A 57,671-nucleotide genomic window follows, 5' to 3' on the forward strand; every position below is an offset into this window, starting at 1 on the left:
GTAGCAGCAACCAAAGGTTGGTTGATAACTTGGTCTATAACGGCATTGCTGGTAGTGCTAGGTAACCCACTTGTCCAGTTTCCTGCGGTATGCCAGTCGGTATTTATGTTACCTGTCCAATAGGTTTTTATTCCTTGATGTTCAAAAGCTCCAATATCTATAGTACTACCAAACAAACGTGTATTTCCTGCTAAGTCGGTATCGTTATTGATATCACCTGTATAAAGACTATTACTACCTGTATTTATAGCAGGACTTCCATCTTTTAAGCTATAATCACCGTTAACAGGGTCTGTAAAAATATCGGTTTCGCTTAAACCTGTAGCATCGATGTTACCGTTAATAGTACTACTATTTCCTTGTATTATAGAGTTTTGAGCTTGGTAATTAACACCTGTTACGCCTCCCCAAACAATAGTATTGTATATCTTTGGCGAAGAAGAATAATTATATATCTCCCCTCCGTTATTAGTTGCCATATTATTTGCAATCGTTACATTGGTTAAGCTAGGCGAAGCAGAATTATTATACATCCCCCCTCCGTTATTAGTTGTTATATTATTTGTAATCGTTACATTGGTTAAGTTAGGCGAAGAAAAATAATTATACATTCCACCACCACCAATATTTGTAAAGTTTCCTTTAACTATTACATTGGTTAAGCTAGGCGAAGAAGTCTCGTTATGTATACCACCGCCGAATTGAGTTGCTATGTTATTTATAACTGTTACATTGGTTAAGCTAGGCGAAGCAGTATTATTACACATTCCGCCACCTCTATTATTCTCTATAGTTTTTCCACTGATAACTATTTGGCCAGTTCCGTTGGCATTCCCTCTAGTTAGACTAAAACCATCTAATAAGGCGTTGCCTACATCGCCTACAGAGATAAATACATGGTGAGCGTTTTCTGTGTTATTAGCAATGCTCAGTGTAGCCCCGCTTCCTGTTATGATATCATCATCGTTAAAATCTCCACTTAAAATGCTTCCTGTGATTTCAGAAAAATCTCTAGCATGAGTTAAGTTGGTAATGCCATTGGCGGGGTCAAAGCCACCATAAAGTTGTACGTTTTTAACTAACACAAAAGCGTTGTCACGGTTGGCATCATTGGTGTAATTTCCGTCTTCGGCACTATATAAAGGCTTATATGTTCCTTTAGCTACATAGATTTGTAGGGGCTGACTATCAAAAACCGAGCTATCAGCATCTTGTTGTATTCTAGCCCATTTTAAGGCATCGGCAAGTTCTGGGGTGGCGTTTGCCCAAGAGTCTCCCGTTTGTGTACCTCCTATTATGTTTTTATTTACATAAATAATATTGTTAGTATTTGGAGTGATATTTGGAGTTTGATATTCAAAAGCTCCTATATCTATGATATTGTTATGTAAACGAGGATTTCCCGAAGGGTCGGTGTCGTTATTTAGGTCTCCACCTGCGTTGATGTAAGCGGTGTTATCTCCTGCATCTATGGCAGGGCTATTGTATTTTAAGCTATAATTACCGTTAGCAGGGTCTGTAAAAATATCGGTTTCGCTTAAGCCCGTAGCATCGATGTTGCCGTTATTTGTATTGTTGTCTCCTTCTATCAGTGAGTGGTTTGCAGTGTAATTACCGTTCCAACCCTTATATAAGCCTCCCCAAACAATGGTATTGTTTATGGCTGGTGACGAAGAATTATTATACATCCCATCACCGCTTTGAGTTGCCATATTATTTACAATCGTTACATTGGTTAAGCTAGGCGAAGAATAATAATTATATATCCCACCACCATTATTTGTAAAGTTTCCTGTAATTATTACATTGGTTAAGTTAGGCGAAGAATTATAATAATTATACATCCCACCACCATATTTAGTTGCTATGTTATTTACAATTGTTACATTGGCTAAGCTAGGCGAAGAACTTACATTATAAATTCCTCCTCCGCTACTTTGTTCTACGTAATATGAGTTAACATAAGTACTAGTGTTATTGTTAGCATTTCCTCCAGTTAGGCTAAAACCGTCTAATAAGGCGTTGCCTACATTTCCAGTGGCGATAACAATTTGGTAAGCGTTTTCTGTGTTATTACTAAAACTAAGCGAAGCACCGCTTCCTGTTATGATATCATCATCGTTAAAATCTCCACTTAAAATGCTTCCTGTTGTGCTAGAAAAATCTCTAGTATGAGTTAAGTTGGTAACACCATTAGCTGGATCAAAACCTCCATATAGCTGTACGTTTTTAAGCATAACAAAGGCGTTGTCACGGTTGGCATCATTGGTGTAATTTCCGTCTTCGGCACTATATAAAGGCTTATATGTTCCTTTAGCTACATAAATTTGTAGGCTATCGTTCTGCAGCCAATTATTATCTGTGTAATGTTGAGTTCTTGCCCATTTTAATGCATCGGCAAGTTCTGGGATGGCATTTGCCCAAGAGTCTCCTGTTTGTGTACCTCCTATTATGCTTTTATTTACATATATGATGTTATTAGTATTTGGAGTGATGTTTGGAGTTTGATATTCAAAAGCTCCTATATCTATGGTATTATTACGTAAACGAGGATTTCCCGCAAGGTCGGTATCGTTATTTAGGTCTCCACCTGCGCTGGTGTAAGTGGTGTTATCTCCAGTATCTATGGCTTGACTATTTTCTTTTAAGCTATATTCACCATTAGCAGGATCTGTAAAAATATCGGTTTCGCTTAAGCCCGTAGCATCGATGTTACCGTTATTTGTATTGCTATCGCCTTCTATCAAGGAGTAATTTGCAGCATAACTACTGGTATTTTCATTAAATATTACCCCAAAAACAATAGTATTGTAAATGCTTGGTGAAGAAGAGTCATTATATATCCCACCTCCATTAGTCGCTGTATTGCTTGCAATTGTTACATTAATTAAATTAGGTGTGGAGTAATCATAATTAAAGATTCCGCCCCCATTCCCATTATTTGCTTTATTTCCAGTAATTTTTACATTAGTTAAGCTAGGTGAAGAAGAGCCATTATATATCCCTCCTCCATTATTTGTAGAGTTCTCTGTAATTATAACATTGGTTAAGCTCGGCGAAGAAGCATAATTATACATCCCTCCTCCGTTATTAGTTGCCATATTATTTGCAATTGTTACATTGGTTAAGCTCGGCGAAGAAGCATAATTATTAAACATCCCACCACCGTCATTATTTGTAGAGTTCCCTGTAATCGTTACATTGGTTAAGCTAGGCGAAGAAGCATAATTATACATCCCCCCTCCGTTTTTTTGTTCTACGTATAATGAGTTAACATAAGTACCAGTGTTGTTGTTAGCATTTCCTCCAGTTAAACTAAAACCGTCTAATAAGGCGCTGCCTACATCTCCAGTGGCGATAACAATTTGGTAAGCATTTTCGGTGTTATTACTAAAACTAAACGAAGCCCCACTACCTGTTATGATATCATCATCGTTAAAATCTCCACTTAAAATGCTTCCTGTGGTTTCAGAAAAATCTCTAGTATGAGTTAAGTTGGTAATGCCATTGGCGGGGTCAAAGCCACCATAAAGTTGTACGTTTTTAACTAACACAAAAGCGTTGTCACGGTTGGCATCATTGGTGTAATTTCCGTCTTCGGCACTATATAAAGGTTTATATGTTCCTTTAGCTACATAAATTTGTAGGCTATCGTTTTGTAGCCAGTTGTTGTTGGCATCGTGTTCTGTTCTTGCCCATTTTAGGGCATCGGCAAGTTCTGGGATGGCGTTAGCCCAAGAGTTTCCAGAGCCATTACCGCCTGTTACATTTTTATTTACATAAAGGACTCCATTATTTGGTGTTGGTATCTGTGTTTGTGCCCTGCTAGTATAAGTAGTCCATAGTGTAAATAATAAGATGAGTATGTTTTTAACATACAAGCTTGTTTGATAGTAATTTTTCATGGTTTTGGTTAATTATTATAAAATGAAATTTTAAGGTATTACTGAATAGTTCTCTTTAATATTAGCCTTTACTATCTTTATCAAAATAGTTATTAGGTTAATTTATATAAGAAAATAAGATTGGTTAATTTTTATTTACTTCATTACTTGAGTAAGCAAGATAGCAAAATAAGTTAATTTATTTTTAATATCAAAAAAACAGCTTTGCGAAAAAGTTTCATTTTTTTGTTTTTAATTATTGAAATAAGTAAATTAATGTTATTTTGATGTGAAATAATTGTTTTTTATCTAAAACAATAGTAATTTATTATTAAGTGTATTATTATGGTAGAATTAACGAGGTTTATGGTGTCGTTTTTGGAAAGGGTAGCCCTCTATTGGTATTAGCTTTGTTTTTATAAAATAAGCAATTGGTTGGTGTAGTTTCTCCAAAACTAACTAAGCCGTTACCAGCACATTCATCTATTTCCCATTTATTTTCTCCTAAAAGGCTACCTGTTGTCCATGCTGAGGCGGCATCTTCGAAATCGCTAAAAAATAGATTTACCGTTTGGGATAAAACGTTTGGACTGAACGAAAAGAGTAAGAAGAAGAAAAATAAAAAAGTATTTTTTTTCATGACAAAAATTATATGTTTAATTTTTAGATTTGGATAATGTTTATTTCTGTGCAAGTTCGATAAGAGATGCGTAAAAAGAAATACGTACCTCTACGTATTTTTTTTGAATGTTGCTACGCGAGAAAAGGACATACTGCTTTTATATTAGGTAGCTAGCTTATAAATTGTAGGCCAGTATAGCTTTTACCAGAGGTGTTTTTATAACCTACCATTTAGAGGCAGATAAACGCTATGTATTATATGCAATAGATAAATTTTTTATTGAAGTAACTTATGCTGTAGAAGCAAATAAGCTATTAGCTATAAAAAGTTTTAAAACAGGAAAGCTGTTGGATAAATACTCTAATTTTGATAAAGAAATACATTTAAAAAACAAATCACCTAGCCCTAAATAATCGATATAAATTGGTAACGGACTAAAAATAGCTAATTGTATTTTTAGTTATGAGTGATAGTGTTAAATAAAAAAGCCAAAAAGATATACATACCATAACCTATAAAAAAGCGAAGCCCAACAAGTGGGCTTCAGGCGGTACGAGCCGCCCGAAGCGTAACACGTCCCTTTGAATTGTAAAAATACAAAAAATATACAACATAAAACGAATAGTTGTAATTAGCTTTCAAAATTTAATTCACCCCCTTGATATGTATCTAGAATCATTATTTGCTAGTGATGTTTATGAAGCAACAAAGTTGATTTAAACCCAGGTAATAGTTTTTTGTAAATATTTTTTGTGATTCTATAAATGCTTACAAATATGTCTTTTTAACACTTTTGTGAGATTTATAAGTAAAATAGGTGTTTTTTGAGTAAAAAAAACAAAAATAATCCCTTATAGATATGTATTAATCCCTTAGAGATAAGTTTCTAGACCTCGAATGTCATTTTTATCTCCGAACTTTACCAGAGAATAAAAAAGGGATATTATGTATAAAAACAAGCGTATTATTTTAGGGAAGTATATACTTCGTTTTTCTAGGTTATTTTTTATGGTGTTGTTTTTATATGCAGGGCTTACTAAACTTTTAAGTATGACCTTGTTTATTGATAACCTATCCAACTCTCCAATGCTAAACAATAACGAAGTGATATTGGCAATTGCTTATGGCCTCCCTATAACTGAACTTACAGTTAGTGCATTATTGTTTATTAAAAAACAACTAAGCATAAGCCTGTTTCTAATCTTGTTTTTACTTATAGGATATATTAGCTACTTAGTTGCTTTATTATTTATGTATCCTGAGATACCCTGTAACTGCCGTAGCTTTTTCCCTATACTTAATTGGCACGGGCACTTATACTTTACTATTGGATGTACATTGCTAGCTATAGCTAGTATAATTATAAAGATTTTGCTGCGCAGCGAAGCAGGGACGAGCCGAAAACCTGAAAAAGAGTAGGCATATTATTCATTTAAATTTTTATGTTATGAAACCTAAATTTTTAATTCCTGTATTGGCAATTATATTTGCAGTTGCCATGTCATTTACTACTGTTGCAGTAAGTGCAGACCCTAGTTCCGATTACATTTTTAGAAATGGAAATTGGCATCAAATTCCTGAAATGAATTGTGTTAATCAAGACCAAAGCTGTTTGGTACGTGTACTACCTGATGGCACAAACTATCCAATTTATGATTCACAAAGTTTCTCTGACCCCAAAATTGGTAGTGGGAAAGTGGTAGGAGAAGTTACTTTAGATTAATCTTTAAAAATAGAAACCGGACTTACATCCGGTTTCTTCTTTTTTAAATATGTAATTATAAATTTTTAGACTTAAGCTAGACTTACTTATAAGTAGCAAATTCGTACAAGCACTCGTCCGTTATATATCGTTTTGTTAGGTTTTTAAGTAATTTTGGAGTAATGGCGTTTACAGTTAATTTTATGCTTTCTAAGTTAACCCAAGGGCTTTGCCCTTTATAATAAGCCAAGAGTCGATTTTGGGTTGACAGGGAGCCTGAAGCCATACTTATGACATAGGATTGGGCGGCTTTAAACTCCTCTTTATCTATATTTCCCAATTTTATATTCTCTATTATTTTTTTTGCTTCTTTTCGTATCGATGGTAGTTCTTTGGCCTTACAGCCGATATGAAATGAAAAATCATATGCATTAGATTCAGCTGGTGGGTTAAAACTAGCGTTCACCCCATAGATAGAAAAATTCTTCTCGTAACGCAAGTCCATGAGACGTTCCCCTAGTATTCGGCTAAGCATCTGTAAGCCTAAATACTCTTGGCTATTTGATGGAATATCGGTCAATACATAGCGTATTAAATATTGAGTCTTCTCTGAATTTATTATCGTGTCGCCTATATTATTGAGTGCAGGATGCTTTTGTGCTTTGTTTTTTTGCTTTAGCCTAGGTTGGCATTTTAATTTAGAATTACTCTGCGGTAGGTTACCTATATATTTTTGAGCTAGGCAAAGTAAAGCAGGCTCTTCTATATTTCCCCTAACTACAAAAGTAAAATCTTGGGTTTGACCGAAGAGCTGCTGATAGCTTTGGTAGGCGGTGTCTAAATCTGTCTGTTTAACTCCTATCCATAATTGCTCTCCTACATTTGTATAGGTATTGCGACCCATGAGTTGCTCTATCCGATTTTTAAAGTTAAAAAAAGAAACGTCATAGGGGGATTGAAAATATTCTATCTTTTTCTGTCGCTTCCAATAGTCAAATGCCTTGGTGTCATAACGGGGTTGGGTCATATAAAGATACATCATTTGAAACCACTTCTCTAAAGTTTCTGTCGAAGCCTTTCCTTTAATGCCTGATTCCTCAGCTTCGACATAAGGTCTAATGGTAAAGAGATGTGGTTGTTGTTCTATAAAGCGTTCTAAATCAAATTTATTCCATGTGCCTATGCCTGATTGAAGTACTATGTTTGCCGAATTTCGTGCCGCATAGGTGGAGGGTTCTGGAAAACAATGACTCCCCCACGGACTGAACCCCGTGATTTCAATTTTTCCTTCCTTGTAACGGGCAGTGGTGTCTTTATGAAAAATCAATCGAGCTCCATTCTTAAAAATAAAACGTTTACCGCCACTTTTGGTCGTTCCTTTTGCTTTGATTTTTTGAGACGTCAAGGAAGCCATCACCTCGTTGTTCAACAAAGACTGATCCCATGTTTCTGGCAGGTAAGGTTTGACGGGCTTTTGAAGCGTTTTATCAATGAGATTTCTTACCTGCATTTCCGTATAATTGGCTGCTGCACTTCCTTTTGTGGCAATCACGGCTATGTCTTCTGGTATCAATTGGATTATTTTTTTGAGTTCTTGATTGAATTGGGTGAGACTCATTTCATTCCACCATTGTTTTAATAAAGTTTTTTTGTGGGCAGGTAAGGCTTCTCCTGCTACAAAATGCCGGTAAATTTCTTGGGACCAATAGTTCGTACTAGTGGTGTCTTGGTAATCAAGAATAAGATCTTGGTTTTTTACCACTTCTTCCCATTCTTTAGGATGCACTCCAAATTCTTTCAATTGATGTAAATAACTTATAAAGGTTTCTAAAGCTTTTTCACTGTATCCTACTTCAAAATCAATCAAAGCATTATGCGCTTTAAAACTCATAACGACTTGTGACCGATAGGTGTGCTTATTTAAAAAATTAAAATGTATGTCATAAGACTGCTGTAATTTATTCAAGCGTTCTTGCAAAAGTTGTGTCATGGATTGCCAAAGGAAAAGTTGTTTTAGTCCTTCAATGCGATGTATTTTTTCTTGGGTATATGGATCTCTAAAGCCTAAATATAATCGATTTCGGTTGTTTTTGACTTGTGTAGTCTCTTTTTCTCCTTGGGTGATGTTAATCCAACCTGGAGGCTGCATTTTTAAGTCACAATTAGGAAGAGGCTTAGGGTTTATAGGCATAGGAATGCTTCCGAACATGTGTTTAATTTTAGCCTTTAACTGTTCGGGGTGTTCTATATTTCCCACCACGCCTATTGCCATTAAATCGGGGCGGTACCAAGTGGCATAAAAATCACGTAATTCTTTTGCAGGAAAATTAGTATTGTAGTCGAAGAAATTTTCCCAAGATGGATAGCAAGGGTTAATGTGTTGCAGCATCTTTGATTTGGCCCGATGCGCAGACAAATTTTGCACCCGTGTATTAAACTCTTGTAGCAATACCCCCCGTTCATTCTCAATATCTTCATCGGTAAGTTTTAAGCCATGAGCAATATCTTTAAACCATAATAAAGCCGTGTGGATTCCTTCGGGATTGCTCGATGCGACGGGGAATTGGTAATTAGTGCTGTAGTATCCACTGGCTGCGTTAACATCCCTTAAATTTCGGATGCCTGCTTTGGCTAAGCGTAAACTATCTACTTTTAATCCTTCAGGAAAATGGGTACTAGATTTAAAGGCCATATGCTCTAAAAAATGAGCAAGGTTAGGTTGTTGTTTCCCTTCTTGTATCGCTCCAGCTTTTACCCAAAAACTCATTTTAATATCAGAAGTACTTTCGTTTAAAGGCTTAATGTAATAGGTTAAGCCATTAGGGAGTTGCCCATGTATAATGCTTGAGTCTACAGGCGGTGCCTTTTTTGACTTAGCGACTTGACCATAACAGTAAAATTGTACACCTAATAATAGTAGTATAATGCTAAAGATATTGAGGTAATTGTTATTTGTTTTCATTAGTAGCCTGGGTTTTGCGTTAGGTTAGGGTTTTTTATACGTTCTTCTTCTGGAATAGGGTATAGACTATCAGTTTCAGACCAAAATGGACTTGAATTAAAAATATTATCAAGTTTATTAGTACGACCTAAATCGAACCATCGATGCCCCCATTCAGAAAAAAGTTCACGTTCTCGCTCTTCTAACAAAAGTGTTAAAAAATCTTCCTTAGAAATTTGTGGTTGACTTTGCGCTATTAATGGAATTCCTGCTCTTTCTCTAATATGATCTATAGCAGCTATAGCAGCTGGCATATTGCCTAGTTGTGCCTGTGCCTCGGCACGAATTAAATATTGCTCAGCCAAGCGGAATACCATAGAGTATTCTGTAACAACATTACCTGTGTTACCTGCTTTATATTTAAAAGGGCGGTAGGTAGCATTCTCTGAGTGTTGCTCTATCCAGTGTTCTTTACGTAAATCTCCTGTTTCAAAATTGGATTCAAAACCAGGTTTCAGTCGTAATTGTGGAAAAGCAGACGAAAAAATAGTCCACTCATGGGTGTTGGTAGTACTATTGCCACCACCTAGCGGTGAAATTTGCCAAATGGCCTCTTTACTATTGGCTAAAAACACGTCATTTACATTTTCTTCTAGACTGTAAAGAGCAGTTTTTGCAATTACTTGATTACTATACTCTAGTGCCAATTCCCAATTCTTATCAAAAAGAGATATACGTGCTAATAAGGCTTTAACTGCATAAGAATTTACAACTGTACGTTCTTGTTGAGGGTAAGCATCAGAAAGAAGATTCTCTGCGATTTGTAAATCGGCTAGAATTTGTGTTTGTATTTCTTCTGGTGTATTAGAAGTAGCCGAAGCATTCAGACGATAATCACTTGTTAAAATCAGGGGTACATTCCCATAAAGCTGCTTTAAGTAAAAATAGGTAAACCCTCTTACAAACAAGGCTTCTCCCCGTAATTGGTTGGCTAATTCTTCGGGGAGGCTGTCTGAGGCCTCGAGCCCTTCCAAAAATGAATTGACCATATACACGGTTTGGTAGGTACTAGACCATAATTTCAGATTATTTGGATTTTGAGGCAATACCTCGTGCTGCATGAATTCTGTAAAAACAGTATTGGTAGCATCTACAGGAACTAATATACCTGCACTTAGACCTGCTAAGGCAGTAACGCTACTACTGTGGCCATTGCTAAAAGCAACACTCCTAAAAAGCTGGTAATAGATACCTAGCATAGCACTGTTTGCGGTTTCCTGATTTTCGAATACCACAGCAACAGGTAATTGGTGATCAGGAGTCTCTACTTCTACAAAATCTTCACAAGAAATAGCTAAAAAGCTAATCACTAAAAATGGTATTATTAATTTATATCTTTTCATTTTATTTATTTTAAAATTTCACTTCTATTCCCGTAGTAAAAGTTCGCAAAGCACCAAATGCAGTACCTTGTCCTTTAGCCATTTCGGGATCCATCCCGCGATAATTACTAAGGGTAAATAGGTTTTGCCCTTGTACAAATAGCTTACAATTCTTTATCCCAATTTTTTGAAGGGGGGTATTAGGTATGGAATAGCTTAATGCAAAGGATTTAAGGCGGATATATGAAGCATCAGTATAAGGCAGAGACGTTTGTATTAGGTTACTATAGCCTCTTATTGCATCGAGCTGCGTAGATATGGTTTGAAATTTATCACCCTCTAAACCAATATAATCTTCCTGTCGTAGTGCACCAACGCGACCAGCATCAAATAATGCAAACTCCCCTTCTTTTTTTGCAAACTGTAATAAAAACTGAATGTCAAAATTTTTATATTGCAGGGTATTTTGCCAACCACCATAAAACTTCGAGTTACGATCTTTAACAACCACCCGGTCTTCATAATCTAGTCTTCCATCATCATTCACATCGGTAATTTGATAATAACCTGTCTTTGGATTGATACCTTCATATTGGTATAGCAAAGCTATATTTAATGGTTCCCCAACCCGATAGCTATTAGCATAGGGAGATTGCTCTATATTGGGATAGTTTACCAATTCATTTTTAGGCAGAGTAAAATTCAATGTACTTTGCCATTTCCAGTCATCAGTGTTTATAACTTTAGCATAGGCTTCTATTTCCCAACCCCTGTTTTCTACCGTAGCGGGTAAATTGGCCTGTACAGAGGTAAATCCTGTAATACTAGGTAAGCTATAGCCTACCAATTGGTTAGATGAGCGGTTTTTATAATAACTTACATTAAGTTGTAAACGGTCTTTAAAAAAACCTAACTGTACAGCCGCTTCTAGTTTTTTATTTACTTCCCATGAGTAATTAGGATTTGCTAACTGAGTGGGGTAAAGCCCTCCTGGACCAACGGTAGCTACATAACTATCTAAATACCCATAATCACCTATTTGGTCGCTACCCGTTATACCATAACTACCCCTTAGTTTACCAAAAGATAACCATGGGATTTTTTTTATTACCCAAACTTCCTCTGTAAAAATCCAAGCCGCCCCAATAGCTCCAAAATTTGCAAAACGTTTATCGGGGCCAAAGCGAGATGAGCCATCTCTTCTACCTGTAAGATTAATAAAATATTTTTTGTCCCAATCTAAGCCCAGTCGACTAAAAAAAGCCATATAACGGTAGTTAGCTTCTTGATGAAGCCCTCGAGAGAGATTAGTGGCTGCTGCAAGGTTTCCTATCATCGAACGAGTAGCATAACCAGTACCAGTAACTCCTGTTTGGAGGTTTAGTTGCTCTTGTAATGTAGCTCCTATTAAAGCTTTAATTCCTAATTTTTCTATGTTTTCTTGATAAGAAAGTTGCGGTTCGATAATCCACGAGGTACTTTCACCTTGTAAATGAGCAGACTCATGATCTATAAACTCTTTATATTGTGGATTATAGGACTCTTTTGGACGTTTAGTTAATTCGTTACTATTAAGATGAGTATATCCAAAATTGCTAGAAAGTTTAAATCCTTTCATTAACCTATAGGATAAGTTGAGATTAGCAAGTGTATTATGTATTTTAATATCACTAGTATTTAGATAACCTTGAAATGGATTTTCCTTTCCTACTTCACTCCATTCTTCCCAATGTAAACTTCCATCCTCATTAAAAATTTTTGGTGCATTGGGTGCTAAACTAAAAACTTGTGGTATCAAAGATCCTATCCCTACGGTGTGGTTTTTGTCTGCACCGTAAGTAATCGCCATATTTAATGAAAATTTATTGTCTTTACTTAAATGATTGAGTTGTACGCTTCCTGTGGCTTTCTGGAAGCTAGCACTACCAGGGTAAATGCTTCCTTGTTTTAAATAAGAACCATTAACACGATATCGGGTAGTTGAGCTCCCTCCTGAAATCGAGAGATTGGCTTGGGTAAAACCTGCCTGTTTACCGAAAAACTTTTCTTGCCAGTCGGTATTGCGGTTTTGATTCCATACCAACAAATCATAAGCATTATTTTCATTTGGTACTATACCATCGTTTTCAAATGCTTTTTGGCGTATTTTCAAGTATTCTGAGGTTTTAAGTAAATCAATACGGTTGGGTGCTTCAGAGAATCCAGACCTAATACGTGCCTGAACCGTGGTTTCTCCCGTGGTTCCTTTCTTAGTGGTAATTAAAACTACCCCATTCGCCCCACGCGAACCATAAATAGCCGTAGCATCGGCATCTTTTAATACTTCTATACTTTTTATATCGGCGGGATTAATTGTACTTAAGGGATCAATCCCTGTAAAACTTAAGGTACTATTAGTTTCTAATGGCGTAGAATTAAAAGGTACCCCGTCAATAATATAGAGGGGGTAATTCCCATTTGGTCGTAAACTATTTTGCCCCCGTATACGTATAGTAGGAGCAGCTCCAGGCAAAGTACTATTTGAGATAACCTCTACCCCTGCCATACGTCCTTGTAATGCTTGTAGCGGGCTTACTACTGGCTGTAGCTCGATTTCTTTTGCAGTAACTTTTGCTATACTTCCTGTGCGTTCTCTATCGGTGGTGGTATAATAGCCTGCATTAATAAGTACCGCTGCTAAGGTGTTGGCCTCGGGTGTTAGGTTTATTGTAAAAAATACCTGCTCTCTTACTGCTAGCTCTTGGGTTTTAAACCCTATATAGCTAACCACCAAGGTATCGCTAGGCGATGCTTCTAGCTTAAACCTGCCTTCAAAATTGGTGGTTGTTCCTGTTGTTGTGTTTTTAAGCAGTATGTTTACCCCTGGGATGGGCATATTGCTGCTATCGGTAATTAGCCCAGATACACTTACTTGTGCGTGTATGGGCAGTGCAAAGCTGCTTAGGAGTAAGTATATACTACCCCTAAGGCATTGCCTAAATAAAATTTTCATAGTTTTGTGGTATTAAGTGGTGTACCCTATGGGGTACATTATTGCTTAGTTGCCTTCCTGCGGTTCGCCAAAACTTTGTGGGAAGGTTTTTTATAACATTATAAAATGCTCTGGATTTATATAGCTATCTATCTAAATAATAGTTAGCTAAGTTTTTATTCATAGGCTTCTCTATATTTTAAGTTAAACACTTTATTGCGGAATCTCTTATAAAGATTGAAGAAGTATGCTAAGAATCTACCGAATTAAGTACCTGAAATCTAGAATAAAAATAGGTGTGGAACTCAGCTTATAAGATAGGAGGTACTGGCGTGTACCTTTACCACAAATAAGTGAGCCCACACCATTTTATAGGCGTGAGCATCTACACTTATTGTCCCGTGGTATAATTTAAAACGCCAGTTTTCCTATACGAGACTCAAAGCGATGCTTCTATTTTACGCAAGAAGTAATCGCAAATATATTATTATTCAACAAATATAATCAAATTATTTAACAAGTGGGTTAAAAAGCCTACAATATTTTACTTGTAAATAATGAAATTGACCATAAATATTAAAGTTATGGTTGACAAAAAAGCTAAACAAAGATTTTTAGCTCTATTTGGATTAAAAGTTTCTCAAATTAGAAAAGAAAAAAATCTGAGTTACAGAAAATTAGCACAACAGTGTGACATTGATTATAGCGATATTAGCAAAATTGAGAAAGGGCAAGTAAAAATTCAATTACCTACGGTATATGAATTAGCAAAAGGTTTAGGAGTTCACCCTAAAGAGTTATTTGATTTTGAGATTCCTGAAGCTTAAAATAAATTACATCTATCTTTATAATTATAAATCATTATCACACAAATAAAAAAATTATATGGTTTGAAGTAATCCCAAGAATCAAAGGTTATAAAAAGAAAATAACGTAATGACAATATACTCACTTAACTAAGAGCTATTTTTATATTTTACCTTTATCAAAATTAGAGTATTTATCCAACAGCTTTCCTGTTTTAAAACTTTTTATAGCTAATAGCTTATTTGCTTCTACAGCATAAGTTACTTCAATAAAAAATTTATCTATTGCATATAATGCATAGCGTTTTTCTGCCTCTAAATGGTAGGTTATAAAAACACCTCTGGTAAAAGCTACATGATATTGATCGCTTTCTGGTAGGCGGATAAATTCATAAAGTGTCATACTGCTAAAAAGAGTTCTTTTTGGGTAATAAATTAAATAATTTTAAATAATCTGAAATACTATACCATAAAGAAGTCTCTCTTTTATCACTATTGTGCTCTCGCCAAAGTTCAAATTTAACTCTTTTATCTTTATATATAATAAATATACTATTGTCCTCGAACTGTAATAAGTAGCCTTTATTTTTTTCTAGATTAAATGTCAAAAAAATATATTTTTTAAATATTTGGTACTCATTAATTTGTTCTAAGTTTTTATTTAAATAAAAAGAAGAAAAGCCTCCTTGTTGTGTTTTAAAAATAACCTGATAATTTTTTTCGTAGTTTAATATTTCTACACCTTCTATACCCTTAGAGGACTCTTGAGCCAATAAGGAAAAGGAAATTAAGTATAAAAATAAAATAAACCTCATAATAATCTACATAGAGCACTAACAACCAAATAAATATACAATAAATTTTTGTTTTACCTTTTTTGAAATTTTGAAAAACACATACCTAATAATAAGACTTTTAAGCTTTAGCTCTAATACTCTATTTCTACATAGAAGTATTGATTATTGTAAATACCTTCCAAAATAAAGGCTGTTACAACTAAGTGCTACTACATCAGCTGTTGGAAGTAGTTGTGAATACCTTCCAAAATAAAGGCTGTTACAACATGCCTATCTCTAAGTACATCATAGAGAATGTTGTGAATACCTTCCAAAATATAGGCTGTTACAACGACAATTGGATTGACTTGTATGACTATGCAGTTGTGAATACCTTCCAAAATAAAGGCTGTTACAACAAAAAGAGAATTACTAGCAGACTTATCATTGTTGTGAATACCTTTCAAAATAAAGGCTGTTACAACATATTACATATCATTTCAATACAGAATATAGTTGTGAATACCTTCCAAAATAAAGGCTGTTACAACAAAACGGTGGTGCAGCTTTAGATGCTTGGCGTTGTGAATACCTTCCAAAATAAAGGCTGTTACAACGATGTTACACAAGATGATGGAGATTTTGAGGTTGTGAATACCTTCCAAAATAAAGGCTGTTACAACATGCTCTATGTAACAACGTTTACTTCAGGTTGTCTCATTTATCTTTTAGTGTTAAAAATGATGTCAATGAACCTAAAACTAAACTCCTTAGTTTGCTTTTTCAAATTCTAGAATCGTTTGTTTTGTATATTCTAAATATAATTCATTAAAATTAAGTTTTGAAGCATTGGCTACTCTTTTGTAAATTTCTTTAAAATATACCTCAATGGGCAATTTATTGTGCGAAAACTTATTTCTAATTACAATCAATAAAAATGCTTTTTGAATATGGTCACTCTTCTCTTTTAGTTCCTGAGTTATATCTGTATCAAAATCTTTTTTACACCTACTATTCAACCAGTCTTCATCCTCTTTTGATATAAAATTCATATATTTTAAATAGGTTGCTAAGTATTTTTTGAAATTTGGATTGTTATCACCTTTAATTAAGGAAGGAATCTTCTTTATCATAAATTTTTCAAAGTCGTGAATACTCTTTAGTAAATAATCTCTTCGAATCACCTCATAAGAATTTGGTTTAAGTTCTAACACATCTTCTAATGCTATTTTATTCCATTTTTTATCTGGATAGTATTCAAATATAGTTTGAACCTTTTTACTATTAACAAATTTTTTAAATTTCCCTAACTCCTTTAATTTCACTACTGGCTCTTTAATATTCTCACTTTCATAGGGAACTGTGAGCGTCCATGCAGATGATGATTTTATTATATTTTTGCTAGTATCCCCAGAGATTCTTTGACTTTGCACTCTTGCTATAGCTTCTTCATCTTTACGCTCCTGTTGAGTTTTATAAATATTGCTCAATTGAAGCTCAATTGGTATTGCTTTTTCTGAAAGGTAGAGTTTATTAAAAATGTTACTCGCCATTTTTGAAAGCAAAACATCCTGCTGTTGTACTTTTTTGATTTTAGATTCTTGAACTTTTATAAATCGTTTCTCTGTTTTCTCTTGACTACTAGCCTGATATGCATTTTTATAATCACGATCCCAACCATAAAATTTTTGATAGTCTTGGTGTTGATGCCATGTCACATACCACTCAGCAAAATATTCTGGGTGCTCTTTAATACTTTTATCTTTTACATATGTAGGTTTACTATCGAAAATACCTCTAGGAAATTGCATTGGTTTTACTAACAATTTTTGTACTTGATTGTCAACAGTATTAATCATATAAAGCCTTCTGTGAAACAAATTCCATATATGTTGTTGCTTTATAAATAAGTTTAATAATCTATTATTTTTTTGATAGCCTTTTATTTGGTAAATAAAATTCTCAAAAAGCTCTTTTCTTCCTTTTAAATAACAGGTGTAAAAGGATATAAAATCGCGTTTTTCAAAAGCATTTTTGATATTATCATTCCATATGTAAGATTCATTCCTAAAATCCCAAAACTCTCTAAGCAACTTATAGGCTTCTTTTGTTTGTATGTCATAAAAAGCTAAAGATTTTTGTAATTGACTATGATGGTACCCTCTCCATTGTAATCTACTTCCTTTCGGCATAAAACGCTTTAAATCATCGGCAATCCATGTAGCCTCTTGGCCAAGTTCTTTATTATTAAAAATATATTTTCTTTTATTTTTTCTATCTTTAACTTGCTTCGTATTTTCAAAAACTAGTTGTAACTTGGCATTGGTTATTCCTATCTCATTGAAAATAGCATCTAAAAGTTTTGGAATATTTACTTTTTCATGATCACCAGCTTTAAGAAGTTTTTTAGTGATAGATCCTTTAGGAAGTTTATCCCCTGCTTTGAAACCAGTAAGTACTTCATAACGTTCTACTATTTTCTGAGCAATCATTTTTTCTATATCCTCAGGCGGAGTATGGTTTAAAGTTAAATGCAACAGAGCGGGTAATTCATTTAAAGATAACATTGCAATTGGCGCTAGTTTTTCGTAATTAAAATCTTTCAAAAATGTACTAGGATTCATTTTTGTGTCCTCTCTTTCTCTATACTCAGAAGTATGCTTTATTTTATATACAGAATTTTGGCCATTTATTTGATTAGCAACTTTCTTTACTTTTCCTGGGAAGTATTTTTCTGAAAAATTTATATGAATAGGAATATTATTGCCAACGAAATTATAAGAAGGGTTTGGGTATAATTCTAATCCCTGTTCAGTATTGATTACTGCGGTAGAAAAATAATCTTTTTTATACTTCGATGCCTCACTTAGCTTAGCAAATACTTTTATCTTTTCCTTTACAATTCTATCTGAAACATACTGTGTTCCTTCAATAGATTTTTCACGTTTGTCATGTACATAATTTCCCAAATGTAACTGGAATCGTAAGGATGGAAAGTCAACAAATTCGTCTAAATAACGTAGTGCGAAATAAGTAAACTTATTTTTATAACGCTTTCTAATGACAGGATGAATTACTGTAGCTTCCCCCGAAGAGCCCAAACCTTCTTCTTTTATAAATTCATTTATGTCCTCTAGAAACTCTTTCTTCTTATCTTCAGAAAAAACTTGATATAATTCATCAGGAACTTTGCTTAATTCATCTACTATTTGAGCAAGTAAAGTATCTTTTGTAAAACTTGTTCTAAACCTGTTTTTAAAACCTTTATAGCCTAAATAACCAAAGACCCAATGAGTAGCCATATATTTTAGACTATTATTTTTTTTATTTATAGGAATATCTGGATTTTTAACAACTTTAGCTTTAAAGCCTTTAACTCTACTCCTTAAATCTTCTCCTTGTTTTTTAGTTAAAAATATACTCATAAGGAATAAAAGTCCACTTTCAGAAATTGTCACGTTATTTTCAGGTTTGACTTCTCTGGAAGGAATAGCACTATAATACTTATTTATTTCGTCTTTTCCATGCAGTAAATGGTAGAAACTATCATTAAGAATAGCACTAGTTATAGCCTCTTCATCACTTAGATTTACTTTTTTACCTTCTCTTTTTAACTTTTTAAGCTCATCAATTTTTAACACCTTCAATTGTTGAAGCTCTTCTAGTAAACCCTTTTTTAGCAATTGTTTAGAAGCATCAGTTTTCATACGATACTTTTTTACATCCCTTATTACAGATAATAAAAGATTATCTAACAACTCATAATTCTCTGAAAATACTTCAATTGGTTTGTGATAATGATGTGTATAAAAGTTTCTGTAATCTCTAATTAAACAAATTAGAGTCTTCAAAGATTTTTCAAAATAATAGCGCTGTTCTGAGATCAATTCGTGAGAAGCATACCTTAGTGATTTATAGTGCGAAAGAGGAAGGTATAAATACCGAATAACTGGTAAATGTTGTTGAAGAAACTTTACCCCTAACTCATATTCTGAAACAGCTTTGTTATCTTTGAAAAATTCAAATACTTCCTTTCCAAATCTTTCTTTAAATGCTGTAAAAATTTCATCAATATTATTCTGAGCTAAATTTAAAAAACCTCCAAAATAATGTTTGTCTTCTATACTTGCATAATGATACTCAATACGTTTTGCCATATCTTGAATCGATGCCTCCATACAATTTTCCTTTAAATATTATTTAGGGAAGATACAAAATTTAAAATCTAATTATTCTCTAGATAAAATAGCTTTAATAACAATCTTTGAGTTTTGTAAAAACCGTTTGTAAAAATCTATAACCCCATTTTTAAGACACTCAGCTATTAACTATTTACTCAACTAATAAAAAAATAAAGCCGCTTTAAGCGGCTTATATAAAATCAATTTAGGCAAAGTTATAGACTTGTGTAACGGTTACCGGCTTGGCAGTAGTTTTTTATTTAATTCTATCTCCATAAGGAAGTTTTTTGATAATTCCTTCCATAAGTTTCCAATCAGGTACATATCCATTTTCAGAATAATCTTTTTCTTTATCAATAACAGTTTCATTTCCTTTTTTTAAGATTGGAAGTTTGATTGTAAAATCTTTCCTTATATGAGAATTTAATTCTCTACCGAATGCTAAATATTTAACTTTACATTCATTACGAATTAGAGAAGAAATAAAAAGTTTAGTATGAAGCGAAAGTGCTTCTTTTTCTCTTAAAACGGCAACATTTTGAGCTGTATAAAATGGCTTTTTTTGAATAAAACAAGACCCTAAAAAACTTCCACCTAAAGAAACGGACATTGCACCTGCTGGGAAAGGGTCTTCGCCATTTATTTCATCCACTACAGCAACAACACCGTTTCCATTACTATCTCTCGATACATAGTTATATTTTGGGTCAAAATTAGTAGTCTTATTAGCATCTATTCCATTACCCATAGTAATGTTAAAAAGCTTATGCAAATAAAATTCTTTCCAATTTTCTGTTTTAAAAGAGGCTTTATTGTTTCGGTTTTTCGTTTTTAATGAGTCTCCAATTGGACTGTTATTTATTTTATTTTCAATAATTGATTCCATCAATTTAAAATCAGGAACATAACCTTTAGGGTTAAATTTCTTTTCATTATCAATTATTGGATTATGATTTTTATCAAATGAAATAGGCAATTTTATAACAATTTTTTTACTGTCACCTACACGACATTGTCTGCCGTAAGTCCATTTGTAATTTTCAGAAAAATTGATGATAGACGTAATAAAAACACCTATTTTAGAAGTCATTTTAAATTTACTTGCTCTGAAAATATTAACATCGCTCGAAGCACAAAAGTCTTCTATTTGATAAAATGCTGTGCAACCAACCTTACCTGTTGTTATAGCATTTCCTTTAAAATCAGGTGTTAAGCTAATTCTCTGTGCTATGCCGTTATTATTTGCTGAAGCTGTGACATAAGGTGTAAGTCCTTCATCGTACTCATCCTTACTATGGTATTTACCGGGGCCAATATCGAATAAATCATTCAAACAAAATTCTTCCCAGTTATCTGTGTTAAGCATTTTCGCCACCATCTTTAATTATGTATGAATAATAATCTCTAATTGTTTTTTCAAAATCATCGGATTCAAGACTACTATAATCAGTTTCCATATATGCTTCCGCCAACCATTCATCTTTCCAACTAACTTTCCGCATAACAGATAAACCAGCTACTTGCTTTTTGTTTTTAAACAAATCAAGCCATAATTCTTCTGTTTTTGCCCATAAACTATTTCCTTTCTCATCAGTCATTTCAACCCTACCAAGTCCTTTCCTTTTTGTGAATTTATCGTCTCGATAATATCCAAAAAATGTTTCTTTATTTGCTTTAATATGTTTTTGTGAAAGGTCAAACACCATACACACAGCAACTGCTGCTGCACCTGGATAAAATACTTCAACAGGTAAAGAAAATACAGCTTCTAAAGTGTAGTTATCTAGCATTTTTTTCTTAAACTCCTTGACATCTCTACTATTACCTATAGCTGCCTGCATTGGAAGTAATACTGCCATTTTAGTTAATGGTGAAACGTGTCTTGCTACCCATTCAACAAAATGGAAACCTTTTGAAGGGTCTTCTTTTTTCTTACTATCCCAATTTTTCGTATAGTTGGAATTACAAAACTTTTTTGTAGCATTATACGGCGGATTCATCAATACTACATTGATGTCATTATTTTCAATCCATTTACCTTTGTTAAATAATGAGTCTTGGACAACATTCGAGTTTCCATCTCCGTGAATTAACATATTTGTAGATGACAAGCCAAATGCGCCTGCTTCATATTCAATTCCAAAAATTTGCTCTTGTTTTACTTTTTCTCGTTCATCTTCGCTTTCGCAATCATCCATTGCGTCTGTCATAGCTCTTACCAGAAAAGCACCACTACCGCAACAAGGGTCTAAAACCCTTGAATGTTTATTAACACCAACGACTTTACTCATAAAACTACATATATGGTCTGGCGTAAAAGCTTGGTTTTTATCAGACTTTCCTACATATTTATTAAAGGTTGTGAAGAACAAATTCAACAAATCTTGTCCAGCCGTATTTTTATCGTTTATGTAAGGCACTATGTTAGTGTCTATAAACTTTAAAATATCAGTTAATTCTTTATAAGTAAGACTTTGAACATCTTGGTCATCTAAAACTTTATTGTTAAGAATTGCTAACTTACTAGCCTTGTTTATACTACCGCTTTTCGTTAATAATCCTTCTAAAATATCTTTGATGTTATTGAGTACTACTGTTTCTGCTTTTAGAGGTTTTCCAGTTTTAGGGTTAATCGTATCCTTAATGTTTTCATATACTAAACCATTTTTTAAGGCTAAAAGGCAAGTACCAACGAATTGGCTTCTTAATTTTTCATTTACACCGTCTGAATGTAGTTTTTCATTAAGGGTTTTGATAGAATCGATTACTTTGATTTTATCATTAACTTTACCAAAGCATATTTCTTCATACTCTTCAAACGTTTTTAGTTTAGTTTCTTCAAGAACTATATGTTCATCATCTATAATTACCGATTGACCATACCAAACACAAATATCGTCACCTTCTGTTTCAGCAAGAATTGCAACAATTCTTTTGTCAGAATAAGCTTTTTCAAAACGGACATAGTCTTGTAATTGTTTCTGAATTTTTTCTTTATTCCATTTACTAAACTTGTTCTTTGTTTCTATCAAAATACAAAGTCGTTCATTTTCAAATCTTATGTCTAAATATTGATGGTTTGTTCCTGTATCACCTTTCTGAAAATCCTTAATATTTTTTCCGATTGATTTAAGTGCAGATGAGTAACTAAATTCTCCAGATTCAGTATTTCCAATTTGGTATTGAGCGCCAATTTTGTCTATTATTTCAATTCTATTCACTCTTCTTTAAGTGTTTTGTTTTTAATTAGTTAATGTTTTTCTCAAATTACTGCTAACGCCCTGACGGATATGGCGATTTGCGTTGAAGTGAAAACTTCAAGAGCAAAGAGAGCCATTAGACGTAATTCGCTATATCCGTTTGTTGTCGAGAGTTCACCTATGTAGGCGTCTCAAGTTAAAATATTAATAATATACTACAAATATAGCGAATTACAGTCGTACTGTCAGGGCGTTGTTCGAGAATAGCTCAAGAGAAAATGTTGCCGTAGGCGACATGACTTGAGCGACCCATAGGGTATTCTCGAACAACTTGTATATATCCTCAAATATATATAAGTTTTTATGTTAAAACAAGAAGGGTGTAAAAGCCTAAGGGGGTGGTTAAAATGTATGAAATTTACTTGTTTTTCACCTCGGTTCTTGTTGTAGCCAGTTATTATTTTATTTCAATTTCTTTGTAATCCTCTCCGTCAAGGACTCTGAATACAGCACTTTTTTCACTTGTTCTGTTATCCCTTGTGAGGATATTATCAATCATCTTAATTATTTCTGTACTTTGTTCTCCATTCTGTTCTAGAATTCCGTATAAGTTTATTAGGAATTCATCACGATTATGCCAATATGCTGTTTTTAATATTAATGAACCAATTAATAGATTTCCTTTTTTACCTGAATTTATAAATGCTAAAAAAGCAAATGTCCAAGCTTCAATATCCGATAGATTAATACAAGCACACATTGCGAAACAAAAAGTTGCTTCTTCAAAGTCTGAATTATCTTTTTTAATCACACCCAAATTAAACCAAGCTAAACTAGATAATAAATCTTTGTTCAAAGCACTTTCAATATCAGTAATAGAAGGTTTGTTTCCAGCTATTTCATCCGCTTCCTTTGGCTTTCTGAATTGTGAATAAATTTTTTGGTTTTCCAATATTTCACCAAGTAATAAAGCCTTTAATAAAAATTCTTCATTTGGTTTTTCGATGGTAGAAATGTAGTCTTGAAATATTTTATCAGCTTCCTTATAATTGCCCGAAAACATTAATGCATCTCCTAAGAGCGATTTAGTTTCATTTGATGCTCCAAGCTCAATTGATTTTTTATAGAATTTAGCAGAAAACTTAAATTTTCCAGCTTCAAAGCAAACTCCAGCTATCTTTCTGAAATAGTAAGACCTTTTTAAATAATCTGAGTCATATTTTTTTGCTTTTACATAATGATTTATTGATTCCCTATGTCTGTCTTTACTTCTGTAGAAGTTGCCTAAATTATAGTAAGAAGTAGCAATCAAACTATCAATATTAAGTTTTTTTGCTTTTTCTAATTGTGATTTGAAAAAAGACTCAATTAGAGCTATTCTTTTTTTTATTTTAGTGTCAGATTTAAGTAAAATTGAAGCAACTGCTGGAAATAGTATTATCTCATTTTCTTTATTGTCAAGTGCATCATTAATTAAGTTTAATGAATTCTCAAAATATGAACTAGAAAGTAATACAGGTAGTAATCTTAATAATAATTCTTCTTTTTCAATTAACCTTTTTTCTAGTTCATTTTCAAATATTATTTTCCCACAATAATCAATGTGACCAACCATTACCATACACATTGATAAACTCAATAAAACGTCTAATGATAACTCTTCTATAAATTTTTCTTTAGGTCTTTTATCGAGGTTATGAAAAAAGACTCCTTTAAGAATACTTGTTTGTACTAATAAAACGTTTTTATCAATACTGATATTTATAAGATAGTTTTCATCATTAGCCTTATATTCTAAAAAATCTGAATATTTTCTAAGCTCATTTCTCAGTTGTATTTTAAATTGACTATTTGAAAGTCCTTGTATATTGTCATCCTCAAAATTTATAGAATATGACAGAGGAAAATTAAATGAACGAGAGTTTAGTATTCTAACGTTATTTAAATCATTTTCAATTTGATTTTCAGATTGTTCATTCCATTCATTACTTTTCTCAACTTTAATTCTGAAAGTTTTCGCTTTTTTCTTAGCAAATGTTAGGTCAACTTCATTAACCCACTTTACATAAATTTTGTCAAGATGCTTAGAATATCTGGCTAATAAAACTGGAATTTCAAGCTGTTTAAAATATTCTAAAGTGTTAATTTTAAAATCAACATTGAAAATTTCAGATTCTTTCTTAGAAGCAGTTGATTTTAATTGTACATAAAATAAAATTCCCGTTGAATTACCTTCTTCATCAAATAGTTCTACTTCGCAGTCAATTCCGTAATCTTTATCCTTATCTCTTATAACCCATTTTTCGGGAAGACACAGCTGAAATTTAGCTCTCGATAAGTCTTCTAATTGATGTTGTTTAGGTCTTTTAGGCATTTTGGGTTTAATTGGCTACAACTTCTATATATCCTCAAAGATATATAACTTTTTATGTTAAAACAAGAGGGGTGTAAAAGCTTAAAAGGGTTTGGTTAAAATGTATAGGTAAAAAGTAAATACAATCAAGTTTATTATCCATTCATTTTATCTTAACACCAAACGAACCAAAAAGTCAAGCCTATTTTAAAGGAATTTTTAAAACCTATAAAAACTAAAATTTAGATATCTTTAAGGAGTAGAAAATTTTTTGCGGTAATGCCTTGGGCTATAAATGTACTTTGCTTTAAAAGTTCTAGAGAAATGTGTAGGCTGTTTAAATCCTGATAAACGGGTTATAGCTTTAAATGGGAGCGAGGTATATTTTACCATAAGCATGGCTTGCTCTAAACGCTTTTCTAAATGAAATTTAAAAATAGTGGTTTGGTATAATTGCTTAAAGCCTTTTTTTAGTTTATGCTCATTGATATGAAATTGTTTAGATAAGGTACTAATAGGAGGTAGGGGTTTATGCAAGTGCTTTAAAATATATTTATGTATGGCTCTTATTTTTTGAGTATCGGCTTGGTATTGTAAACTATTATCATGGGGAAATAAGGAAGCTTTTTTAGAAACTACCAGCTTGTTATGAGGGTTGTGGTAACCTATAGGCAAGCCCCTAATAAAGTAAAGTGTTTTGTTTAAAGCGGTTAAACGGTGGCAATAGCCCCAACAATTTAGAGGCGACATATTAAAAGGTAAAAAACGAAGAAGTATGTTTATTGGCGCTGCTTTTTCTTTATTTAACGAGGTGTTAAGTGCCTCTAGTAGCTTTTTATGAGTAAAAGGGGTTAAAAATTGTTGGATGGGTTTTAGCAGGATTTTTTTTGAGGGGAGGTTTAATAACTTTAAGAAAATAGGATTAGCATCGATAATTTTAAAATCTGCATCTAAGAGTAAGGTATAGGGCTTAAGGATGTTTTTTTTGTGGAAAGAAGCCGGATGAATAAAAAAACTCCCCAACTCTTCGGCTAGCATATTTAACATAAGGCTAAACGATTCAATATCGTCATGTATATTCGTAAGCTTAATGCGATGCGAAAAATTTCCGTTTGCCAATTCATAAATCATTTTTCGTAACTCTTCAAGGCGCTCCTCTTTGTTTTTTAATCTAGGTGTCATTTAAAAAGCTTTAAGTAAGTTATTGCCTGTTCTTTATCGGTAAAAACTTTTGTTGGAATAGGAGGGTGGTTAACCCTGATAAAAAAGTTGGTAAGTTGTGCGCTAATTTTTGAAGAAACTAAATAGGCAACCGCCTTAATAAGTAGAGAGCCTTGTGTAGCTAAATACCTCCTAGCTTCTAAATTAGGGTAATTTATATTGCTCATATCGCATAATACAGGGTAGGCTTGGTCTTTTTGCAGGTGCAAGCGGTCAGATACAATGGCTTCTGCCAAGTTGATATCAAAGTTAGTAATAGGGAAGTAGGTAAAATAAAGAATATCCTCATCAAGGAGGATTTCCCCATAATTGGTTCTTAAGAAATTCATGGCTACTGGTAATTTTCTATTAATTTAAGAAAATAATCTTTATTGCAAGCTATTTTTTCATAAGTTAATGAGGTTTTTTATGAAAAACTTATACTTAAGGGAGAAAAACTTATCTTTAAGGGATTACTTTTCGACACTTTCGTTTCTCTATACTTAAAATGATTAATTTTTGTCAGCCTAAATTTTTTAGGACATGTTAAACTTAAATTTAGAGATTATGGCAAAAGTAAAACACAATCATTTTTTAGACACGGTAGATCATGTTTTTAGCTATGCTAAAAAGCTAAAAATACTACACTTAAAAATGCAAGGAAAAACCTTTGATGGGAGAACCATACAAATAGGAGGTAGTAAGGCGTTTCATTTTGGTACCACAGGGTATCTAGGCTTAGAGCAGGATAAGCGTTTAAAAGAAGCTGCAAAGCAAGCTATAGATGATTTTGGTACGCAATTTCCGTTGTCAAAATCTTATATCGCACATCCTTTATATGAGGAGCTAGAAAAGCTTTTACATACCTTATACAACCAACCCGTGGTGGTTACTAAAAATGCAACTTTGGCTCATATGGCTGCTATACCTGTGGTGGTGGGCGATAACGATGCAATAGTATTAGACCACCAAGTACATTGGAGCGTACAAGATGCTGCAAAACGATTGCAGTTAAGAGGAGTGAAAATTGAATTGCTAAGGCATAACAGGTTAGATTTGCTAGAAGCAAAAATACAGGAGTTAGGGGCTAAGGTAGATAAAATATGGTATATGGCAGATGGGGTTTACTCTATGTATGGAGATTTTGCCCCAGTTAAAGACCTACTAAAGCTAGCACAAAAGTATAAGCAACTGCATTTGTATTTTGACGATGTGCATGGCATGAGTTGGTTCGGGAAACATGGCAGAGGTTATGTATACGAACAGCTTCAGCAATTACCTGCTCAGGTAGTGCTTATTGGTACGTTGAGTAAAACTTTTGGGGCTAATGGCTCTTTTATTATCTGCGGAGATAAACTGATGCAGCAAAAAATTAAAACGTTTGGAGGTTCGCTTACGTTTTCTGCACAATTAGACCCTGCTTCTGTAGGGGCAGCTATTGCCGCTGCAAAAATCCATTTGTCTGACGAGATAAACATTTTACAAGAAGAGCTACAAGACCGAATAAATTATTTTAATAAGCTTTTGGCAGCGTATAAAATTCCTTTAGTAGAAACCAACTCATCGCCTGTGTTTTTTATAGCAACGGGTATCCCCGAAACAGGCTATCAGCTTACACAGCAATTATTAGCACGAGGTTTTTATGTAAATATGGGACTTTTTCCGGCAGTACCCTCTATAAAAACAGGCCTGCGTATTACAATCTCGAGGCATAATCAAAAAACAGAAATACGTCAACTTGTAGAAAACTTGGCAAGCTTGTACCCTAAGGTAATGAGGGCTACAGGAAACTCGTTAAAACGCTTAAATAAATATTTTAAAAAAGAGTTTTCTTTTCCAGAACAAGCTCTTAAAAGTACAAATTATACCCTTGTACAACAAAACAGCATTACACAAATAGACAAGCATGTATGGAATAAACATTTTAAAGGAAAAGGAATTTTAGATTGGGAGGGTTTTAAATTTATAGAAGATTGTTTTAAGACTCATAAAGCAGATGAGCATAAATGGAAGTTTTTCTATATTCAAATTTTTGATGCCAATAATAAATTAATGCTAATGGCAGCATTAACCATAAGTTTATGGAAAGACGATGTGTTGGCTAAACCTGCCGTTTCTAAAGCCTTTGAGCATAAACGTAAGGATGATAAATACAAATTTACTTCCTATGTGTTAAGCTTAGGCTCGCTATTTTCAGATGGGCTGCCATTATATATTCACGATAAGGTATTAACAGATAAAACACTTCAAAACTTATTTTTTACAAGCCTAGAGAACATTGCTTTTACCCATAAGGCATCACAAATTGTTTTACGAGATTTTGACTTTTCGGTAAAATACGATAAACTTTTCCAAGCTCAAGGGTTTATAACGCTTAACATGCCAGAAGTTTGTTTAATAGAAAACCTTAATTGGAACACATTAGAAGGCTTTTTGGTTAGGCTATCTAAACGCTCTCAAAAACACTTTAAAAGAGACATTTTGCCATTTCGAGAGTTGGTAGAGGTAGAGGTGCACAGCGAGGTTTCGCCTAGTGTCTTAACACATTATTACGCATTGTACAAAAATGTAAAAAATAAAAACCTTGGGCTAAACACATTTACCTATCCTATATCGGTATTTCAAGAAATGAACAAATCAAAAGCTTGGGAGTTTATCAGTATAAAAATAAAGGGTAAAGCAATGAGTAAAGCAATAGGGGTAATGTTTTGCTATAGAAACTTAGGAGTTACTTATGTTCCTAGTTTAGTAGGGATAAACTATAACTATAATAAAGATTACCAAACATACAGGCAGCTTTTGTATGAGAGTATTTTACAAGCAAACAACGCAGGTTTTAAAACAGTTGATTTTGGGATTAGTGCCAATTTTGAAAAGAAAAAACTAGGAGCAGAAATCAAGGCGAAAATGGCCTATGTACAGAGTAGTTCAAATTTTAAAATGGATTATTTAGAAAGTAAACAATAAAAACTTAAAACCCTTAACGTTATGAAATCTGCTGAAAAAATTATTGACACTTACCAATTACAAGTGGAAGCTTTACTTAATAAAAACAATAAATCGCTCATAAAAGCTAATCAGGGAATAAGCATGAGTTCGCAAACATTGCTAAAGCTAAGAGAGCTTATAGCAGAAAAAGGCTTTGAATCTACTACAGCTGAGGTTTATTTTTTTAAAAATATAAAACCAATTCCTATGAGTTATTTGATTTATTTTATGGAGCTAAAAAATTATGAATTGCAAAAACCTAAAGCAGGAGCACAGTTTCAGATAAGTTTTCTTAAAAGAAAATTGAAAAAGATTAACCGGTTTTTTTATAGAAACGCTGATTTTGTAAGCTATATGGAGTTAGGGTACACTTACTTAGATCAACATTTTTTTTCGAAAACAAAACACGCAACAACATCATTTAAGCCCATAACAAATTATACAAAATTCTTAGAGTTTGATACTTCACATTGCTTGTTATGGGCAAAGATAAAGGCAATGCATAGGCTTATAGCTTATATTCGAGACGCCTTGAAAAAACTAGAAGAAGGTAAACACCCCGAAGATAACCCCCCGCTTTATAATTTGAAATGGACGGCCTCTAAGGCAGCAATGACCGAGCTGGTATATGCCTTATATTCTGCCCGTGCGGTAAATAGTGGTAATGCAGACCTCAAGGAAATTGCCGCAGCATTTCAGAAAATATTTCAAATAGACTTAGGAGACCTTTACCATACTTTTGGAGAAATACGGGCTAGAAAAATACAGTTAACCAAGTTTATAAATCACCTAAAATTAGCCTTAGAGCAACGGGTATATGATGCCGATGAGTAAGGTTTTTTTTAAGTTTTTTTGCTATAAAAATGACCTCCAAAATACAAGATTTAAACCTTGTTGATGAGGTATGTTTTTTGATAAAAAAACAATCTTTTTATCGCTTATTAAGCTCAAAATTTAGCAGAAAAACAGCTGGTGAAAAAACAAGCAAAAAACGCTAAATATTAGCCTCTAGGAAAAATCATGTTTTTCCCCTATCAAAGCCATACCTAGTCCACACCTAGTCCACACCTAGTCTAGGGTGAGACCACAAATTGTCCACTAAAAAATGGGCTAATTTTAGTTTAGCTATGGGCTAACTATGTATTAAAAATAACCTAAAAAAGTAATGAATTATGGCACATTTAAATAATAAAAATCAGCTAATTGGAAGTTTGGGAAATTTGGTGTTTAAAATTGTGAAAGGAAAGATGGTAATACAGACCAAGCCAGAGCGAAAAAATATCAAACAAACAAAACATACAAAAAGTGCTGCTTCAGATTTTGGGAGTTCATCCCATATTACCAAGAAAATAAATTCTGGAATGCAAGAATTTGTTCAGAATTACCACAGTTCAGATATGCATAACAGGCTTCGAACAAAAATATTAAGAGCTATGCGATTTCAAAGTGCTTTACCTTTGGGGAGAAAAAACTTATGGGATGGAACACCAAAACTGCTAGAAGGCTTTGAATTTAATACAGCGAGTAAGTATAACGAATTTTCTGAGCTAAACCTTATAAACTGGCAGGTAGATGAACAGCACCGCATTGGTTTTCAGCAACAGCGTTTTATTCCTAAAAAACACCTGCATTGGTTGCCGTTTACCGGTCAAGTAGAGGTGTGTTACTGGCTTAGTGCTTTCCGAAAAAGCGATTATAAACCTTATCAACAAGAACTGTTTAAGCTAGAAGTTAGGCCTAATTATACAGAAGTTCCATTGCAAACCTTTCAAAGTAATCCTTTTCCAGTAAACAGCTTGGTAATTATTAGTGCGGGTTTATTGTATTATAAAGAAGATCCAGTGCTAGGAAAATTACTTTTAAATGGGAAAACCTGTCACCCTGTTAGGATTGTAAAAGTTATTAAGCTGTAAAATGTTAATAATGTGTTAAAGTAAATCCCCTGTTCTTCCCAACTTGTGAAAAACAACAAGAAGAAGGGCTCATCTTTGGCTTGTAAACTTTTATAAGATGCATCGAGGTTTATCAGGTTTGAGTGAATGAGCCTATAATCATTCTTTTTCTTTTACTGTTTAAAATTAAATATTATGGCAGAACAATTAGGTATTATAAAATTAAGAGGAACCATAGGAGGAATCTCTTTTTACAAAACGAGCGATGGTTATTTAGCCCGAGAAAAAGGCGGGGTGAGTGCTAAACGAATAGCAACCGATGCTGCTTTCCAACGAACAAGAGAAAACAATGCAGAATTCGCTACTGCAGGTAAAGCAGGGAAGCTAATTCGGACAGCGATACAAGTATTGCTTCAAAATGCAAAAGACAAACGTTGTGTAGGGCGTTTAACCCGTAACCTGTTGGGGGTAGTAAAAACGGATAGTAGTAATGCCCGTGGAGCGCGTAAAGTTCAAGATGGAAACATGCAACTGCTAAAAGGTTTTGAGTTTAACCAAAACGGAAAACTAGGAGCAACTCTATTTACTCCGTTTGAATGTACTTTAGACCGTACAGCAGGAACACTGAGTTTACAGCTAGCTAGCTACCAGTCGGCGGTAAGAATATCAGCTCCGCAGGGAACCACACATTACCGATTGAATTTTGCAGGTGCCTCGCTCGATTTTGAGCAAAGCAACTTTAATTTAGGGATGGAGCAAACGAGTATTTTGCCACATTCAACCACCGAGCAAGCTGCTAGTACGTTAACAGCAACTGTAGAAGCCGATAGCGTACTGCCTGTAATCGGGGTGTTGGGGGTTGAGTTTTTCCAGGAAGTGAACGCCGAGATGTATCCGCTTAAAAATGGAGCTTATAACACCTTGGCAGTAGTTTTAGTCGATCAGGTTTAATATGGAACTGGTTTTAAAACGAAGTTATTTTGAAGAAGGGAGTAATGGCGCTCTTTTTTTAGCAGGGCAGCTTATCTGCTACTGTATCGAGCTTCCTTGGCAAAATAATATTCGCTTACAATCGTGTATCCCAGAAGGGAAATATCGTCTAAAAAAGCGTTATAGCCCTAGGTTTAAATGGCACTTACAAGTAGTAGATGTACCCCAACGGGAACATATTTTATTACACCCTGCAAACCATGCCTTGCGTGAGTTGCGAGGATGTATAGCCCCAGTACAACAGTTAAGTGGACCAGGAAAAGGATTGAACTCGCGTATTGCGTTCCAACAATTAAAACAATTGTTATACCCTGTATTTAAAAGGAGAGAGCCTGTATTTCTAATTATTAATTCTTAATTCAAGATGATATGAATTTATCCGAACGAACAAAAAAACCAACACCTAAGTTTTTTAAAGTTTTACGAAACATAGGTTTAAGTATAGCTGGTATTGGAGGTGTTATTTTAACAGCCCCCGTAGCATTGCCCAGTATTGTGGTAACAATAGGCGGTTATTTGGCTGTAGCAGGAGGCGTTTTAAGTGGTGTAAGCCAACTAACGGTTGAAGAAGAACCACCAATGCTAGAAAAAGATGAAGAATAGTTTTTTTATCTCTGGTACAGCAGGAGGAACGCTTTGTAGTGTTTTACCTGTATTAACATCGGAAGACCTAATTAAAACGATTATTTTAGCCAGCATTGGTGCTGTAGTTAGTTTTGTAGTGACCTTTTTAATTAAAATGTATTTAACAAAAGGAGAGTAAATCTAGGTATAGATTGAAGTGTATATAAGGCTGCCCTAAAAAGGCAGTCTTTTTTTGTTAGGGGGTGTTTGATAAAAAAGCTTTTTTTATAAAGAGTAAAATCACTGCCTTATATACAAAGAAGTGTTTTATGTTAAAAAAGTTATATATATTTGGGGATATATAGAAGTTAGGGCTAATTTCCAAAACAAAATACTATATGAGTAATAAAACACATATTGAGAAAACAGGAGCCGAAACAAAATCAATTGGATTCGATTTTCAATATTACTTTTTCTTGTGGAAATTATTAACCCTAAATAAAGGTGAATCTGTTGGTTTAGAGGTAAAAGATGATGTACACACTGAACTAGAAAATGATATTAATATTTTTTATCAAGTTAAGCACTCTGTACAAAAAAACAAGCAGGGTGATATAAAAAATATGACCGCTTCTGATATTGATTTATGGAAAACGTTATATAATTGGGCGAAAGTAATAAGTGATGAAAATGACAACCGGAAAGAAGTAAAGTCACAATTGGAATTTGTTCATAAATCTCATTTTGTGATGTGGAGTAATAAAAATCATAGCTCTAAAAATCAAATTATTGACAATATAGAAAAACTAAAGAACAAGACTATTTCTATTGATAATTTCATCAAAAACATCAAGAAATTTGAGGAAAAATCAGAGAATGATACAATAAAAAAATACATTAACGAATTTTTACTTTTAGATAAAAATGTTCTTAATAATTATATATCAAAAATCACTTTTGAACTAGGTGAAGATGAAATACTTCAAAATTGTAAAGACGCAATAGAAACAAAATTAATTCCAAAAAATAAAGTTGATGATGTTTTTGCAAAAATTGATTCAAGGATAAGAGAAGATAATTTTATAGAAATTAAAACTGGTAATAAAATTCAAATCAGTTTTGAAGATTTTCAGAAAAAATACAGAAAGTATTTTAATAATACCCGAACAGAAAAGCTACAAATTTTACCTCTAACAATGAGCTTACCTGACAAACTTGAAAATCAAACATTTATTAAACAGCTACTAGAAATTAATGATATTAAAACTGATGACATTGAGTTAATTGCTCAGTTTACACGTTTTAAGCTTAAACTAGAAAACAACATAGCTAAATGGCATACTGAAGGTGAAATTACAATAGAAGAGATCGATAATTATAGAAATGAAGCTATATTAAAATGGTCTAATAAGTTTAGAGCATTAACAAATAAATCGGGCTTTAATAATGATTCTAGTTTGGATATTGTTAATCACTTAAGAGAGGAAAACCTTAGAATTGACGGACAAGAATTAGGCACAGAATTAAGTAATGGAGAATTTTATTACTTATCCGATATACCAAAAATTGGATGGAAAAAAGATTGGGAAAAACATAAAAAATGAATTTAGAAAACTATAACAATATTGGAATCACCTCTATAGCCATAAGCTCTGTTTTGTCTTTATCTAAAGAGCTCTCTTTATCTAAAGTTTTACTTATTATGCCTTTATTTACAAGTAAAGCTTTAACAGCACATTTATCAAGAAAAACAACAGAAATAAAAAGTATTGAAAAATTAATATCTGAAAAGACTCCTTTATTTTCAAATTTTAATAAAAGGTATTATGATACATTAGCTAATTCACTAAATGCAATACAACTTTTAATTGAGACTAATAGCATTTCAATTAAAGATGGTAATTTAATAAATAATCAACACTTTAATTTTGAGAAAACTATGGGGAAAAGAGCTGATAAAATAAATTCAGCATCTCAAAATGTATCAAAACTACTAAATGAAAATACTGAAAAACTTTACTTAAATCTTAGAATAGAATTATGAAATATAATATTGAAAAAATAATTCTTTGGCTTAAGAATGGAAAAAAAAGAGAATTAGAGTTTAAACCAAACAAGGTTAATGTAATCACAGGAGATAGTAATACTGGAAAGACAGCTATTTTAGAAATAATAGATTATTGTTATTTTTCTAGTAACTCAACAATTTCAGAAAGTATTATTAATGAGAATGTTTCTTGGTATGGATTAAAAATAAACATAAATGATAAAAAATATACCATTGGAAGAAAAGCTTTATTTGAAGGAAATGTTTCAAGTGAATATTATTTTTCATCTACAGGTGAAATCCCAATAACAATTCCAGAATCAAACAATACTCAAGAAAATATAAAATCACTAATAGAAACAGAATTTAGTATAGATAAAACGGTATCATTCCCTATTGGTTATGGTAGTAACAATATTAAAGTTGGTTCTAAGATTTCCTTACGATATTTCTTGATGTTTAATACTATTTCTCAAGACCTTATAACAAACTCACAAGGAACATTTTTTGATAAGCAGAATGAATCGAGATACAGAGATGCGTTACCTAGAATTTTTGATATTGCAACTGGTATAGAAAAAATAGAAAACATATTAAAAAAAGAGAAAAAAGTAGAATTAGAAAAGAAACTAGCAAAACTAAAACGTAAAGAATCTGAAATATCTAAAAAAACAGAATATTTTCAACGAGAACAAAAAGCATTAGTTAAAAAAGCTAAAGAATTTTCCTTAATAAATCCTGATACAGTTGAAAAAGAAGCCGTAAGCGAATTAAATGAAGTTGTAAATGGTGCTATAATAGAAACTGGAACAGGTATTGAAAGAGCAAAATTAGAAAAAGAAAGAAATATTATTAAACGAAAAATCAAGAATTTAAAAGATTTCACTAATGAATATTCTATTTTCAAAAAGAATCTAACGGATGTTGAAGACAGTTTAAAACCTATAACTTTTATTCAGAGAGAAACAGACAAAATAATTAAAACAGATAATTTCAAAAGTCTTATTTCACAATTATCAACCGAACTAAATGAAATAAAAGAAGCTAGAAAAACAAAAACTCCAATTGACAAACAGGTTTTAGACGAAATTTCTCAATTAACCACACAATTGTCTTCTTTAGAAGATAAATTAGAATCCTTGCCCAAGGAGAATAAAATTTTCGAAAATGAGAAGGAAAAATATATGTTTATAGGAGAAGTAAAAGCCAAAATAAACTTATACTCAAAATCAGACTCATCTCCATCAGTTTCTGTAAAAACAGAAATACAAAAAATAGAAGAAGAACTAGAATCAATAATAATTACTGACACAGAAACAAAAAGAGAATTAACAATAAAGTTGATAGAAGAAATTATACAAGAGTATATGATTACTGTTGATAATGCAATGGAAAATTATAAATATTTTTTACCTGTGTTTGATTACAAAACCAAATCTTTATTATTAAGAAAACCTAAAACAACGTTTTATGAAAAAGTTGGAAGTAGTTCTAATCATATGTTTTTACATTTATTTTTTTCATTAGCAATACACGAAATAATTTTTAAAAACAAATCTCCTTATGTAGCTCCATTTATAGTTATTGACCAACCAAGTAGACCTTATTACGGAGATGATGGTAAAACAAGATTGGATAAAGACCATAGTGATGATTACAAAATAAATCAGGCTTTTAAATTATTAGATAAATTCATTGAAGAAAGAAACGAAAATGGAGGTGAATTCCAAATGATTGTATTTGAACATATTTCAAAGAATTTATTTAAAGATATGAAAAATGTTTACCTAGTCGATTCTGAATTTAAGAATGGAAATGCATTAATTCCCCAAAAAATGATATAAAAAACTAGCCCTAACAAAGAACTGAAGTAAAAACCAACTCTTTTCTACATTAAATTTGAGACATACATTACCTGTGTCAAAATCTTTATAAACAGATTTTAACTCTACATTTATTCCTCTTTTTTGATCTACCCTTTTGCTAGAACTAATACATAGTTTTCATTGTAGGGAATCCCTAATTTAGCAATGGTAAAAACTTTTTTTAATAGCTTAAAAATAAGTATTGCAATCTGTAGTTATACTTTAGGATTAGAGATTAGAAAAAAACGTAGGTTAACTTAATAAAAAGTGTAACAAATAGTTTTTTATTAGTCATTAAATAAAATAATTAAAATGAGATTACTCACAATAATTCTATTTTTATGTGTTTGTCACATATCCTTAGGGCAAAGAATGAAAATTATAAAAGCATTTAAACATCATTCAGTTGTGTTGGAGAACGATACGATAAATTACCACACATATTCCAAAAAAGACATTTCCTCAACAAAAAATATTTTGTTATATATTCAAGGCTCAAAAGCCATGTCCCTTTACCAAACAATGGAAGAATAAGTCCCTAACATACAAGTTAAAAACATTTACAGATGAAAAAATGATTAGCCTTAAACAACTTGATAAAACTCATGTTTTAACATAAAAAATTGTATATTTGAGAATGATGTTTTAACATAAATAACCACATTTATCAGAGCTTTATAAATAATTATGAAATCGAGATTATCAATTTTATTATTTTTGATTTTACCAATACTTGGCAGCGCACAAGATTTTGAGCTAAAAAAACCAAATGTTGAGGAACTAAATGCGGAATTGAAAAAAAACAATTATTCGCAAGATGTGATATACTTATACCTAAATCGGAATTACAAGGCGGAATCTGAAAAATTGGAAGTTAAAAAGTATAGTTATTCTGATTACAACATTTGTGCTTTTAAACAGAAATTTGAAAGTGGAATTGTATACTCGGAAGAGCAATGTAGAGAAGCTGGAGGAATAACAACAAAACTTATTTTACCGAAAACTGAAAAGCAAAGTTTAATTCAATGGGTTGAACTAATTTTTAAAAGTTCACCGATGAATATTGAACACGGGTGGAATTCGGATAAAACAAAATTTGGCCCAACCGATGATGGAGCTGGTTGCTATTTTGAAATAAAACAAACCGAAAAAAATACGGAGATTGAAATGTATTGCGGATGTTGAAAATAACTGTTAATAACATCGCCGCTGCACAGGCCTATAACTTTGCCTGAGTTGATTTTATATAAGCCGTTTTAAACGGCTTTGTTTTTTTGTTAGTAGAACGAATAATCAATAGTTGAGTGTCTTAAAAAGGAGAAGCTTACATATATTTATCTATTCCATAAATAAAAAGCAACCCTTAGGCAAGTCTCGACCAAAAAAATTGGTTGGGGTAAAATGCAGGTTGCTTATATAAAATTAAGTAATTTATTTAGTAAGCTTCCCTTTTTTAAAAATGTTTAACTTTACCAAACTTCCTGTTTTATAAATTTCCAAGAAAATGTTTAAGCATAGTCATCCATATCCTGCTTTTATTCCAGATAATACCACCAAATTAATTGTAGGAACTTTACCGCCGCCAAGATTTACTACGGGGCATTTAAAGCCAGGAGATGTAAATTTTTGCTATGGAAGTCGAGATGGTCAGCTTTGGAAAATTCTATCGGATATTTTTAATTTAGATTTAACTTACAAAAACACCCCGGTAGCTATAAACCAACGCAAAACGTTTTTAAAAACGCACAAGATTGGAATTTGTGATATGGTAGCTGTTGCTTATCGTGAAAAAATAGATGCTTCTGATTTGGGAATAAAACAACCAGAATTACGAGATTTAATAGCCATTTTAAAACAGCACGAAAGTATAAAGCAACTTTTATTTATGGGAGGGAACGCTAAAAATGGACCTGAGTATTTTTTTAGAAAAGTATTAAAAAATTACGATTTAAAATTGGAGCAAATAGAAGCTAAAACACCTAAAGAACACCGTTTGCTATTGGATGGTAGAGAGATAAAAACTGTTTCTTTAACCGCGCCTTCTGGTGCTGCAAATAGAGCTGTAGGAAGCATGCAGCTTTATAAGGCAATGAAGAAAAAATCCTTAGTGGGTAATACGTTAGAATTTAGAGTTTGGCAATATACGCCTTACTTTTTGTCATAAAAAAAAGCCTCGTGTTTCGAGGCTTTTTATGGGTATGTAATAAGGTTTAGCTTATTCGTTAGCACTAGCTTTTTTCATTCCTTCTTCAATCATGCTATAAAACTGATCTAATTTAGGTAGTACTACAATTCTAGTTCTACGGTTAGCAGCTTTTCCAGCAGATGTTTCATTTGAAGCAATAGGGATATATTCACTACGTCCTGCAGCCGTCATTCTAGCTGGGTCAACATCAAAGTCGTTTTGTAAAATTCGCACAATAGAAGTTGCACGTTTTACACTTAAATCCCAGTTATCTGTCATACAGTTGTTTCTAATAGGCACGTTATCTGTATGTCCTTCTACCATAAATTCAAACTCTGGTTTGTTTTTAACTACAGTAGCTACTTTTCCTAATACTTCTTTAGCTCTGGCAGAAACAGTGGTACTTCCGCTTCTAAATAATAATTTATCAGAAATAGAAACAAATACAACTCCTTTTTCTACATTAATCTCAATATCTTCGTCGTTTAAGTTTCCTAAAGCTCCTTTTAAGCTGGTTACTAAAGCAAGCGTAACAGAATCTTTCTTGTTTATTGCATCACGCATTGTTTTAATTTGTAAGTCTTTCTCTTTGATACTTTCTAAAGAACGCTCTAAGTTTTCAGCACCTTTTTTAGATAGGGTGGCTAAATCTCCTTGGCTATTAAGTAAAGCAGAGTTGGTATTTTTTAAGGTATTTACTTGGTCTTGTAGGGCTTCCATACGCGTACTGCGTACACGATCTTCTTCTAGGCAAGCGTTAAGCTTTACAGTAGCCGTGTTTAATAAGTCCTGTGTTTCGGTGTACTTGTCTTCTAAATCTGCAAATTTCTTTTTAGATACACATGCCGAAGTTGTGAATGCAATAGCGGCAGCAAATAAAAAAACTTTTTTCATGGTTATAATTTTTATTTTCAAAAATACACAAAAAACCTAATCTGAGGTTTTTATTTTAGATTCTTATAATTTTTTTGGCTTTTAATAAAGTAGTTGATTATTAAGGCATTTACGTTGCTGTAAGGTTTATAACTAACTTTAGAATTTCTCTTCTTGTAAATTTTAACAGAATTTTTATAAAAACTAAAGTGAGCATGTATGATTGCTAGCGTGTGTTTAGGTTTTCCTTGACATAAAAAAAACACCCCAGCAAGGCCATCTAAACATAAACGGATAAATATTAAAAAATAGGCTTTTGGGGTAGCTACATTTTTCAATAAATTATAAAGAGAGTTTCTAAAGTTTAAGAAGGTTTTTTTTGCATTCATTTTAGAAAGTGTCGCCCCTCCTAGATGGTAAACAGTGCTTTCTGCTATGTAATAACTTTGGAAACCTTTATTAAAAGCTCGCCAACAAAGGTCTATTTCTTCTTGATGGGCAAAGTAATCTTCATCAAAGCCGTTTAGGGAAAGAAATACTTCTTTTCTAATTACTAAACACGCCCCACTTGCCCAGAATATAGGGCAAGAATTGTTGTATTGATGGGTGTCTTCCTCCAACGTGTCAAAAATTCTGCCTCGACAATAAGGGTATCCTAGTTTGTCGATAAAACCTCCGGCAGCACCTGCATATTCAAAATAATTAGGTTTTTTGTAGTCTAATATTTTAGGTTGAGCAATAGCTGTTTCAGGATGGTTTTTAAAATGTGCAAGAATAGGAGGGAGCCAATTTTTACTTACTTCAACATCGCTATTTAGCAGGATATGGATGGGTTCGTTAACTTGTTGTAAGGCTTGGTTGTAACCTTTTGCATAACCGCCGTTTTCTGGGAGTTGAATAATTTGAATTTCGGGGTAGGTTGTTTGTAAAAAATCTACCGAATCGTCTGTAGAAGCATTATCGGCAACATATAGCTGTGCTTCTGGCGAATAGTTTACCACGGAAGGCAAAAAGGTTTCTAGGAGTTTTCTACCATTCCAATTTAAAATAACAACGGCAATTTCTTTAGTTGTTTTCATGTGAATAAGCAGGGATATCGATTAAGAAATCGTAACGTTTTTCTTTATAATTCATTTTACAAAAGTAATGTTTTATACCATTGGTTACCATAAGATAGTTAGCTTGGGTTACTAAATTATAACGCGCTATTTGGTCGAAGGTTTCTTGGGTAATTTTCACACTAGGGGCTTTGCATTCTACAATAAGTTGAATCTTTCCAGAAGGTAAGTAGGCCAGCACATCATAGCGTTTGCTTAGCTTATTGATTAGTAATTGTTTCTCTACATTTAGAAGTTGTTTTGGGATATTTTTTTCTTCTATTAAAAAGTGAATTACATGTTGGCGCACCCATTCTTCTGGGGTTAGTAAAATAAACTTTTTACGAATAACATCGAATATAGCTAGTTTATTTTCTTTATTTTTGAACCTAAAATTATAGGAAGGGAAGTTTAATGCTATCATCTGCAGGAATCCATGGCTTACAAAAATCAAAGAAACATATTTGTTGTAGAGGAAACAACCCTAAGCTGATATTTTTATTATGCAGGAAGTAGATAAAATATTAAATGATATAAAAAACCGAAAGTTTAAACCTATCTATTTTTTGATGGGAGAGGAGCCTTATTATATTGATGTTGTAGCCGATTTTATAGAAAATCATGTGCTTACTGAAGATGAAAAAGGATTTAACCTTAGCATACTTTACGGTCGAGATATAAAAATAGCCGACATTATAGCTAATGCAAGGCGCTACCCAATGATGGCAGAATACCAGGTAGTTATTGTGCGAGAAGCACAAGATTTACACAAAAGCATAGAAAGCCTTATCGACTATGTAAATAATATGCAGCCTACAACCATCCTTGTAATGTGTTACAAGTATAAAAAGTTGGATGGGAGAAAGGCCTTGAGTAAAGCAGTAAAAAAAGCAGGGGTGTTATTTGAATCTAAACCCCTTTACGAAAGCAAAATTCCAGATTGGATTGTTAGCCAACTTAAGAAGGAAAATTATAGCATTACCATGAAAGGAGCTGTAATGCTCGAAGAATTTTTGGGGAACGATTTAGGAAAAATAAATAACGAGCTCCAAAAATTGCAATTGATACTTCCTAAAGGATCTAAAATAACCCCAGAGCTGATAGAGGAGAACATAGGTATAAGTAAAGATTTTAATAATTTTGAATTGCAAAAAGCCTTAGGAATAAAAGATTATGAGAAAGCTTTTAGGATTTTAAATTACTACGCCCAAAATCCTAAAGCAAACCCAATATTAAGAATTTTACCAGTGCTGTATTTTTACTTTTCTAAATTACTTATCTACCATAGCTTGTCAGACAAATCTAATCAAGCTGTGGCAAATGCATTAAAAGTGAATCCTTATTTTGTAAACGATTATGCGTTGGCAGCAAAAAGTTATACCATGAAAGAGGTGAGTCAAATTATCAGCACACTTCGTGAGTTAGATATGAAAGCTAAGGGAGTGGGAGGAAACTCGTTAACTCCTGCAGATTTGTTTAAGGAAATTCTTATAAAAATAGCAGCTTAATGGCAAAAGTAAAAGTGTGGATTTCGGCAGCCAGGTTGCGTACGTTGCCACTTTCTGTTTCGGGAATATTAATGGGCGGAGCTGCGGCTTATTATAACGGTTATTCTAATACGCTTATTTTTGTTTTGGCTTTAGCTACTACCTTGGCCTTGCAGATATTATCAAATTTTGCAAACGATTATGGAGATGGCGTTAAAGGAACTGATAATGAAAAACGCGTGGGGCCGCAACGTGTATTACAAAGCGGAAAATTAACAAGAGAAGGATTGAAACAAGGGATAATAGTAACTGTTATCATAACATTGCTATTGGCGTTGTTGCTTATTTATGTTTCTTTTGGGAGCGAACAATTTTTACTTGCCTTATTGTTTTTTGTGCTAGCTGTAGCATCAGTTTGGGCAGCCATAAAATATACGGTGGGAAAATCGGCCTATGGATATAGAGGCTTGGGAGATGTTTTTGTTTTTGTCTTTTTTGGATTATTAAGTGTTGTGGGAACTAATTTCCTATTCACTAAAACCATAAATCCGTTAATATTTTTACCAGCAGTAACCGTAGGTTTTTTAAGTACAGCCGTACTAAACCTAAACAATATGCGCGATATAGATAACGATAAGCAATCGGGAAAGCATACTTTAGTGGTGAAACTAGGATTGATGAGGGCAAAAAAATATCACTTTATATTAATAATAGGGGCTTTTGTAGCTATGCTTCTTTATTTAATAGGGATAGCACAAACAGGGTCAGCACACCTTTATTTTTGTTTAGTGGCTTTTGTTCCTTTGTTTATACATCTTAAAAAGGTTGTTGAAATAAAAATTCCGAGCCTATTAGACCCGGAATTAAAAAAAGTAGCGTTAAGCACGTTTTTATTAACAGTGCTTTTTCTTGTATTGGTTATTGTTTAAACTCAACCTTTTTTCCAGCTTTTACGCTTTGAGCATTAAGGGCATTGTTGTTTTCATCTACTAAAAATACTGCTACACCAAAACGAGAGGGATCGTAAGTGTTACCATTATCTGTATGAGCAAAATTAGCTAAGTTAATAGTGGGGAACTCTTTTTTGTAAGAAGTAAAGGCAGGGGTTGTTTCTATGTTATCTCCCAAAGAGTTTTCCGTAAGGTTTGTTTCTAATACATGATTGTGTGTAAAGTTTTCTATAGGGTTTCCTTGATTATACCATGGGTTTCCTTCTAAAGTATTGTAGTAGTTAGCTTGGTCATAAATAAGTCCATCTTGGTATAAATAAACAGCTAATTTGTACGAGTTAGGTAGGGTTTCGGTAGAAATAAGTTCTGTTGTTACTTTAAGGTTATCGCCCGATAGTTTTGTTTCTATTTGGATAGCGATGTTGGTTTCTGTTCCTGCAATATTAGTTATGTAGTTTACCGCTTCAGGGATGCTACTATCTTGTATAACACTTATATTTTCTGTTCTGTTAGCTCGTAATTTAGGAAGTGCCGCACCAACATTGAATGATGTTATAAGATGATCTGTAATACTGGCTTCCATATCATCATTTTTATGGATGGCAAGAACAACAACATCATCAGTAAGTTCATATACTTGATCTACGACCAAAAGAACTCTTGGACACCAGCCACACCAATCTCCTGTGTAATCTTCTAAAGCTATTTTTCTTTTTGGTGTAAAAACATTAAAGGAAGCACTTACAACGTTGTTGTTGATTGTAGTGTTAATTTGATGTGTGCCATTTTCAGTTGAAGTATACTTATTGGAAGAGATAGACGAATTATTTATCGTAAAAGTTGCTGTCTCTGTTAGGTTTTCTCCAGCGTTGTTATATAGGTTAAAGGTTACTTCTTGCCCTATAATTGCTTCTTCTGGTGAAGTAGTAATGTAATAATCACCATTAGCAACTTTTATGTTTAATTGGTTAGAAGTAATGTTGTCTATTTTAGCTTCTATTAGGTAAGTTCCATTTTGGTTAAAAGTATATTTATCTTGTTGTATTGGTTCGTTATTAATGTATATCGTAGCAATACTGGTTATGTCGTTATTATCTAGGCTATTGTCACTTGTTACCATAAATTTTACTTCTTGGTTAACGCCTATAGTTCCTTCATTGGCAGAGGAACTTAGAGTGATGAAAGAGAGGTCTTCTGTGTTGATATTAGGACTGTAATCGTAATCTGCACTACAAGCGATAAGCAAACCACTAATAATGCTAAGTAAAATAAAAATGTGTCGCTTCATAAGGTGGGTTTTATTAAATAAAGCCAACTAACAATGAGCTGGCTTTAGTGTATTTATATGAAAATAGAGTAATTTATTGTTTTACAATTTTTTTAGTGATAACAGCATTGTTATTGTTTTTTAATTGTAATAAATAAATTCCCGTAGCTTGTTGAGAAATATCTATATTGTTTTCTCCTTGGTCTAAGCTGTAAGAAGTTAGCAATTTACCTTGGATATTATAAAGGGAAGCTGTTACTTTTTCTTGTACAGAAACAGTAATATTATTACGAGTTACTGTTGGGTATACTGTAGTTTCGTTTACTAATTCTTCTTGAGTAGAAAGTGTTTCATCATAGATGTAATTAACATGTACAGGAGTGCCTGTTTCTAATCCTAAAGCATCTATTTGGTATACTTTAAAAGTATATTTAATATAACTACTGGTATTGTCCATATTCAGAAAGTAAGTTCCTCCAGAAGAGTCATCAGAGATTGCATTTGCAGCAATATTTAGACCTCCTTGTTCAGGAACTAGAAAACCAACTTCTACGTATGGTAAGCATTCTGCAATGCAAAAATTAGCAAGCTGACCGTCACTTCCTTGGATAGCTGTTACTTCACCACGAACGTCTATAGCTTGATTTGTATTGTTTCGTATACTAAAAGAAAGCTTGGCGTCGTGTTCATCTATGGTGTTGAAGGAAAAATCTTGACCGTCTGTAATTACATTTCCATTTTTGTCAAGTAAGTCTATTTGCGCATTAGCACTAAGAAGTGTTGTAAGAAAAACCCCTAGACTAAGTATTGTTTTTTTCATAGCATTTTATTTGTAATACTTCTCCAGGATGTCAACATCCTGGAGAAGTATAGATTATTTAATGATTAACTTTTCTGAGTAACTGTTCTTGTTTTCAGAAGTTATTTTTAAGATGTACACCCCTTTAGATAAGGTATTGATATTTATTGCATTATCTCCGTTGCTTAAATTGATGTTGTTTTTAACTAACTTTCCAGTAATATCAAAAATCTCTAAACTTCCTGCTTCTGAAGTTGTAATAGTTACCATTTCTGATGCAGGGTTAGGGTAGATGTTTAATGCATTTTCTTTAACAAGTTTATCGTTAGAGAGGGTTACATTTGTAATTTGGATAGCTTGCATAATTTCTTTACTACTATCGTCTTGAATAAAAGCAATTACTTCTAGGTCGTCCCACTCTTCTACAAAAGTGTTAGCCATGCTAGCGGATATTGTTTTTTGTATTGGTGTATCTGCAGAGAAATTAGTTGCTTCTGGCATTAATTTCATCATTACGTTGGTGAATTCAGTTTCTTGATTGCTCCCTACGTTTCCTGTGGTTTCTTTTTCGTATACCGCTGCTCTAATGGTATAGTTTCCTGTTAAGTAAGGAGTGATGTCTAAATTGATAACTACATCATTGTTCGGAGTAATTGTAGCATCGGCACTGGTAAATTCGAAAAATGCATTTTTAGCTAATTCTCTATCTAGGTCGTCTCCTACAATTGTGATAACATCTCCCCATGTAACAGCGTTATCCCAGTTAGAAAGTTTTCCTCCAACAAATAAGGCTGGTACACCTGTAGCTCCATAAAATTGTGAAGCACGATTATTGGCTGCAGCAGTTTGATAAGGGTCACCGCTTCCTGGCCAATTCACATGGTAGGCAATGTAAACATATTCGTTACTTCTTTGCGCATGGAAATCATTGTAAACGGCATCGTTAAATGCAGCACATGGTCCACAAGTAGAGCTTGTAAAACGCTCTAATATAGGTGTGTTGGTTGTGCTGTTTGTAGCTACATTAAGGTTTTTGTCAAGTTCTACGGTGTAATATCCACCAAGAGCACTTGAGTTGTTTACTTTTGAAATTAATACATTTAAAGTATGTTCCCCAGCAGTTGCTGTCCAAGTATTTGTATGAGTTACTTCTTGTGTGTCTCCAGGTTGAATATTTAGACCTGTAATGTTTTGTGTTTGTGTGTTAGCACCATCAATTTCCCAGTTAAGTTCAAGAGAGGTGATAGGGTCAGTTCCTGTATTTTTTATATTACTTTTGATATTAACAGCATCATTAGCTACATGAAATTTAGTAGTAGTAATCTCAACAAGTTCAGCATCATTGGTATAAGCCTCTAAAAGTAAAGTCTTGCCTAAAACTACCACGTAACCTTGTTTGTTAATTGCTCTAAAACGTACTTTAGCAGTAGTAGATAAGTGTTGATTGATTATAATCTTCTTTTCTGTTAACTCAGACCCTCCACCTACAGTAATCTCGCTGGTGTAAGATTGTAGGTTATACCAATTTGTTCCGTTGTCAGGAGAAATTTCAACATGTAATTCATTAACATTTGTTCCGTTAGCATTCATTAAAGCTGTGAAAGTTAATGCAAAACTATTTGCTTGAGATAAATCTAAAGAAGGTGTTTCTAATGCAGATTCTGCATCTAGCTCAGCTGTGGTGCTACCAAAGTATATTGCAATATTATTATCTGCAGTAGGTAGTGGAGTTGTTGTCCAATTTAAATTCCCTGAAATTTGATTTTCGGTAAAGTTTCCTGTAGTGTTATTTCCAAAGTCTTCAAAAAAAACTTGAGAACTCATAAAGGAGGTGAAAAGTATCGTGAGTAAACTACTCAAAAGTATTTTTTTGTTCATAGTTAAAAAAAAGTTAATAATTATTGATTAAACAAATATACTTAAAAAATAGAATTCATGTGTTTTTTGTGTAAAAAATATTTTATTTATTGTTTAATTCTGTTTGAATATGTAATATTGCTGCTAAATATGGTTGATATTCGTAATTCGTCAGGTTTTTCGGGTATTAAAATACAAAACAAATAGTATGAAAAATTTAACAATTATTTTTTTATTTTTAACATCAGTGGTTTTTTCGCAGGATGAAGTTCCTAATGTAACTTTAAACGATTTAAATGGAGAAGGGTTTGATGTTCGTTCTTTTTCAGAAGATGGGCAATTAACAGTAATTTCTTTGTGGGCAACTTGGTGTGTACCTTGTTTAAAGGAATTGGATGCAATTAATGATGTATATCCTGATTGGCAAGAAGAAACGGGAGTGCAACTTGTGGCAATTTCGATAGATGATGCAAGAACACAGAAGAGAGTTCGCCCGTTGATAAATGGAAAAGGTTGGCCTTATAAAATTCTTTTAGATGAAAATCACGATTTTAAGCGTGCTATAGGAGCGGCTTCTGTTCCCTTAACGCTACTAGTTAAGAATAATAAAGTGTTATATAGGCATTCAGGGTATTCTCCAGGTGCAGAAGATGAACTTTATGAAAAAATAAAAGAATACTCAAAATAAAGATGTAAATGAGAAAATATACACTAGCCCTGGTAGTAGTAATAATTTCCTCCGTAGCTTTAAATGCTCAAGATTTTGGTACCTTTAATGGAGGGTTTGAGTCTAATGCACAATGGCTTCAAGATGATAAAGACTTGGGGTTTTATGCTCCAGATGATCAATTTAGAGCTAATAATTATTTCTTTTTAAATTATAATGTAGGAAAATTTACCGCAGGTATTCAATACGAAGCTTATCTTCCAACGCCTTTATTGGGTTACGATCCTACTCTTGAAGGTAACGGAATAGCTAATTATTTTGTAAACTATAAGCACGAAAATCTTGATATTACTGCAGGGTATTTTTATGAGCAGTTTGGAAGCGGATTGATATTGAGGTCATGGGAAGACAGGCAGCTGGGAATTAATACCGCATTAAGAGGGGTGAAGGTAAAGTTTGACCCAACAGATTATTTAAATTTAACAGGAGTATATGGGCAACAACGAGTAGGTTTTGAACTTTCAGAAGGAACAGTTCAAGGACTCGATGTAAACTTAAATGTAGGTGAATTGTTGGGTGTAGAGAAACTTTTTGTTGAAGTTGGAGGAAGTTACGTAGGGAGGTACCAAGAGAATGACGGAAACACAAAAGTGCCAACCACCTTAAATGCTTATGCAGGAAGAGTAGATTTTATATATGAAAACTTTTTTGCTAATTTCGAAGCCGTTCATAAAGATCCAGATGTATTAGTAAACGATAATACCATAACCAATAAAGCACATACGTATAAAGGTTCTGCAATGTTGCTTAACTTAGGCTATGCTAAAAGCGGATTAGGGGTAAATGCAAGCTTTAGAAGGTTAGAAAACTTTAGTTTTTATTCCGATCGTTATGCGGAAGGGAATGAATACAATCAGCAGCGTATTAATTATGTGCCTGCGCTAACTAAACAGCATGATTATTTATTGTCTAACATTTATGTGTACAACCCGCAGTCTCGTTTAATAATTTTAGATTTTCAGCAACAAGCGGGAGAAATGGGTTCTCAGGTAGATTTTTACTATACTTTCCCGAGAGGAAAATTTTTGGGAGGTAAATATGGAACAAAATTATCTGCAAACTTTTCTTATTGGGGAGGTTTAGATGCTACTTTCGAACCGAGTACAGATAGTTATTCTTCAGAGTTTTTAGGTGCTGGAAATCGTTATTTTAGAGAGTTAACTGTTGAAGTTAAGAAAAAATGGACAAAAAACTTTAGCGGAATTTATTATTATACCAATACAATTATCGATAAAGGTATTGTTGACGCTAGTCTTTTAGGAGAAAAAGATATAAAAGCAAACATAGGTGTTGTTGAACATACATTGAAGTTAGGTGGAGGAAAATCTGTGCGTTTAGAGCTTCAGCATTTATGGACAAAACAGGATAAAGAAAATTGGGCAGGAACCTTACTAGAGTATAATTTCTCTCCTAGATTTGGCGTGTATGTTAATGATGCATGGAATTATGGAGGAGAAGAAACGCATTACTATAATGTAGGCGGAAGCTATACAAAAGGAAGATCTAGGCTTGCTGTTAATTACGGAAGACAACGAGGAGGTTTAATTTGTGTTGGAGGAGTGTGTAGGTATGTGCCAGAAAATACAGGTTTTACCATCAATTTTTCGACCTCTTTCTAACCTAAAAACAATAAAGATAAAAGCCGGTAAGTATTTAGCTTATCGGCTTTGTTTTTTTTAGCTTATTTTGGGTTTTCTTATATTGTCCTTGACAATTGATTTATTTGTATATCCTTTAAAATTTCCTAAAACTGCTTGCGGTGTTTTCTCACTATCCCTTCTAAAAATTAAGTGCGTATGGTTAGTATAATATACCAAGCTGTAATTGGTATAGCTTTATTTTTGACAGAAAGTAAGACTCTCTATTAGTATTAAATCCTTATAAATATTCTAACCATCCTACCACAGCAAAGCCGTGAAACAAAGCCCCCTTGCTCCCGAAATCGGGAGTATAAAAAAGAGAAAAATAAGCGGAAAAACTGACCGAAAACCGAACCTAAAAGCCAATAAGAAAAACACCACAAAACCAACCAAAGTACCCAAACAAACCCCTCTTAAAATCCACCTAAACCCAAGCGATTGGGGGCTAAATGAAAAAGAGAGGAGAGCACTGTTAGCAAAGGGTTTACAGCGTGTTTAGGCGATTATTGATAACTTTTTAGAAATGACTGTTTGAAGCCCTGGGAATGGAAGAAAAAACGGCTTTGCCGCTTTCTAAAAATAAAATGAGGTGTAAAAGCCACTCATTTTTTGCTTGTCCGTGTTTTTAATTTTTTTACTACTTTATTAGTGGGAATAAATAACTTACTCCAATACACAATCGCTGCATCATATCCACCACTTTCTACTTTTTGAGCAGCGTCAAAAATATACAAACCACTACCACCAACAGGCGTACTATTACTATGGTATCTACCTTTAACATCGCTAAAGTATTCTTGTTTATCACTCTTTACACCTCTATGAATAAATCCTACTTTTTTTCCTGTAAAATCAAACCCCTTCAAACTGTCTTTGAAAATAACATTTAAGTATGCTGCTTCATAACTGTTCAGTAGAGGCGAAGCATCAGCTCCTGTTTTGTCTAACTTTTCCAAAATATCCTTCGGAATATCCTTGAAATTTCGTATTTGTCCGAGTGAACTCATTGCAGAAAGTAGCATAATAATTATCGATAAATGCTTCATAATCTATTATTTAAGGCGTTTGATAAAGTTACCAGCTTGAGATAAATCTAAAGTAGGAGTTTCTAGTGTAGCTTCAGCATCTAGCTATGCCTAAGTATTACCAAAATATACAGCTAGGTAATTACCTACTGTAGATAGTTGAGCAAATATAGTTAAAAGTTATAGATTTTGTATTTAATTTTGTCTGAATATGTTTGTTGTTAAATATATCTAATATTCGTAATTAAGTAGATTTTTTTAGATATTAAAACATGAAAATAAGTAGTATGAAAAACTTGATGATTATTTTTAATATTTGTGATTTTTTACAGGATGAAATTTCTAATGTAAGTTTGAATGACTTAAATAGGGAAGAGTTTACTGTTCGTTCTTTTTTAGAAGACGGAAGTTTATAGTAATTTCTTTTTTCGGACATAGTACGAATCTTGTTTAAAGGAGTTAGATGCAATTAGAGAGGTCTATATAGACTGGCAAGGCAGAAACAAGAGTACAACTTGTAGCGATTTCTGTAGATGGCGCAAGAACAGCCAAAAGAGTTAAGCCTATGGTTAACGTGAAGTCTTGGGCGTATGAAATACTTTTAGATAAAAATCAAGACTTAAAGAGAGTTGTGGATATAGTAAATGAACCTCATGTTTTTATTTTTTTAAAGGAAAATTCTTTATAAAAATAAGCGAATACATTACTATAATGCAGGAATAAGCTATACTAAAAAATCAACTCGCATAGCAGTACAATATGGAAGGCAGCGAGGAGGCTTGTTATGTGTAGGAGGAATATGTAGAATGGTTTCAGAAGCAGCAGGACTTACGGTTAATATAACCACCTCTTTCTAACCTAAAAACAATAAAGATAAAAGCCGGTAAGTATTTAGCTTATCGGCTTTGTTTTTTAGCTTTGTTTTTGTAATTTTTGCCTTTTAATACAGAGCAACATGGAAATTACATATTACGGGCATAATACACTTGGGATACAAGTAGGAAGCACCTCTATATTAGTCGATCCTTTTATTACAGGAAATGAACTAGCAAAAGATAAAATAGACATCATGAGCCTAAAAGCAGACTATATTTTGCTTACTCATGCGCATCAGGATCATATTTTAGATGCGGAAAGCATCGCGAAAAATACAGGAGCAATCATTGTTAGTAATTTTGAAATTGCTACGTATTATGAGAAAAAAGGAATAAAAGTGCATCCTATGAATCTTGGCGGAAGTTGGGATTTTGATTTCGGAAATGTAAAAATGATAAATGCAGTACATACCAGCTCTTTCCCAGACGGAACTTACGGCGGGCAAGCAGGAGGCTTTATCCTAGAAACCGATGAGGGGAATGTGTACATTGCAGGAGATACCGCATTAATGGCAGATATGAAGCTAATTCCTATTCACACACAGTTAGATTTAGCTGTCCTACCAATTGGAGATAATTTTACCATGGGCGTAGATGATGCTATTCTGGCAAGTGGATTTATAAAATGCGATAGAATTTTAGGTTGCCATTACGATACTTTTGGCTATATAAAAATAGACCATGCCTTAACAAAAGAGAAATTTGCAATGAAAAATAAAGAACTCCATTTATTACCTATCGGAGGAAGTTTAGAAGTATAGTATATCTATGATTAAAGCAAGCTACCAAGCCTATACACTAAACTTTAAGCGTCCTAGTGGTACATCTCGTGGCGTATTAACCCAAAAACAAACTTATTTTTTAAAACTATCTCACAACACTAAAGTAGGGATAGGAGAATGTGGTTTGTTAAAAGGTTTGAGTATAGATAATCGGCCAGATTATGAAGCAAAACTACAATGGCTTTGTGAAAATATTCACCTTACTAAAGAAGAATTACTGCTTAAATTGGTTGAATTTCCTTCCATACAATTTGGATTAGAAATGGCGTTGAAATCATTAGCAGCAGAAGATCCTTTTCTTTTAAACCCTTCAAAGTTCACAAGCGGGGAAGCTAGTATTCCAATTAATGGACTTATTTGGATGGGGGAACGAAGCTTTATGAAAGATCAGATAGAAGAGAAACTAGAAGCTGGCTTCTCGTGCATAAAACTGAAAATAGGCGCAATAGATTTTTCATCAGAAATAGATTTACTCTCTTATATAAGAAGTGAGTATGATGCCGATACCATAGAAATTAGAGTAGATGCTAATGGAGCATTTTTACCTAAAGATGCTTTAAGAAAACTTCAAATATTAAACGAACTCGACTTACACAGCATAGAACAACCCATAAAAGCAAAACAGTGGGAAGTCATGCGAGATTTGTGCGAAGCTTCTCCCTTACCTATTGCGTTGGATGAAGAGCTGATTGGTGTTTTTTCTAAGTCTAAGAAAGAAACATTGCTTAAAACAATAAAACCACAGTATATTATTTTAAAACCTAGTTTGATAGGTGGGTATCAAGGTACACAAGATTGGATAGAATTAGCTGAAGAAAATAATATAGGTTGGTGGCTTACAAGTGCCTTAGAAAGTAATGTAGGGCTTAATGCAATAGCACAATATACCTATATGCTTAACACTAAGATGCCACAAGGATTAGGAACAGGAAGTTTATATACCAACAATATTCCTTGTCCGCTAACCTTAAAAGGGGATCAATTACAATATAATCCAGAATCAAGCTGGGAGATTAATATTTAAAATAAATATATGTATATAGCACAAGCAGGACGTTTTAAGCACGAACCATGGCGTTACATTATAGGAATAATGCTTGTAATAGCGGCGGTTGTTATGGGGCAAATTCCTTTAACGGCGGTAATTCTATTTGCAGGAGATTTAACAACAGTGGCAAGTGACCCTATGCAGGTATTAAGTGGTTTAGATAGCAATTTAGCATTATTTTTAATGTTGTTTACGTTTGCCATGGGACTTGTAGGAGTTATTTTGGCAATTAGGTTTATTCACGGGCAAAGTTTTACAAGTCTTACTACGGCACGAAAAAAGATAGATTGGAGTAGGGTTGGTTTTGGTTTTGGTATTGTGGCAATATATACCATAGTAAGTGTATTGGTAGGTTATTGGCTTGTTCCCGAGGATTTTGAATTTAATTTTCAACCCTTACCTTTTTTAATTCTGTGTATTGTTGCTGTTATTATGGTGCCGCTACAAACCAGTTTTGAAGAATATTTTTTTAGAGGTTATCTAATGCAATTTTTAGGTTTATGGGCAAAAAATAAATGGCTTCCTCTTGTGGTAACATCTGTTATTTTTGGTTTACTTCATATTACCAATCCAGAAGTAGCTCAGATGGGCTATATTATCATGATTTATTATGTAGGTACAGGTTTCTTTTTAGGAATTATTACCTTGATGGATGAGGGGATGGAACTCGCCCTTGGTTTTCATGCAGGAAATAACTTAATAGGCGCTTTATTAATTACGGCAGACTGGACCGCATTTCAAACCGATTCTATTTTTAAAGACATTTCAGATCCTTCGGCAGGTTTAGATGTTTTAGTTCCTGTATTGGTTTTTTATCCAGTGTTTATTCTTATTATGGCGCGTAAATACAAGTGGAATAATTGGAAAGAAAAATTATTTGGGAAGGTGGTTGTGTTAAAAGAAGAAAAACGAGAGTTAATTTAATGTTTTATTGTTAATTTGTTGATGTAAAAAACGCAACTATTTTACAATTTTGGGCATTATGTTACCTCAAACAACTACATACAATTTTCGAGTGCACCCTGATTTTAGGTTTAATCAAAACAAACTCGACGAAAATGGATTGCTAGCTTTAGCAAAATTCTATTTGGATGAAGGTGAACCTTTTCAGGAAGAAATAGCGCTGTTTATTCAAGATTGGCTTGATGATAAAGATTATGTGTTTGTAAAAACCTCTGGTTCTACAGGAACTCCTAAAACCATAAAGGTTAAAAAGCAGTTTATGGTTAATAGTGCTTTGGCAACAGGAAAGTTTTTTAAATTACCAGAAAAAACAACAGCTTTACTTTGTTTACCCGCAACCTATATTGCAGGGAAATTAATGTTGGTGCGAGCAATGGTTTTAGGATGGCATTTAGATAGTGTTCAGCCTAAATCAAATCCGTTAGATGCTGTTTTTAAACGTTATGATTTTAGCGCCATGACGCCTTTTCAGTTAGATAACTCTTTAGGGAGGTTGCACTTAATAAAAAAACTTATTGTTGGCGGCGGAGCTATTTCGGTACATTTAAAACGTTTAATACAAGGGATAGATACCAAAGTATATGAAACTTATGGGATGACAGAGACCGTAACCCATATTGCTGCGCGAAAAGTAAATTCAAAAAAAAATAAGCCTTTAGGCGCCGAGAAACCTTTTAAACTCTTACCTAAAGTAACTATAAAAATCGATGAACGAAATTGCTTGGTGATTAACGCACCTGCGGTAAGCGAAAAAGAAATAGTAACCAATGATATTGTTGAATTGATAACCTATAAAAAATTCCTTTGGAAAGGAAGGTTTGATAATGTTATTAATAGCGGAGGAATAAAAATACATCCAGAGGAAGTAGAACGAAAATTACAGGCTTTAATTCTGCAACGGTTTTTTATCGCCGCTTTACCAGATGATGCTTTGGGCGATAAATTGGTGCTGTTTGTAGAGGCTCATTTTTCTGAAGAAGCTTTACAGGATCTAAAATCAAGTATACATAAGCTAGACGGTTTAAGTAAATTTGAAAAACCTAAAAAAATATACTTCATAGAAAAGTTTGAAGAAACCCATACCGGAAAGGTTAATAGGTTAAAAACCTTAGCAGCAAGTACAGATTAATTTTCGTTTATTTTTAAAGCAACATAAAACCGCTTGTGGTTTATTGTAACTTGTTGCGGAGTTATGTTTTTTATTTTTTTCCAGCGTTTAGAAGAGGGTTTTAGGCGAATGCTTTTTTGGTTAACTACTATTTCTACAGGCATTCTAAAATTTTTAGCGGTGTTTTTCCAGCGGTAAGCTATTCCTTTTTTATGTTTTTTTATTTCTAGGATAGGAATCTCAGGTTGGTATAAATAATGCTTAAAAATAGGAGTTAGTTTGGCTTTGGTGTGCTTATCGAAATAAGCGATTACTTCTTCGCTGTTGGTTATGCGGTGTTTAAAGCTGATGCTGAAATTTTTTAACAGTTCCCACCAAGCTTTATCATCGTTAATGGTGCTTCTTATGCTGTTTAGCATGTTTGCACCTTTGTAATACATGTCTGGAGAGCCTTCTTTATTTACGCCATAATCCCCGATAATAGGAGAGGTGTTGCTAATTATTTTTTGCACTCCTTCTAAATAGCTGAGCGCATCTGGTGTTCCCCATTGGCATTCTACAAAAACAGCTTCGGCATAGGAGGTAAATGCTTCATGTATCCACATATCGGCAATGTCGGCTGCGGTAATGCTATTGCCAAACCATTCGTGAGCAGATTCGTGTACAATGATAAAGTCCCATTTTAAACCAATGCCAGTTTGAGATAAATCTTTCCCTAGATAGCCATTTTTAAAATGATTACCATAAGCTATGGCGCTTTGGTGTTCCATTCCTAAAAAAGGGGTTTCTACTAGTTTATAGGAATCTTCTGTAAAAGGATATTCTCCAAATTTTTGATAAAAACAGGCGAGCATAGGCTTCACTTGTGCAAATTGTTTAAGGGCTTCTTTTTTATGTTGTTCTAATACGTAATACTTTAAAGCTAATTGGTTGAATTTATCTTCAATAAGGGTGTAATTTCCTATGTTTAGGATAATGTTATAGTTGTTGATGGGGTTTACTACTTTCCAACTGTATTTTTTTAATTGCTTAGGCAGGGCTTCTGTATGGGTGAGTTTTCCGTTAGAAACAGCTACTAATGTTTCGGGTACAATAATGTTTATTTCGGCACCTTCGTCAGGCTCATCGCTTTGGTGGTCTTTATTAGGAAACCATAAACTAGCCCCTGTTCCTTGTACGGCAACACTAACCCAGGGATTGCCTAATGAGTCTGTGGTGAATATAAAACCTCCATCCCAAGGAGCATTTTTTGCTATTTTAGGGTTTCCGGAGTAATAAAAGCTTAATTGTTGTTTGTTATCTAAAGGAATGTTTTTGGGGAGATTTATAAATACGGCGTTGAATTCTCTGGTGTAGTTGAGTTTTTTGTTTTTGTATACGATTGAGTCTACTTTCATGTTGGAAAATAAATCTAACTGCATGATAGGGAGTGGGGTGTTAATAGTAAAATCTATATGATTTACGCCAGAAATAAATTGTTTTTCAATATCTACTTTTACTTCCAGGTTGTATTTTTTTACATCAAAAAGGCGTTTTTCGTTTAAATAACCCCGAAGACTATCTTTTCGCGTGTAAATTTCATGCTTGCTGTTGTTTAATAGTTGCGCGTGTAGAGGAGAACTGAATATATTTAGTATAATAAGTAGGTATAAAAAGGGTTTTATGGTTGGCTTATTTTTTGTCATAATTGTAGCTTAATACGGCTTTAACTAACCAAACTTCGTCAATATCACGAATATTGATTTGCTGTATATTTTTTCCCATTATAGGGTTTTCATTTTGAATAACAATAGTTTCTTCATTTATTTTTCGCACTCTGTTTAAATAAAATCCTTTTACTTTACTTAAAAACATAATCACGTCGTTGGGCTTTATTGTACTCGGACATATTGATTTGGAAAGCATATAATCTCCCTGTTTAACAATAGGTGCCATGTTATTATCTGGAGCTTGGATAATGGCATAGTTGTTATTAGGGTTGAGATGAGGTAAACAATAATGAGGTAACTTTTCTATACTGTTGCTAAATTTCCCCATAATATATTCAAAAAGGTTCTCTCTAGAAATTAGCGGTATACTGTATGGAGTGTTTATGTAGGGTTTTATGTTAATGTTATCAAAAATATCGTTTAAATCGAGTTCTTGTTTTTTGCATAAATTTAAAACATGCTCGTAACTTATTGATTCTCTTTTTCTCCAAGTCGATAAAGTATTCGGTTTAACATTTAGTAATAAGGCTAGTTCTTTATCGGTTTGTAACCCCAATCTTTCTTTTAAGTTATTAATTATTTTGTTCGCATTATGTGAATTTTTTATTTGCATATTCAATTATTGTGTGTTAATTTTGTATTGTAAATGAGTGATTTATCTATTTTTTAGATATTTTTTAAAAAAAATAATTTAATCTTTTGATTATGAGTGTTTATGTAGGGGTTTTTTTAGTTAAAAAACTCCTTTTGTGTATTTATATACAATGTAATGATTTCTAAATGCTTTTTGTTTAAAGTATTGTGAACATAAGTAATTAAAAGTGTTAAATTTTTAGACGGAATTTTGGAATCATTAAGATTTCAGGCTTGTTTTTGAAAACATGGTTTTTTGGGATTAATATAAATAGTTTTTTA

At 33.2% G+C, this 57,671-nt stretch carries 48 protein-coding genes and 1 CRISPR repeat array (1 of these 49 running past the window's edge); of the genes, 27 read left to right on the forward strand and 21 right to left on the reverse strand.

The features are described 5' to 3' along the window. The coding region (locus GGR32_RS10910) for a beta strand repeat-containing protein (protein ID WP_221403728.1) at positions 1-3,905 on the reverse strand (3,905 nt) is incomplete at its 3' end. A gap of 343 nt (positions 3,906-4,248) precedes the next feature. Next, positions 4,249-4,524: a hypothetical protein gene (locus GGR32_RS10915; RefSeq protein WP_183478237.1), complete on the reverse strand. Its 276-nt coding sequence runs from the start codon at positions 4,522-4,524 to the stop codon at positions 4,249-4,251. Between the two features lie 927 nt (positions 4,525-5,451). Between GGR32_RS10915 and GGR32_RS10920 the strand changes: the two genes are divergently transcribed. Both GGR32_RS10920 and GGR32_RS10925 read left to right on the forward strand, forming a co-directional pair. After that, complete coding sequence (locus tag GGR32_RS10920; RefSeq protein ID WP_183478238.1) at positions 5,452-5,925, forward strand: MauE/DoxX family redox-associated membrane protein; 474 nt, start codon at positions 5,452-5,454, stop codon at positions 5,923-5,925. A gap of 28 nt (positions 5,926-5,953) precedes the next feature. Then, entirely contained in the window at positions 5,954-6,229 is a 276-nt protein-coding gene (locus tag GGR32_RS10925; RefSeq protein ID WP_183478239.1) for a DUF6520 family protein, read from the forward strand. Positions 6,230-6,311: 82 nt separating this feature from the next. On the opposite strand, the gene GGR32_RS10930 is transcribed toward GGR32_RS10925, so the two are convergent. The 3 genes from GGR32_RS10930 to GGR32_RS10940 are packed head-to-tail and all read right to left on the reverse strand — an operon-like array spanning position 6,312 to position 13,523. Beyond that, entirely contained in the window at positions 6,312-9,170 is a 2,859-nt protein-coding gene (locus GGR32_RS10930) for a M16 family metallopeptidase (RefSeq protein ID WP_183478240.1), read from the reverse strand. Next, the gene (locus GGR32_RS10935) at positions 9,170-10,552 is read right to left on the reverse strand and encodes a RagB/SusD family nutrient uptake outer membrane protein (protein WP_183478241.1); all 1,383 of its coding nucleotides are present in this window, start codon (positions 10,550-10,552) and stop codon (positions 9,170-9,172) included. Before GGR32_RS10935 ends, GGR32_RS10930 begins: the two co-directional genes overlap by 1 nt. 10 nt (positions 10,553-10,562) lie before the next feature. Beyond that, complete coding sequence (locus GGR32_RS10940) at positions 10,563-13,523, reverse strand: SusC/RagA family TonB-linked outer membrane protein (RefSeq protein ID WP_183478242.1); 2,961 nt, start codon at positions 13,521-13,523, stop codon at positions 10,563-10,565. Between the two features lie 536 nt (positions 13,524-14,059). On the opposite strand from GGR32_RS10940, the gene GGR32_RS10945 reads away from it, so the two are divergent. Further along, a complete protein-coding gene (locus GGR32_RS10945) occupies positions 14,060-14,329 on the forward strand; it encodes a helix-turn-helix domain-containing protein (protein ID WP_246415200.1) in 270 nt (89 codons plus the stop codon). Positions 14,330-14,471: 142 nt separating this feature from the next. On the opposite strand, the gene GGR32_RS10950 is transcribed toward GGR32_RS10945, so the two are convergent. The 7 genes from GGR32_RS10950 to GGR32_RS10980 form a co-directional block, all read right to left on the reverse strand. Further along, positions 14,472-14,711 (reverse strand): hypothetical protein, encoded by a 240-nt coding sequence (locus GGR32_RS10950; protein ID WP_183478243.1) that lies wholly within the window; start codon positions 14,709-14,711, stop codon positions 14,472-14,474. A 558-nt stretch (positions 14,712-15,269) separates the two neighbouring features. Continuing rightward, positions 15,270-15,767: a CRISPR direct-repeat array (repeat unit 36 nt; unit sequence GTTGTGAATACCTTCCAAAATAAAGGCTGTTACAAC). 87 nt (positions 15,768-15,854) lie between these two features. Then, complete coding sequence (gene cas13b / locus GGR32_RS10955) at positions 15,855-19,262, reverse strand: type VI-B CRISPR-associated RNA-guided ribonuclease Cas13b (RefSeq protein ID WP_221403729.1); 3,408 nt, start codon at positions 19,260-19,262, stop codon at positions 15,855-15,857. 259 nt (positions 19,263-19,521) lie between these two features. Next, positions 19,522-20,631 (reverse strand): restriction endonuclease subunit S, encoded by a 1,110-nt coding sequence (locus tag GGR32_RS10960; RefSeq protein ID WP_183478245.1) that lies wholly within the window; start codon positions 20,629-20,631, stop codon positions 19,522-19,524. After that, a complete protein-coding gene (locus GGR32_RS12110) occupies positions 20,624-22,486 on the reverse strand; it encodes an N-6 DNA methylase (protein WP_183478246.1) in 1,863 nt (620 codons plus the stop codon). Before GGR32_RS12110 ends, GGR32_RS10960 begins: the two co-directional genes overlap by 8 nt. A gap of 436 nt (positions 22,487-22,922) precedes the next feature. Then, entirely contained in the window at positions 22,923-24,839 is a 1,917-nt protein-coding gene (locus tag GGR32_RS10970) for a DUF4365 domain-containing protein (protein WP_183478247.1), read from the reverse strand. Between the two features lie 231 nt (positions 24,840-25,070). Further along, complete coding sequence (locus GGR32_RS10975; protein WP_183478248.1) at positions 25,071-26,000, reverse strand: helix-turn-helix domain-containing protein; 930 nt, start codon at positions 25,998-26,000, stop codon at positions 25,071-25,073. After that, on the reverse strand, positions 25,997-26,368 hold the full coding sequence (locus GGR32_RS10980; RefSeq protein WP_183478249.1) for a DUF7793 family protein: 372 nt from the start codon (positions 26,366-26,368) through the stop codon (positions 25,997-25,999). The genes GGR32_RS10975 and GGR32_RS10980 overlap by 4 nt, the downstream gene beginning before the upstream one ends. A gap of 217 nt (positions 26,369-26,585) precedes the next feature. On the opposite strand from GGR32_RS10980, the gene GGR32_RS10985 reads away from it, so the two are divergent. The 12 genes from GGR32_RS10985 (at position 26,586) to GGR32_RS11040 (ending at position 38,528) form a co-directional block, all read left to right on the forward strand. Then, positions 26,586-28,985 carry an aminotransferase class I/II-fold pyridoxal phosphate-dependent enzyme gene (locus GGR32_RS10985; RefSeq protein WP_183478250.1) on the forward strand — a complete coding sequence of 800 codons (2,400 nt, stop codon included), beginning with the start codon at positions 26,586-26,588 and terminating at the stop codon, positions 28,983-28,985. A 21-nt stretch (positions 28,986-29,006) separates the two neighbouring features. Continuing rightward, the gene (locus GGR32_RS10990; RefSeq protein ID WP_183478251.1) at positions 29,007-29,840 is read left to right on the forward strand and encodes an RteC domain-containing protein; all 834 of its coding nucleotides are present in this window, start codon (positions 29,007-29,009) and stop codon (positions 29,838-29,840) included. A 338-nt stretch (positions 29,841-30,178) separates the two neighbouring features. Beyond that, positions 30,179-30,919 (forward strand): hypothetical protein, encoded by a 741-nt coding sequence (locus GGR32_RS10995; protein WP_183478252.1) that lies wholly within the window; start codon positions 30,179-30,181, stop codon positions 30,917-30,919. 174 nt (positions 30,920-31,093) lie between these two features. Further along, positions 31,094-31,849: a hypothetical protein gene (locus GGR32_RS11000; protein WP_183478253.1), complete on the forward strand. Its 756-nt coding sequence runs from the start codon at positions 31,094-31,096 to the stop codon at positions 31,847-31,849. 1 nt (position 31,850) lies between these two features. Further along, positions 31,851-32,246, forward strand: coding sequence for a DUF5675 family protein (locus GGR32_RS11005; RefSeq protein ID WP_183478254.1), 396 nt, complete (start codon positions 31,851-31,853; stop codon positions 32,244-32,246). 11 nt (positions 32,247-32,257) lie between these two features. After that, a complete protein-coding gene (locus GGR32_RS11010; RefSeq protein ID WP_183478255.1) occupies positions 32,258-32,491 on the forward strand; it encodes a hypothetical protein in 234 nt (77 codons plus the stop codon). Then, a complete protein-coding gene (locus GGR32_RS11015) occupies positions 32,481-32,651 on the forward strand; it encodes a hypothetical protein (protein ID WP_183478256.1) in 171 nt (56 codons plus the stop codon). Before GGR32_RS11010 ends, GGR32_RS11015 begins: the two co-directional genes overlap by 11 nt. 199 nt (positions 32,652-32,850) lie before the next feature. Next, positions 32,851-34,056, forward strand: coding sequence for a hypothetical protein (locus tag GGR32_RS11020; protein WP_183478257.1), 1,206 nt, complete (start codon positions 32,851-32,853; stop codon positions 34,054-34,056). After that, a complete protein-coding gene (locus GGR32_RS11025; RefSeq protein WP_183478258.1) occupies positions 34,053-34,496 on the forward strand; it encodes a three component ABC system middle component in 444 nt (147 codons plus the stop codon). The genes GGR32_RS11020 and GGR32_RS11025 overlap by 4 nt, the downstream gene beginning before the upstream one ends. Continuing rightward, on the forward strand, positions 34,493-36,343 hold the full coding sequence (locus GGR32_RS11030) for a DUF3732 domain-containing protein (RefSeq protein WP_183478259.1): 1,851 nt from the start codon (positions 34,493-34,495) through the stop codon (positions 36,341-36,343). Before GGR32_RS11025 ends, GGR32_RS11030 begins: the two co-directional genes overlap by 4 nt. 708 nt (positions 36,344-37,051) lie before the next feature. Then, positions 37,052-37,549, forward strand: coding sequence for a hypothetical protein (locus GGR32_RS11035; protein ID WP_183478260.1), 498 nt, complete (start codon positions 37,052-37,054; stop codon positions 37,547-37,549). Positions 37,550-37,868: 319 nt separating this feature from the next. Next, the gene (locus GGR32_RS11040; RefSeq protein ID WP_183478261.1) at positions 37,869-38,528 is read left to right on the forward strand and encodes a uracil-DNA glycosylase family protein; all 660 of its coding nucleotides are present in this window, start codon (positions 37,869-37,871) and stop codon (positions 38,526-38,528) included. 51 nt (positions 38,529-38,579) lie between these two features. Here GGR32_RS11040 and GGR32_RS11045 read toward each other — a convergent pair whose 3' ends face one another. The 3 genes from GGR32_RS11045 to GGR32_RS11055 are packed head-to-tail and all read right to left on the reverse strand — an operon-like array spanning position 38,580 to position 40,943. Beyond that, positions 38,580-39,443 (reverse strand): OmpA/MotB family protein, encoded by an 864-nt coding sequence (locus GGR32_RS11045; RefSeq protein WP_183478262.1) that lies wholly within the window; start codon positions 39,441-39,443, stop codon positions 38,580-38,582. Between the two features lie 50 nt (positions 39,444-39,493). Beyond that, entirely contained in the window at positions 39,494-40,501 is a 1,008-nt protein-coding gene (locus tag GGR32_RS11050; protein WP_183478263.1) for a glycosyltransferase family 2 protein, read from the reverse strand. Continuing rightward, complete coding sequence (locus tag GGR32_RS11055; protein WP_183478264.1) at positions 40,488-40,943, reverse strand: type I restriction enzyme HsdR N-terminal domain-containing protein; 456 nt, start codon at positions 40,941-40,943, stop codon at positions 40,488-40,490. The genes GGR32_RS11050 and GGR32_RS11055 overlap by 14 nt, the downstream gene beginning before the upstream one ends. A 79-nt stretch (positions 40,944-41,022) precedes the next feature. Between GGR32_RS11055 and holA the strand changes: the two genes are divergently transcribed. Further along, positions 41,023-42,027, forward strand: coding sequence for a DNA polymerase III subunit delta (holA, locus tag GGR32_RS11060; RefSeq protein ID WP_183478265.1), 1,005 nt, complete (start codon positions 41,023-41,025; stop codon positions 42,025-42,027). Next, on the forward strand, positions 42,027-42,935 hold the full coding sequence (menA, locus tag GGR32_RS11065; protein ID WP_183478266.1) for a 1,4-dihydroxy-2-naphthoate octaprenyltransferase: 909 nt from the start codon (positions 42,027-42,029) through the stop codon (positions 42,933-42,935). Before holA ends, menA begins: the two co-directional genes overlap by 1 nt. On the opposite strand, the gene GGR32_RS11070 is transcribed toward menA, so the two are convergent. The 3 genes from GGR32_RS11070 to GGR32_RS11080 form a co-directional block, all read right to left on the reverse strand. Then, the gene (locus GGR32_RS11070; RefSeq protein ID WP_183478267.1) at positions 42,925-44,244 is read right to left on the reverse strand and encodes an Omp28-related outer membrane protein; all 1,320 of its coding nucleotides are present in this window, start codon (positions 44,242-44,244) and stop codon (positions 42,925-42,927) included. The two genes, menA and GGR32_RS11070, sit on opposite strands and share 11 nt — an antisense overlap. Before the next feature lie 73 nt (positions 44,245-44,317). After that, on the reverse strand, positions 44,318-45,043 hold the full coding sequence (locus GGR32_RS11075; protein ID WP_183478268.1) for a T9SS type A sorting domain-containing protein: 726 nt from the start codon (positions 45,041-45,043) through the stop codon (positions 44,318-44,320). A gap of 54 nt (positions 45,044-45,097) precedes the next feature. Further along, the gene (locus tag GGR32_RS11080; protein WP_221403730.1) at positions 45,098-46,882 is read right to left on the reverse strand and encodes a T9SS type A sorting domain-containing protein; all 1,785 of its coding nucleotides are present in this window, start codon (positions 46,880-46,882) and stop codon (positions 45,098-45,100) included. Between the two features lie 205 nt (positions 46,883-47,087). Between GGR32_RS11080 and GGR32_RS11085 the strand changes: the two genes are divergently transcribed. The 3 genes from GGR32_RS11085 to GGR32_RS11095 all read left to right on the forward strand — a co-directional run bounded on the left by GGR32_RS11085 (position 47,088) and on the right by GGR32_RS11095 (position 49,745). Next, positions 47,088-47,567 carry a TlpA family protein disulfide reductase gene (locus GGR32_RS11085; protein ID WP_183478270.1) on the forward strand — a complete coding sequence of 160 codons (480 nt, stop codon included), beginning with the start codon at positions 47,088-47,090 and terminating at the stop codon, positions 47,565-47,567. A gap of 8 nt (positions 47,568-47,575) precedes the next feature. Next, positions 47,576-49,225: a DUF6029 family protein gene (locus GGR32_RS11090; RefSeq protein WP_183478271.1), complete on the forward strand. Its 1,650-nt coding sequence runs from the start codon at positions 47,576-47,578 to the stop codon at positions 49,223-49,225. A 295-nt stretch (positions 49,226-49,520) separates the two neighbouring features. Then, positions 49,521-49,745, forward strand: coding sequence for a hypothetical protein (locus GGR32_RS11095; protein ID WP_183478272.1), 225 nt, complete (start codon positions 49,521-49,523; stop codon positions 49,743-49,745). A 103-nt stretch (positions 49,746-49,848) separates the two neighbouring features. Here the strand turns inward: GGR32_RS11095 and GGR32_RS11100 are convergent, their stop codons facing one another. After that, complete coding sequence (locus GGR32_RS11100; protein WP_183478273.1) at positions 49,849-50,292, reverse strand: DUF8192 domain-containing protein; 444 nt, start codon at positions 50,290-50,292, stop codon at positions 49,849-49,851. 251 nt (positions 50,293-50,543) lie between these two features. On the opposite strand from GGR32_RS11100, the gene GGR32_RS11105 reads away from it, so the two are divergent. The 6 genes from GGR32_RS11105 to GGR32_RS11125 all read left to right on the forward strand — a co-directional run bounded on the left by GGR32_RS11105 (position 50,544) and on the right by GGR32_RS11125 (position 55,068). Beyond that, a complete protein-coding gene (locus tag GGR32_RS11105; protein ID WP_183478274.1) occupies positions 50,544-50,687 on the forward strand; it encodes a hypothetical protein in 144 nt (47 codons plus the stop codon). Between the two features lie 282 nt (positions 50,688-50,969). Then, positions 50,970-51,128, forward strand: a complete 159-nt coding sequence (locus tag GGR32_RS11990) for a DUF6029 family protein (protein ID WP_343066445.1) — start codon at positions 50,970-50,972, stop codon at positions 51,126-51,128. Positions 51,129-51,226: 98 nt separating this feature from the next. Further along, the gene (locus tag GGR32_RS11110; protein WP_183478275.1) at positions 51,227-51,907 is read left to right on the forward strand and encodes a metal-dependent hydrolase; all 681 of its coding nucleotides are present in this window, start codon (positions 51,227-51,229) and stop codon (positions 51,905-51,907) included. A gap of 10 nt (positions 51,908-51,917) precedes the next feature. Beyond that, entirely contained in the window at positions 51,918-52,952 is a 1,035-nt protein-coding gene (locus GGR32_RS11115) for an enolase C-terminal domain-like protein (RefSeq protein ID WP_183478281.1), read from the forward strand. A 9-nt stretch (positions 52,953-52,961) separates the two neighbouring features. Then, a complete protein-coding gene (locus GGR32_RS11120) occupies positions 52,962-53,900 on the forward strand; it encodes a CPBP family intramembrane glutamic endopeptidase (RefSeq protein WP_183478276.1) in 939 nt (312 codons plus the stop codon). A 58-nt stretch (positions 53,901-53,958) separates the two neighbouring features. After that, a complete protein-coding gene (locus GGR32_RS11125; protein ID WP_183478277.1) occupies positions 53,959-55,068 on the forward strand; it encodes an AMP-binding protein in 1,110 nt (369 codons plus the stop codon). Here GGR32_RS11125 and GGR32_RS11130 read toward each other — a convergent pair. After that, positions 55,065-56,732 (reverse strand): M1 family metallopeptidase, encoded by a 1,668-nt coding sequence (locus GGR32_RS11130; RefSeq protein ID WP_183478278.1) that lies wholly within the window; start codon positions 56,730-56,732, stop codon positions 55,065-55,067. The two genes, GGR32_RS11125 and GGR32_RS11130, sit on opposite strands and share 4 nt — an antisense overlap. Further along, on the reverse strand, positions 56,719-57,369 hold the full coding sequence (locus tag GGR32_RS11135; RefSeq protein ID WP_183478279.1) for a helix-turn-helix domain-containing protein: 651 nt from the start codon (positions 57,367-57,369) through the stop codon (positions 56,719-56,721). The genes GGR32_RS11130 and GGR32_RS11135 overlap by 14 nt, the downstream gene beginning before the upstream one ends. 301 nt (positions 57,370-57,670) lie before the next feature. Between GGR32_RS11135 and GGR32_RS11140 the strand changes: the two genes are divergently transcribed. Beyond that, position 57,671: part of an immunoglobulin domain-containing protein coding region (locus tag GGR32_RS11140; RefSeq protein ID WP_425487753.1), annotated on the forward strand (this coding region is incomplete at its 3' end). Its footprint extends 5,461 nt past the window's final position; the window shows 1 of its 5,462 annotated nt.

It is taken from the genome of Mesonia hippocampi (assembly GCF_014197445.1).
GTDB classification, from domain to species: Bacteria; Bacteroidota; Bacteroidia; order Flavobacteriales; family Flavobacteriaceae; genus Mesonia; species Mesonia hippocampi.

Excerpts from the sequence above, each read along its gene's own strand:
- GGR32_RS11000 (WP_183478253.1), top strand. The coding sequence starts at position 31,094 with ATGGCAGAACAATTAGGTATTATAAAATTAAGAGGAACCATAGGAGGA.
- GGR32_RS10960 (WP_183478245.1), bottom strand. The coding sequence starts at position 20,631 with ATGCTTAACACAGATAACTGGGAAGAATTTTGTTTGAATGATTTATTC.
- GGR32_RS10995 (WP_183478252.1), top strand. The coding sequence starts at position 30,179 with ATGGCACATTTAAATAATAAAAATCAGCTAATTGGAAGTTTGGGAAAT.
- GGR32_RS11005 (WP_183478254.1), top strand. The coding sequence starts at position 31,851 with ATGGAACTGGTTTTAAAACGAAGTTATTTTGAAGAAGGGAGTAATGGC.
- GGR32_RS11070 (WP_183478267.1), bottom strand. The coding sequence starts at position 44,244 with ATGAAGCGACACATTTTTATTTTACTTAGCATTATTAGTGGTTTGCTT.
- GGR32_RS11055 (WP_183478264.1), bottom strand. The coding sequence starts at position 40,943 with ATGATAGCATTAAACTTCCCTTCCTATAATTTTAGGTTCAAAAATAAA.
- GGR32_RS11015 (WP_183478256.1), top strand. The coding sequence starts at position 32,481 with ATGAAGAATAGTTTTTTTATCTCTGGTACAGCAGGAGGAACGCTTTGT.
- cas13b (WP_221403729.1), bottom strand. The coding sequence starts at position 19,262 with ATGGAGGCATCGATTCAAGATATGGCAAAACGTATTGAGTATCATTAT.
- GGR32_RS10935 (WP_183478241.1), bottom strand. The coding sequence starts at position 10,552 with ATGAAAAGATATAAATTAATAATACCATTTTTAGTGATTAGCTTTTTA.
- GGR32_RS11120 (WP_183478276.1), top strand. The coding sequence starts at position 52,962 with ATGTATATAGCACAAGCAGGACGTTTTAAGCACGAACCATGGCGTTAC.
- holA (WP_183478265.1), top strand. The coding sequence starts at position 41,023 with ATGCAGGAAGTAGATAAAATATTAAATGATATAAAAAACCGAAAGTTT.
- GGR32_RS11025 (WP_183478258.1), top strand. The coding sequence starts at position 34,053 with ATGAATTTAGAAAACTATAACAATATTGGAATCACCTCTATAGCCATA.
- GGR32_RS10920 (WP_183478238.1), top strand. The coding sequence starts at position 5,452 with ATGTATAAAAACAAGCGTATTATTTTAGGGAAGTATATACTTCGTTTT.
- GGR32_RS11050 (WP_183478263.1), bottom strand. The coding sequence starts at position 40,501 with ATGAAAACAACTAAAGAAATTGCCGTTGTTATTTTAAATTGGAATGGT.
- GGR32_RS10980 (WP_183478249.1), bottom strand. The coding sequence starts at position 26,368 with ATGAATTTCTTAAGAACCAATTATGGGGAAATCCTCCTTGATGAGGAT.
- GGR32_RS11075 (WP_183478268.1), bottom strand. The coding sequence starts at position 45,043 with ATGAAAAAAACAATACTTAGTCTAGGGGTTTTTCTTACAACACTTCTT.
- GGR32_RS11105 (WP_183478274.1), top strand. The coding sequence starts at position 50,544 with ATGAAAATAAGTAGTATGAAAAACTTGATGATTATTTTTAATATTTGT.
- GGR32_RS10950 (WP_183478243.1), bottom strand. The coding sequence starts at position 14,711 with ATGACACTTTATGAATTTATCCGCCTACCAGAAAGCGATCAATATCAT.
- GGR32_RS11130 (WP_183478278.1), bottom strand. The coding sequence starts at position 56,732 with ATGACAAAAAATAAGCCAACCATAAAACCCTTTTTATACCTACTTATT.
- GGR32_RS11085 (WP_183478270.1), top strand. The coding sequence starts at position 47,088 with ATGAAAAATTTAACAATTATTTTTTTATTTTTAACATCAGTGGTTTTT.
- GGR32_RS11030 (WP_183478259.1), top strand. The coding sequence starts at position 34,493 with ATGAAATATAATATTGAAAAAATAATTCTTTGGCTTAAGAATGGAAAA.
- GGR32_RS10915 (WP_183478237.1), bottom strand. The coding sequence starts at position 4,524 with ATGAAAAAAAATACTTTTTTATTTTTCTTCTTCTTACTCTTTTCGTTC.
- GGR32_RS11135 (WP_183478279.1), bottom strand. The coding sequence starts at position 57,369 with ATGCAAATAAAAAATTCACATAATGCGAACAAAATAATTAATAACTTA.
- GGR32_RS11100 (WP_183478273.1), bottom strand. The coding sequence starts at position 50,292 with ATGAAGCATTTATCGATAATTATTATGCTACTTTCTGCAATGAGTTCA.
- GGR32_RS11110 (WP_183478275.1), top strand. The coding sequence starts at position 51,227 with ATGGAAATTACATATTACGGGCATAATACACTTGGGATACAAGTAGGA.
- GGR32_RS11045 (WP_183478262.1), bottom strand. The coding sequence starts at position 39,443 with ATGAAAAAAGTTTTTTTATTTGCTGCCGCTATTGCATTCACAACTTCG.
- GGR32_RS10975 (WP_183478248.1), bottom strand. The coding sequence starts at position 26,000 with ATGACACCTAGATTAAAAAACAAAGAGGAGCGCCTTGAAGAGTTACGA.
- GGR32_RS10925 (WP_183478239.1), top strand. The coding sequence starts at position 5,954 with ATGAAACCTAAATTTTTAATTCCTGTATTGGCAATTATATTTGCAGTT.
- GGR32_RS11090 (WP_183478271.1), top strand. The coding sequence starts at position 47,576 with ATGAGAAAATATACACTAGCCCTGGTAGTAGTAATAATTTCCTCCGTA.
- GGR32_RS11020 (WP_183478257.1), top strand. The coding sequence starts at position 32,851 with ATGAGTAATAAAACACATATTGAGAAAACAGGAGCCGAAACAAAATCA.
- GGR32_RS11125 (WP_183478277.1), top strand. The coding sequence starts at position 53,959 with ATGTTACCTCAAACAACTACATACAATTTTCGAGTGCACCCTGATTTT.
- GGR32_RS10945 (WP_246415200.1), top strand. The coding sequence starts at position 14,060 with ATGAAATTGACCATAAATATTAAAGTTATGGTTGACAAAAAAGCTAAA.
- GGR32_RS10985 (WP_183478250.1), top strand. The coding sequence starts at position 26,586 with ATGGCAAAAGTAAAACACAATCATTTTTTAGACACGGTAGATCATGTT.
- GGR32_RS10930 (WP_183478240.1), bottom strand. The coding sequence starts at position 9,170 with ATGAAAACAAATAACAATTACCTCAATATCTTTAGCATTATACTACTA.
- GGR32_RS10970 (WP_183478247.1), bottom strand. The coding sequence starts at position 24,839 with ATGCCTAAAAGACCTAAACAACATCAATTAGAAGACTTATCGAGAGCT.
- GGR32_RS10940 (WP_183478242.1), bottom strand. The coding sequence starts at position 13,523 with ATGAAAATTTTATTTAGGCAATGCCTTAGGGGTAGTATATACTTACTC.
- menA (WP_183478266.1), top strand. The coding sequence starts at position 42,027 with ATGGCAAAAGTAAAAGTGTGGATTTCGGCAGCCAGGTTGCGTACGTTG.
- GGR32_RS11010 (WP_183478255.1), top strand. The coding sequence starts at position 32,258 with ATGAATTTATCCGAACGAACAAAAAAACCAACACCTAAGTTTTTTAAA.
- GGR32_RS10990 (WP_183478251.1), top strand. The coding sequence starts at position 29,007 with ATGAAATCTGCTGAAAAAATTATTGACACTTACCAATTACAAGTGGAA.
- GGR32_RS11040 (WP_183478261.1), top strand. The coding sequence starts at position 37,869 with ATGTTTAAGCATAGTCATCCATATCCTGCTTTTATTCCAGATAATACC.
- GGR32_RS11035 (WP_183478260.1), top strand. The coding sequence starts at position 37,052 with ATGAAATCGAGATTATCAATTTTATTATTTTTGATTTTACCAATACTT.